At 42.3% G+C, this 49,225-nt stretch carries 47 protein-coding genes and 1 pseudogene (1 of these 48 only partly in view); 44 read left to right on the top strand and 4 right to left on the bottom strand.

What is annotated here, in order from left to right; translation table 11 throughout:
- Window positions 1-133: 133 nt before the first annotated feature.
- Window positions 134-1,351: a sporulation integral membrane protein YlbJ gene (ylbJ, locus tag ACIQYG_RS16350; RefSeq protein ID WP_402839745.1), complete on the bottom strand. Its 1,218-nt coding sequence runs from the start codon at window positions 1,349-1,351 to the stop codon at window positions 134-136.
- A gap of 305 nt (window positions 1,352-1,656) precedes the next feature.
- On the opposite strand from ylbJ, the gene ACIQYG_RS16345 reads away from it, so the two are divergent.
- Both ACIQYG_RS16345 and ACIQYG_RS16340 read left to right on the top strand, forming a co-directional pair.
- A complete protein-coding gene (locus tag ACIQYG_RS16345) occupies window positions 1,657-2,454 on the top strand; it encodes a patatin-like phospholipase family protein (RefSeq protein WP_137018809.1) in 798 nt (265 codons plus the stop codon).
- The gene (locus ACIQYG_RS16340; protein WP_402839741.1) at window positions 2,444-3,469 is read left to right on the top strand and encodes a SepM family pheromone-processing serine protease; all 1,026 of its coding nucleotides are present in this window, start codon (window positions 2,444-2,446) and stop codon (window positions 3,467-3,469) included. The genes ACIQYG_RS16345 and ACIQYG_RS16340 overlap by 11 nt, the downstream gene beginning before the upstream one ends.
- An 89-nt stretch (window positions 3,470-3,558) precedes the next feature.
- On the opposite strand, the gene ACIQYG_RS16335 is transcribed toward ACIQYG_RS16340, so the two are convergent.
- Window positions 3,559-4,764, bottom strand: coding sequence for a nucleotidyltransferase (locus ACIQYG_RS16335; RefSeq protein WP_402839739.1), 1,206 nt, complete (start codon window positions 4,762-4,764; stop codon window positions 3,559-3,561).
- A 220-nt stretch (window positions 4,765-4,984) separates the two neighbouring features.
- Here ACIQYG_RS16335 and ACIQYG_RS16330 point away from each other — a divergent pair, with 220 nt between their 5' ends.
- The 4 genes from ACIQYG_RS16330 to ACIQYG_RS16315 all read left to right on the top strand — a co-directional run bounded on the left by ACIQYG_RS16330 (window position 4,985) and on the right by ACIQYG_RS16315 (window position 7,358).
- The gene (locus ACIQYG_RS16330; protein WP_048684570.1) at window positions 4,985-5,506 is read left to right on the top strand and encodes a YceD family protein; all 522 of its coding nucleotides are present in this window, start codon (window positions 4,985-4,987) and stop codon (window positions 5,504-5,506) included.
- 65 nt (window positions 5,507-5,571) lie between these two features.
- Entirely contained in the window at window positions 5,572-5,745 is a 174-nt protein-coding gene (rpmF, locus tag ACIQYG_RS16325; RefSeq protein WP_034313929.1) for a 50S ribosomal protein L32, read from the top strand.
- Between the two features lie 148 nt (window positions 5,746-5,893).
- Window positions 5,894-6,658, top strand: coding sequence for an enoyl-CoA hydratase/isomerase family protein (locus ACIQYG_RS16320; RefSeq protein WP_402839735.1), 765 nt, complete (start codon window positions 5,894-5,896; stop codon window positions 6,656-6,658).
- Between the two features lie 79 nt (window positions 6,659-6,737).
- A complete protein-coding gene (locus ACIQYG_RS16315) occupies window positions 6,738-7,358 on the top strand; it encodes an RsfA family transcriptional regulator (protein ID WP_402839733.1) in 621 nt (206 codons plus the stop codon).
- Window positions 7,359-7,402: 44 nt separating this feature from the next.
- Here ACIQYG_RS16315 and ACIQYG_RS16310 read toward each other — a convergent pair whose 3' ends face one another.
- Window positions 7,403-7,891, bottom strand: a complete 489-nt coding sequence (locus tag ACIQYG_RS16310; RefSeq protein ID WP_402839730.1) for an N-acetyltransferase — start codon at window positions 7,889-7,891, stop codon at window positions 7,403-7,405.
- Between the two features lie 464 nt (window positions 7,892-8,355).
- Here ACIQYG_RS16310 and ACIQYG_RS16305 point away from each other — a divergent pair, with 464 nt between their 5' ends.
- The 19 genes from ACIQYG_RS16305 to ftsZ all read left to right on the top strand — a co-directional run bounded on the left by ACIQYG_RS16305 (window position 8,356) and on the right by ftsZ (window position 29,771).
- A complete protein-coding gene (locus ACIQYG_RS16305) occupies window positions 8,356-9,240 on the top strand; it encodes a 2-dehydropantoate 2-reductase (protein ID WP_402839727.1) in 885 nt (294 codons plus the stop codon).
- 4 nt (window positions 9,241-9,244) lie between these two features.
- Entirely contained in the window at window positions 9,245-9,637 is a 393-nt protein-coding gene (locus tag ACIQYG_RS16300) for a DUF3397 domain-containing protein (RefSeq protein WP_402839724.1), read from the top strand.
- A 109-nt stretch (window positions 9,638-9,746) separates the two neighbouring features.
- The gene (gene bshC / locus ACIQYG_RS16295) at window positions 9,747-11,375 is read left to right on the top strand and encodes a bacillithiol biosynthesis cysteine-adding enzyme BshC (RefSeq protein WP_402839722.1); all 1,629 of its coding nucleotides are present in this window, start codon (window positions 9,747-9,749) and stop codon (window positions 11,373-11,375) included.
- Window positions 11,376-11,718: 343 nt separating this feature from the next.
- Window positions 11,719-12,150, top strand: coding sequence for a division/cell wall cluster transcriptional repressor MraZ (gene mraZ, locus ACIQYG_RS16290; protein WP_034313914.1), 432 nt, complete (start codon window positions 11,719-11,721; stop codon window positions 12,148-12,150).
- A 52-nt stretch (window positions 12,151-12,202) separates the two neighbouring features.
- On the top strand, window positions 12,203-13,135 hold the full coding sequence (gene rsmH, locus ACIQYG_RS16285; RefSeq protein WP_034313911.1) for a 16S rRNA (cytosine(1402)-N(4))-methyltransferase RsmH: 933 nt from the start codon (window positions 12,203-12,205) through the stop codon (window positions 13,133-13,135).
- A 29-nt stretch (window positions 13,136-13,164) separates the two neighbouring features.
- Window positions 13,165-13,521, top strand: coding sequence for a cell division protein FtsL (gene ftsL / locus ACIQYG_RS16280; RefSeq protein WP_402839718.1), 357 nt, complete (start codon window positions 13,165-13,167; stop codon window positions 13,519-13,521).
- Window positions 13,522-13,523: 2 nt separating this feature from the next.
- Window positions 13,524-15,680 (top strand): penicillin-binding protein, encoded by a 2,157-nt coding sequence (locus tag ACIQYG_RS16275; protein WP_402839715.1) that lies wholly within the window; start codon window positions 13,524-13,526, stop codon window positions 15,678-15,680.
- A 112-nt stretch (window positions 15,681-15,792) separates the two neighbouring features.
- Entirely contained in the window at window positions 15,793-17,715 is a 1,923-nt protein-coding gene (locus tag ACIQYG_RS16270; protein WP_402839712.1) for a stage V sporulation protein D, read from the top strand.
- 158 nt (window positions 17,716-17,873) lie between these two features.
- The gene (locus ACIQYG_RS16265) at window positions 17,874-19,346 is read left to right on the top strand and encodes a UDP-N-acetylmuramoyl-L-alanyl-D-glutamate--2,6-diaminopimelate ligase (RefSeq protein ID WP_402839710.1); all 1,473 of its coding nucleotides are present in this window, start codon (window positions 17,874-17,876) and stop codon (window positions 19,344-19,346) included.
- 90 nt (window positions 19,347-19,436) lie between these two features.
- Window positions 19,437-20,414 carry a phospho-N-acetylmuramoyl-pentapeptide-transferase gene (mraY, locus tag ACIQYG_RS16260; protein WP_402839708.1) on the top strand — a complete coding sequence of 326 codons (978 nt, stop codon included), beginning with the start codon at window positions 19,437-19,439 and terminating at the stop codon, window positions 20,412-20,414.
- Window positions 20,415-21,767: a UDP-N-acetylmuramoyl-L-alanine--D-glutamate ligase gene (gene murD, locus ACIQYG_RS16255; RefSeq protein ID WP_402839706.1), complete on the top strand. Its 1,353-nt coding sequence runs from the start codon at window positions 20,415-20,417 to the stop codon at window positions 21,765-21,767.
- A 159-nt stretch (window positions 21,768-21,926) separates the two neighbouring features.
- A complete protein-coding gene (spoVE, locus tag ACIQYG_RS16250) occupies window positions 21,927-23,027 on the top strand; it encodes a stage V sporulation protein E (RefSeq protein ID WP_098371083.1) in 1,101 nt (366 codons plus the stop codon).
- Window positions 23,028-23,381: 354 nt separating this feature from the next.
- Window positions 23,382-24,290, top strand: a complete 909-nt coding sequence (murB, locus tag ACIQYG_RS16245) for a UDP-N-acetylmuramate dehydrogenase (protein ID WP_402839701.1) — start codon at window positions 23,382-23,384, stop codon at window positions 24,288-24,290.
- Window positions 24,291-24,420: 130 nt separating this feature from the next.
- The gene (locus tag ACIQYG_RS16240; protein WP_402839699.1) at window positions 24,421-25,203 is read left to right on the top strand and encodes a cell division protein FtsQ/DivIB; all 783 of its coding nucleotides are present in this window, start codon (window positions 24,421-24,423) and stop codon (window positions 25,201-25,203) included.
- Window positions 25,190-25,888 carry a DUF881 domain-containing protein gene (locus tag ACIQYG_RS16235; RefSeq protein ID WP_402839696.1) on the top strand — a complete coding sequence of 233 codons (699 nt, stop codon included), beginning with the start codon at window positions 25,190-25,192 and terminating at the stop codon, window positions 25,886-25,888. Before ACIQYG_RS16240 ends, ACIQYG_RS16235 begins: the two co-directional genes overlap by 14 nt.
- Window positions 25,889-25,930: 42 nt before the next feature.
- Window positions 25,931-26,641, top strand: coding sequence for a DUF881 domain-containing protein (locus tag ACIQYG_RS16230; RefSeq protein WP_402839693.1), 711 nt, complete (start codon window positions 25,931-25,933; stop codon window positions 26,639-26,641).
- Entirely contained in the window at window positions 26,641-27,006 is a 366-nt protein-coding gene (locus ACIQYG_RS16225; protein ID WP_063596311.1) for a small basic family protein, read from the top strand. The genes ACIQYG_RS16230 and ACIQYG_RS16225 overlap by 1 nt, the downstream gene beginning before the upstream one ends.
- 264 nt (window positions 27,007-27,270) lie before the next feature.
- On the top strand, window positions 27,271-28,569 hold the full coding sequence (ftsA, locus tag ACIQYG_RS16220; RefSeq protein WP_402839689.1) for a cell division protein FtsA: 1,299 nt from the start codon (window positions 27,271-27,273) through the stop codon (window positions 28,567-28,569).
- Between the two features lie 44 nt (window positions 28,570-28,613).
- Window positions 28,614-29,771: a cell division protein FtsZ gene (ftsZ, locus tag ACIQYG_RS16215; RefSeq protein WP_098371076.1), complete on the top strand. Its 1,158-nt coding sequence runs from the start codon at window positions 28,614-28,616 to the stop codon at window positions 29,769-29,771.
- A 162-nt stretch (window positions 29,772-29,933) separates the two neighbouring features.
- Here ftsZ and ACIQYG_RS16210 read toward each other — a convergent pair.
- A pseudogene (locus ACIQYG_RS16210) lies at window positions 29,934-30,670 on the bottom strand (RNA-guided endonuclease InsQ/TnpB family protein); the annotation flags it as partial.
- 370 nt (window positions 30,671-31,040) lie between these two features.
- On the opposite strand from ACIQYG_RS16210, the gene spoIIGA reads away from it, so the two are divergent.
- The 19 genes from spoIIGA to carB form a co-directional block, all read left to right on the top strand.
- On the top strand, window positions 31,041-31,967 hold the full coding sequence (gene spoIIGA / locus ACIQYG_RS16205) for a sigma-E processing peptidase SpoIIGA (RefSeq protein ID WP_402839686.1): 927 nt from the start codon (window positions 31,041-31,043) through the stop codon (window positions 31,965-31,967).
- Between the two features lie 58 nt (window positions 31,968-32,025).
- Window positions 32,026-32,745 (top strand): RNA polymerase sporulation sigma factor SigE, encoded by a 720-nt coding sequence (gene sigE, locus ACIQYG_RS16200; RefSeq protein ID WP_034313874.1) that lies wholly within the window; start codon window positions 32,026-32,028, stop codon window positions 32,743-32,745.
- A 150-nt stretch (window positions 32,746-32,895) separates the two neighbouring features.
- Window positions 32,896-33,675: an RNA polymerase sporulation sigma factor SigG gene (sigG, locus tag ACIQYG_RS16195; protein ID WP_034313871.1), complete on the top strand. Its 780-nt coding sequence runs from the start codon at window positions 32,896-32,898 to the stop codon at window positions 33,673-33,675.
- 228 nt (window positions 33,676-33,903) lie between these two features.
- A complete protein-coding gene (locus ACIQYG_RS16190) occupies window positions 33,904-34,173 on the top strand; it encodes a YlmC/YmxH family sporulation protein (RefSeq protein WP_034313870.1) in 270 nt (89 codons plus the stop codon).
- A gap of 55 nt (window positions 34,174-34,228) precedes the next feature.
- Window positions 34,229-35,056, top strand: coding sequence for a peptidoglycan editing factor PgeF (gene pgeF, locus ACIQYG_RS16185; protein ID WP_402839680.1), 828 nt, complete (start codon window positions 34,229-34,231; stop codon window positions 35,054-35,056).
- 2 nt (window positions 35,057-35,058) lie between these two features.
- Window positions 35,059-35,730, top strand: coding sequence for a YggS family pyridoxal phosphate-dependent enzyme (locus ACIQYG_RS16180; protein ID WP_402839673.1), 672 nt, complete (start codon window positions 35,059-35,061; stop codon window positions 35,728-35,730).
- Between the two features lie 21 nt (window positions 35,731-35,751).
- Window positions 35,752-36,216 (top strand): cell division protein SepF, encoded by a 465-nt coding sequence (locus ACIQYG_RS16175; protein WP_402839670.1) that lies wholly within the window; start codon window positions 35,752-35,754, stop codon window positions 36,214-36,216.
- Between the two features lie 6 nt (window positions 36,217-36,222).
- Entirely contained in the window at window positions 36,223-36,489 is a 267-nt protein-coding gene (locus ACIQYG_RS16170; RefSeq protein WP_053534342.1) for a YggT family protein, read from the top strand.
- A gap of 133 nt (window positions 36,490-36,622) precedes the next feature.
- Complete coding sequence (locus ACIQYG_RS16165; RefSeq protein WP_402839667.1) at window positions 36,623-37,396, top strand: YlmH family RNA-binding protein; 774 nt, start codon at window positions 36,623-36,625, stop codon at window positions 37,394-37,396.
- An 85-nt stretch (window positions 37,397-37,481) separates the two neighbouring features.
- On the top strand, window positions 37,482-37,997 hold the full coding sequence (locus ACIQYG_RS16160) for a DivIVA domain-containing protein (RefSeq protein WP_402839664.1): 516 nt from the start codon (window positions 37,482-37,484) through the stop codon (window positions 37,995-37,997).
- A gap of 397 nt (window positions 37,998-38,394) precedes the next feature.
- Window positions 38,395-41,163 carry an isoleucine--tRNA ligase gene (gene ileS, locus ACIQYG_RS16155; protein ID WP_402839771.1) on the top strand — a complete coding sequence of 923 codons (2,769 nt, stop codon included), beginning with the start codon at window positions 38,395-38,397 and terminating at the stop codon, window positions 41,161-41,163.
- Between the two features lie 198 nt (window positions 41,164-41,361).
- Window positions 41,362-41,832, top strand: coding sequence for a signal peptidase II (gene lspA / locus ACIQYG_RS16150; protein ID WP_034313851.1), 471 nt, complete (start codon window positions 41,362-41,364; stop codon window positions 41,830-41,832).
- Window positions 41,825-42,742, top strand: coding sequence for an RluA family pseudouridine synthase (locus ACIQYG_RS16145; RefSeq protein WP_402839660.1), 918 nt, complete (start codon window positions 41,825-41,827; stop codon window positions 42,740-42,742). Before lspA ends, ACIQYG_RS16145 begins: the two co-directional genes overlap by 8 nt.
- Window positions 42,743-42,937: 195 nt before the next feature.
- Window positions 42,938-43,480 (top strand): bifunctional pyr operon transcriptional regulator/uracil phosphoribosyltransferase PyrR, encoded by a 543-nt coding sequence (gene pyrR, locus ACIQYG_RS16140; protein ID WP_402839658.1) that lies wholly within the window; start codon window positions 42,938-42,940, stop codon window positions 43,478-43,480.
- A 176-nt stretch (window positions 43,481-43,656) separates the two neighbouring features.
- The gene (locus tag ACIQYG_RS16135; RefSeq protein WP_402839655.1) at window positions 43,657-44,946 is read left to right on the top strand and encodes a solute carrier family 23 protein; all 1,290 of its coding nucleotides are present in this window, start codon (window positions 43,657-43,659) and stop codon (window positions 44,944-44,946) included.
- A gap of 200 nt (window positions 44,947-45,146) precedes the next feature.
- A complete protein-coding gene (locus ACIQYG_RS16130; protein ID WP_402839651.1) occupies window positions 45,147-46,082 on the top strand; it encodes an aspartate carbamoyltransferase catalytic subunit in 936 nt (311 codons plus the stop codon).
- Window positions 46,045-47,331, top strand: a complete 1,287-nt coding sequence (locus ACIQYG_RS16125) for a dihydroorotase (protein ID WP_402839649.1) — start codon at window positions 46,045-46,047, stop codon at window positions 47,329-47,331. Before ACIQYG_RS16130 ends, ACIQYG_RS16125 begins: the two co-directional genes overlap by 38 nt.
- Complete coding sequence (locus tag ACIQYG_RS16120; protein WP_402839647.1) at window positions 47,328-48,434, top strand: carbamoyl phosphate synthase small subunit; 1,107 nt, start codon at window positions 47,328-47,330, stop codon at window positions 48,432-48,434. Before ACIQYG_RS16125 ends, ACIQYG_RS16120 begins: the two co-directional genes overlap by 4 nt.
- Window positions 48,413-49,225, top strand: the beginning of a protein-coding gene (gene carB, locus ACIQYG_RS16115) for a carbamoyl-phosphate synthase large subunit (protein WP_402839644.1). The gene runs 2,394 nt beyond the window's last position; the window shows 813 of its 3,207 coding nt (coding positions 1-813); its start codon is at window positions 48,413-48,415; its stop codon lies beyond the right edge, outside the window. The genes ACIQYG_RS16120 and carB overlap by 22 nt, the downstream gene beginning before the upstream one ends.

Below are 49,225 nucleotides of genomic sequence, written 5' to 3'. Positions count from 1 at the left end.
AGCGAGTGCCTGAAGTGGAAATCAACGTCAAAATTTGTGCAAGCCCAAAAAAACTGTAGACAAACTCGATTTTCATCGAGTTTGTCTACAGTCTGAAAAGAGCATTGCCAACGCGCAATGCTCTTTTTTCGGTTTACGAAAGGCTTTTGAATAGCCTTTTGGTAAATATGATGATGTATAGGATCAAAAACACAAGTGTTAAAATGGGGCCAATATCAAGCATGCTTTGATATAGGGAATTCGCGTGTTCATCTGATCCGCTGACTGGGAATGCGTTTATCGGGTTGCCGCTGTACATTGTGCCTTTATAGAATGGTTCCCAAAGCAGGACGGTAATAATGGATGCCAGAAGGCCATGTGCTATCCTAGCCAGAAAAAAGGGAGTGAAACGAATGTCCGTTGCGGCAATGATGCTGGCAACTTGCGCTTGAATGCTGAACCCGTTGAAAGCTAAGATGAAACTTGTCATCACAGTTTGCTGAAAGAGTGTCGCCTCTTCGACCGTGCTGGTTAATTTTGAACCTAGAGTCATTTCAAACATGCCTGATATGAAGGGGAGGCTTAAGGAATCGGGGAAATTAAAAATATGTAAAATTCCTCCGACCCCAGAAGCTAGCAATCCGGTAATGTTCATATGAAATAAAAGCTTGTTCACCACAGAAAAGAGAATGATGAACCCCCCGATCATCAATAGGGTTTGGATGGATGAGAGTACCGCATCTCCAAGTAAACTGCCAAATGGTCTTGTTTCTTTTATTCTGGTTCGATGCATTTGGCTAAAGGCTTGTCTTATGGAAGGGAGCTTGGTCAGTACTTTTGTATGGGATTTTTCTTCTTTCCAACGGTAAAAACGCATGATGATGCCTACACAAAAATTTCCTAGGTAATGGGAAAGCGCAAGGATGATCCCTAAATGAGGATTGTGGAAAAAACCAACGGCAACGGCTACGAACAGGAACAATGGATTGGATGAATTAGTAAAACAAACGAGTCTTTCAGCTTCAATGCGGGTCAATTGTTCTTCCTGACGAAGCCTTACAGTGAATTTCGCCCCGGCTGGAAATCCTGATGCAAGTCCCATTGCCCAAACGAAACCACCCACTCCTGGTACACGGAATAAGGGACGCATAAATGGTTCGAGCATGACACCAATGAACCTGACAACCCCAAAACTGATTAATAACTCCGAGAAAATCAAGAAAGGTAAAAGCGAAGGGAAAACAATTGTCCACCAAATATTCAGTCCGCTTTTGGAAGCTTCAAAGGATTCTTGGGGGAAGATGATCAAGCCAACTGCCATCATCGTGACGGAGGTAGCTAACAGTACTGTTTTAGATTTTGATTTTAGCAAAATTCAGCCTCCTCTTGAAGGTTACTAAATAAGGGCAGTTCGTTTCGTATATAATAAAATATGAACTTCTTTTTCTCGAAAAGTAAGCGCATGATGGAATAAGGATTGTACCGACATGTAAAGAAGATGTTCTGTACAATGGAATTTCAATGCAGCCCTTCACTTCATTGGCTACATGGTTTATATTTGCCATGCTTGTTTCACTGTCAATATAAATAATATGCTTCTATAAATCCGTTTAAGACCATAACTTTGAATGAGTGTTATTTCAATATTTTGAATTAGTTAAAGCGGGAGGGATATCTTTGTCGAAACCAAAGGTCGGGCTTGCACTTGGGTCAGGAGGAGCTAGGGGGTTTGCACATATTGGCGTGATAAAGGTATTGCAGCAAGAAGGCATTCCGATAGATATGATTGCTGGAAGCAGCATGGGAGCTATGGTTGCAGCCTTTTATGGAGCGGGGTCGGATATCGAGAGGCTCTATAAGTTGTCCCGTGCATTTAAGCGAAAGTATTATTTGGACTTCACCATTCCTAAGATGGGCTTCATTTCGGGTAAACGGACAAAGGATTTAATCAGGGTATTTACATATGGCAAGAAATTTGAAGAACTTGATATTCCTGTGGCGGTGGTCGCCACTGATATAAAAACGGGGGAAAAAGTCATTTTTCAGGAAGGCCCCATCGCACCGGCTGTAAGGGCAAGCATCTCCATTCCAGGCATTTTCATTCCCGAAAAAATCGGAAACAGACTGCTTGTTGATGGCGGTGTTGTTGACAGGGTTCCTGTTTCAGTCGTGAAGGATATGGGAGCAGACATCATTATTGGTGTGGATGTAGCCCACGTGAAACAGGATATGGAGATAAACTCCATTTATGACGTCATCATGCAAAGCCTCGATATCCTGCAAATGGAGCTGGTTAAAAGCAGGGAGTTTGCTTCAGACGTCATGATACGCCCCAGGGTTGAGAAATACAGCTCGAAATCATTTACAAACGTACAGGAAATAATTAGTATTGGAGAAGAAGCTGCAAGAGGTAAGATAGATCAAATTAAGCAGAGCATTGTTACTTGGAAGGAGTCCTTTGAAGATGAGCCGTAAAATGTATGTACGCACTTTCCTGGTAGTGGCTATACTTCTCATAGCATCAGCCCTTTATTCCCTACCTTTTTATGTATCAAAACCAGGAATGGCTAAAGAATTGGAGCCAATCATTGAGGTATCCGGAGGAGATGAAGCAAAAGGAAGCTTTATGTTAACCACTGTAAGGATGGGCCGGGCGAATATATATTCCTACATGCTGGCGAAGTGGAGCAAATATCAGGAGCTTTATCCGGAAACATCCATCCGAACCGAAGATGAAACAGATGAAGAATATAATATCAGGCAGCTCCACTTGATGGATGGCTCTAAAAATAATGCCATTAAGATCGCATATGAAAAAGCAGGGAAAGAAGTCGAATACGAGTACCTGGGTGTATATGTTTTGGACGTGCTAAAAGGAATGCCGGCAGCTAAAGAGCTGAAAGCGGGCGATCAAATCATTCAGGTTGATGATGTTAAATTCAAGTCCGCACAGGAATTCATGGACTATATTAACGGAAAGAAGGCCGGAGATGAAGTTAAAATAGTCTATAAGCGGGAAGAGACAGAGAAAACGGCCGTTCTTTCATTGCAGCCATTTAAAAATGACCCAAATAGGGTAGGAATCGGCATTTCGCTGGATGATAATCGAAAAGTGACCACTAAACCTGCGATTGCCATAGATTCAGAACAAATAGGCGGTCCTTCGGCTGGTTTAATGTTTTCATTGGAAATTTATAATCAATTAACCAAAGGTGATCTTACAAATGGATATGACATAGCGGGTACGGGAACGATGTCCGATGATGGGACAGTCGGTCCAATTGGCGGAATTCAACAGAAAATAGTTGCAGCCGATAAGTCTGGAGCCGAAATATTCTTTGCCCCGAATGAAAACGGAGCAGCAGGTTCGAATTATGAAGATGCACTCATTGCAGCAAAGGATATTGACACCGACATGAAGATCGTGCCGATTGACACCTTTGAAGATGCAATAACCTATTTAACGAAGCTAAATGGAAAAGAAAATTGAAAAAAAGCGCAGGCAGTTACCTACTGTTTGCGCTTTTTTTGATGATTAGTTTTTCTAAAGGATGAAACGGACCAATCTTGAACCACTCTTCATTTGAAAATGATGGGAGATTCATATTCCCGTTTCATCAATGCGGCTTGATACGGTTCGGACAAGCCCAGTGCATACACCTGTGCTGCTCTCAAGTCCGTATCGATGTCCTGCTTCCGATAGGACGAAAGTTTAGAGATGAGCGGGAGGGGCAAGCCTTTTTTTACAGAGCCAAGATATTCTTGTCCCCGGCCATTCATGCCGAGAAGTCTGATATAGGCTGGTTGGTCATTGTGAATCACCTGTTCCTTTAATGTATGGGTCAATATATGGACACACATCCGCTGTAGCCGTGTCCATGTATAGCGTTTTGTCTTAAGCGCTGCCATGAATCCAGTAAAGCTCGAAGATTGGTTGGCCATCTCCTTTATTCGGTGTTCTATGCCTTCCTCAATTTCGTATATTGCTGCCAATTCGGTTAAAGAGGAGGAAAGGATACGGTATTTCAACATGGACCAATACATTTCCCAGTCATGCAAGGCATGGTAGTGCATTAAATATTTTTCAAGACCACTCAACGTCGCTTGTGGAATATAGCTGGAAACAGAATTTAAATCCTGATGTTCATGGATGGCTTTACGTATCCCAGTTGCGCTGGCAATAGGGTCTTTGGACAACGTTGTTTCATGGTATCCGGCAGCGACCCTTTGAATCGTATAAGGGCGAATGGAGTAGCCGTTTGAAAGGGCAGCACTTACATATTCCTTTCCAAGGATATTATTCGGCTTCGTCAAATCCAATGCCGCATCATCATTGATGATCGAACGATAAGCCTGGGCAGCACTTGCCGGATAACTATTACCGGCATCCATGGCCGATTTAATTGCGGCATCGAATGCAGCGGAATTATCCGAAAGAATTCTGTGGGCGGTGATGAATGGTTCAATATTGCCATCCTCGCTTCCGAAGCAAAAGGAGTCACAGCCAAGGGATTCCAAAAGAGCGATAGATCCTTTTGCAAATATTTCCGCCTTCTGTGTCGCGAAAGCATAGGGCAGCTCAATGACAAGGTCTATGCCGCCATTCAAGGCCATTTCGGCACGTGTCCACTTGCTGACGATAGCGGGCTCGCCACGCTGTAAGAAGGGTCCGCTCATAACAGCGACAACAACATCTGCCCCTGTTTTTTCTCTACTTTCTCTCGCATGTAAAACATGTCCATTGTGAAAAGGGTTATATTCGACTACTAAACCGCAAGCTTTCATTCCTTCACCTCAGAGAAAAACTTTGTATTTTATCAACTTAGTGCTAAAATAGTATTTCAAGTAAAATTACTATAAGTAATCGTCTGGATTTTTTGTTTGAAAATGATTCATAAAACTTAGACAATCAGTTAGGATGACTACATTATAGTGTAAAGAAAAAATATTGACAAACTTATAATTGAAAGCTATAATTATTTTTGTTGCCTTGAGGTGATTTCATTTGAAATGGACGATTAGTCAACTTCAAAAAATTCGGGACAAAGATTTACGGTTTGATGAACTGGTGGATGTCTTGGACATTAGAGAAAGAGACCCGCAAATTCGCGATGTTTCTCCGATCAGAGTAGCAGGAAGAGCTGATATCAGCTCGACCGAGATTACTTTTCACTTGCATCTTTCAGGTGAATTAACATTACCTTGCTCCCGTACACTGGTAGACGTTAAATATCCGATTGATATTGATACAAAGGAAACCTTTCTTTTAAAGGCAGATGGCACAGATTTCTACGGAGATGATGTCACTGTTGTGGAAGGTGACGTTGTAGACCTAATACCGGTAATTAAAGAAAATTTATTGCTAGAAATTCCGATGCAGGTTTTTTGTGAGGATGTCGATTCGAATGAAGCTGCTCCTCAATCTGGGAAAGACTGGGCTGTTATTTCCGAAGAGGAAAATGAGCATAAGGTTGATCCGAGATTTGCAAAGCTTGCCGACTTTTTTGACAACAATAAAGAATCTTGATTGGAACGAAAAATCGTTAATCCGATTTTTCCAGCTTTTTTATATTTTTTAAGGAGGTGGGAATAATGGCTGTACCTTTTAGAAGAACGTCGAAAACTGTAAAAAGAAAACGTCGTACGCACTTCAAGCTTCAAGTACCTGGTATGGTAGAATGCCCGAGCTGTGGTGGAATGACTCTTTCACATCACGTTTGTAAAGAATGTGGAACATATAAAGGAAAAGAAGTTGTCGCAAAATAATTTCTTGACCTACTTGAGAGCTTAGCTTTCTTGATGCAACACGCTAATCAAAGCGCAGGGATTTTTCTCTGTGCTTTTTTTACAAATATATTTGGCAGAATATTTTGAATCATCCACATTTGCCAATGATTTTGGAGAAGGTGTTTACATGGATCAGGTGATTGAAGTTGAAAGGGATAAACGCGGTTTCGTGAAGCTCCTATTTAATAGACCGGAGAAAAGGAATGCCGTGAATTATCAGCTGATGGACGAACTTGAGTCGATATTGTCAGAAGCTGCATGCGATGATGAAGTTAAGTTGCTGGTCCTGACAGGGGCGGGCTCTGAGGCGTTCTGTTCAGGCGGGGATCTAAGGGAATTTCAGGATTTGCATACAGATGAAGAGGCCTTTGCTATGTTATCGAAAATGGGTGAAATTCTTTATAAACTAGCAGTTTTCCCAAAACCGACAATAGCGCTAATCAATGGAAGTGCTTTCGGAGGTGGATGCGAAATAGCGACAGCTTGTGATTTCAGATTAGCAAAGAGGGAAGCTAGGCTAGGGTTTGTGCAAGGTACTCTAGGGATAACGACAGGCTGGGGCGGAGCAACGCTTTTACTTGAAAAAATACCAGAGCAAAAAGCGCTAAAGCTATTATTGGATGCAAAAATACATAAAGCCGAGGAAGCGAAGGAACTTGGTTTCGTAGATGAGATAGTCGGAGAAGGTACCGATGGATGGGAATGGTTCGCGGAAGATTTTCTCCGCCATGAGACAGGGGTATTGATGGCCTATAAACGATTGCTGGTCCATAAATGGCAGGATGGCGGGCTTAAAGGAAGAATGGATGCGGAAATCCGGGAATGTTCCAAACTGTGGGCGAGTGATGAGCATCATGCTGCAGTCGAACGTTTTTTAAATAAGAAAAAATAATCATTACACGCTCTATATACCTTCTATCTTTCCTAGCATGTGCATATTATGAATTAAAACTTGCTAAGGAGGTAGAGAGATGACGATTGCGAGACAAGATGCATGGACTCATGATGAGGATCTGTTGTTGGCTGAAGTGGTATTAAGGCATATACGAGAAGGCAGTACACAATTAAAGGCGTTTGAAGAAGTGGGGAAACAGTTATCGAGGACATCTGCTGCTTGTGGGTTCCGTTGGAATTCATTTGTCAGGAAGCAATATAAATCAGGGATAGAGCTGGCGAAAAAACAAAGGAAAGAACAGGCAGTCAATAATCCTGAAGTGGAAAGGGATTCGGTTGCAGCGGTGGAAAATGTCATGATTGAAGAAAAAAAGCCCGAGCATGAAGATAAAGAATCTATTACCCTTCAGGAAGTTATATTATATTTAACCAAAATGGATGAATTCTTTCAGCTTGATAATAAGGAAAAGGAACGGATTTCTGAGCGGTCCCTATTTCTTGAACGGGAAAATGTCCGATTACTGGAAGAGAATGTCCTGCTTAAGGAAAACCTGAAAGCTGTTGAGGAAGATTATCGTGCGTTAATGCAGATTATGGAGCGTGCAAGAAAACTTAGTGTGCAAGAGGACGAAAAGGCGAATCCAAAGGTGAGTTTTCAAATGGATAAGAATGGTAATTTGGAAAGGGTCAATAAATAAAAAATGCGGGTGGGAAAATCCGCCCGCATTTTCTTGCTACTTCCTTATTCTTCTGTATCTATTTCTTTATTATCTTGTATGTCAAATGGGCTCCAAATCAGTGGGTTCTCTCCGAGGTCCCTGTCCAAATCATAGGAAACAGCAGAAAAACCCATCTTTTTCCAAAAGTCTTGTGAATGGACTCTTGGGTTGGTTTTGATAGGCATGTTCAGGCTTTTGGCGAATTCGACCAAAGCTCTTCCATAACCTTTTTTCTGATAGTTAGGCAGGACTTCAAGTTTCCAAAGAACAAGGAAATCCCTGGACTTGTCAAAATACCGGTCGAATTTAGCGCTTCTTTTATACAGGCTCATGCGGGCTACGAGTTTATCGCCATAAAAGATTCCGTAAAAAGGTGATTGGCTGTCATTTTCGATGATGTTACCCTCTAAATCATCTAGCATGGACAGTTCCTGTATCCCGTATTCTTTGAATTTTTTGAATTCCTCAAGCGTTTTAAAATTTACAAGTAATCGTTCAACCTTGTATTCCATAAAAAAGCTCCCCCTTAATTCTGATAAACCTCTTCCGATAGTACCCTTTGAAAGTCATCCCACTGATCTTTACATGTGGAATTCCAGCTCAGGTTAAATCTAGTATGACATCATCGACTTATCCTGGCTGACTAAATGCTTATAGCCTTTTATCCCCCGCCCTTTTCCCTTCAATTTCTCTTGGGTTGAGTTTGGAGTTATCTTTTATTCCTGTAAATTCTTCAAAATGGCTAAGCTTTTCGTATCTAATATACCATTAAATTAACACTTAAAGAAGAAAATAAATCTTCAATGGCGTATTAATGATTCTTTCCATTGGTATTTTATGATGAGACATCGTTAATGGCAATTCAATTTCATTCAATCAGATTGGCTGTGTTTTCCAACGATGGGAAAATTGGTGCAGGGTAAAAAAGATAATGTGATAAAATAGAAATATATTTCAAAAAGTAAGGAAGGGTATTATGAGAATTGGAATCATTGGCGGAGGGGCCATAGGGCTGCTGTTTGCGTCTCATTTAAGTGAAAAACATAATGTGACTCTATATACTCATACCTCGGAACAGGCGTCCATCATCCAACGTGATGGAATCCGCCTTATTGAGGATGGTGAAATCCGACTGCTGACAGGCATCATTTCTAAGGGGCTGGATGAAGGGATATCGGATGTGGATCTTCTTATAATGGCCGTCAAGCAATATCACCTTCCGCAAATACTGCCTAGGATCAAAGGCATTCAGGTTCCATTGCTATTCTTGCAGAATGGCTATGGGCATATTTCTTATTTAAAGCAGCTTCAATCCCCAACCATATATGTGGGGGTAGTGGAGCATGGAGCATTGAAGCATGACGGGAATACCGTGGAGCATACGGGGCTCGGCATTACAAAGGTTGCTTCCTATAAAGGGGAACTTGAGCAACTATCGTTAGTGAATGAAAGGATCGATCATTTTCCTTTTACGATGAGTGAAGATTTTCACTCGATGCTGATGGATAAACTGGTCGTCAATGCAGTGATAAATCCATTAACGGCGATACTTGATGTGGAAAATGGCGGTTTAATCACTAACTCTTTTTACTACCAATTATTTCAAGAACTTTTTGAAGAAATCTCCAGTATTTTGGAAATTCAAAATAAGGCTGAGTCATTTGAACATGTGAAATCCGTTTGTATGGCAACTGCGGAAAATCGATCGTCAATGCTAAAAGATTTAGAAAATGGCCGTAAAACGGAAATTGATGCTATTTTGGGTCATATCCTCTCGGAGGCAAAGAGTAAAGGGAAAAGTGGTTGCCTGACGTCTTCTCTATATAAGATGGTCAAAGGAAAAGAGTCTCAGGGGGGATGAGGATGTGCCGTACGTAGTTTCAAGCCTTGCCGCGATATTTATTACCTTGCCATTCGTAGGGTATATACTTTTTTTTATAGGGGCCAAACAATTCACTGGAAACCATCGGCGCTCCGTTCAATTTGCAATGGACATGAGTACGCTGCTGTTCGTATTATCCGTTCATTATTTGATCATTACGATTTGGGATATGCAAATTCTTTGGGTGATCATGCTCATCATGCTCATCAACGCATTCGTGGTGGTTCTTGTCCATTACAAGGTAAAAGAAGAAATCATTTTCCATAAGGTATTAAAGGGTTTTTGGAGAGTGAACTTCGCCTTCTTTTTTGTGGCTTATCTATTATTATTTTCAATTGGTATAATTACAAGTATTACGAAGGTATTGACTACATAACATAGAACATCGCATCAATTTTCTGCTGCTGGGCAACTTCTTTTGTTTTCTTAAACCGGAATGTTATACTCTAAAAAGAATTGTAGTTGCAGAGAAAGGGAGAACAGAAATGGAGATGAAAGATCTCGCGTTACCATCTTTAAACCGTTTTGCATCGGACTATTTACAAAACCGTCTCGAAACGGAGGATTATTTTCACTATGACTTGTCTAAGCCTGACATTTATCTCAATAGGCATAATGAATTGATGAACCGTTCTTTTTCACGTGATGAATTGTCGGATTACATACAACAATACATGTCTCGTCTTTCATTCAGTGAGGCAGTTAAGGGGAATATTGAAAGGTTGCGCAGGGATGATTCCGTGGTTGTGATCGGAGGACAGCAGGCTGGGTTATTATCAGGGCCGTTGTATACCATTCATAAAGTGATATCGATCATTAAACTTGCGGAAGAACAGGAAAAGAAACTGGGGCAGCCAGTCATTCCAGTTTTTTGGATAGCTGGGGAAGATCATGATTTGGCTGAAGTCAATCATGTTTATGTTATGAAAAACGGAAAACCAGATAAAAAAACCTATCCTTCCTACCAGCCATATAAAACAATGGTTTCTGATGTGGAGCTGGAAACGGAAAAGGCAGAGAAGTGGCTTGAGGAAATCATTGAAACATATGGAGAAACGGAATTTACGAACAAACTCCTGATTGATATGAAGGAAACCATTAGGAAATCGAATACCTTTGTCGATTTCTTCGCCGAGCTGATTCATGAATGGTTCAAAGAATATGGCCTTTTACTAGTCGATGCCGGAGATCCGGATTTAAGGCGAATTGAGAAGGCATACTTTGAATCGATGGTCAATGAAAGTGGACGGATTGCTGAAGTGGTCGAGGAACAGCAATCATTCATGCATGCGAAAGGGTATGCAAAAATGATTGAAATGGATAAACGGGCAGCTAACTTATTTTATTATGATCCAGAAAAAAAAGATCGATGTTTACTCGAACGTGTAGAAGGCGGTTTCAGCGGAAAAAACGGTGAGGTAACATTTACCGTGGAGGAACTCTTGCAGATAGCCAAAAATCATCCAGAACGATTAAGCAACAATGTCATTACACGCCCGCTTATGCAGGAAATGCTCTTCCCTGTATTGGCTTTCGTTTCTGGGCCAGGGGAAATAGCCTATTGGGCAGAATTAAAAAGGGTGTTTGAGTTGTTTTCCATGAAGATGCCGCCAATCATTCCTAGGTTAAACATCACGCTGGTGGAGCGGAGTATCCACAGCGACCTTGAAGAAATGGAACTCAGTTTGGAAACTGTTCTGACTGAAGGAACCGCTAATGCTGTGGAAAGTTACCTTGATTCCGTTAAAGATGAAACGATTGACACTCTGTTCGGGACGCTGAAATCACAGCTTGAAGAGAACCATGAAAAGCTATTTGTCCACGCTGTCTCTTTAGATAGAGGACTTGAGCCGATGTTGAATAAAAACATTGAATTCATTCAAAAGCAATTGAATTTCATATATGGCAAAATCGGTGACCGTACAAAGGAACGACATTCGGTCATATTGAAAAAATATGACCGGATAGCAAATTCACTGTACCCTCTCGAATCACCCCAGGAGAGGATTTGGAATGTGTTTTATTACTTGAATCAATACGGGCCGGAGTTCGTACGGGATATGATGAAACTGGACTATCGGTTCAATAATCAGCATAAATTGATTTTCATTTAGAAAAACCATTCGTTTTGGGGAAAAGTGGCGGACAAATCATTTTGAATACGGTTGCCGCAGACCAATCCTGATGAAGGGATTGAAAGGTGAAAAAAAGACAGGTGCTAAAGCCTGTCTTTTTTTCTGTTTCCTGGGCAATTGTCAGGTGGTGCTTCGACAGTAATAGTGGGACTGCGTCTTAGTCTGAGTGCATTCGAGGGAAATGCACGTTTCTTTGAATAATTTGGCTAAATAAACTTAAGAAGAAAAGAAGGTAATTTTTACTTGAAAGGAGAAAGTAAAAACAAGTGGAGAAAGGTGGGGGAATGTGGTACATTGAGATTAGAATGTGGGGGTAGTGGGTATGTTCATGGGAGAGTACCATCATAACATCGATATAAAGGGCCGTTTGATAGTCCCAGTGAAATTCAGGGAAAATCTTGGGGAGCAATTTGTCCTTACCCGCGGACTCGATCAGTGTTTATTTGGTTACCCTATGGAAGAGTGGAAGCTGCTAGAAGAAAAGCTGAAAGCCCTGCCTTTAACAAAAAAAGATGCCCGAGCCTTTACCCGTTTTTTCTTTTCTGCAGCTACAGAATGCGAAATTGATAAACAAGGGCGAATTAATATCCCCACGCCGCTTACTTCATATGGCCAATTGGAAAAAGAATGTGTAATTCTTGGTGTTACCAATCGCATTGAGATTTGGAGCAAATCCCTTTGGGAAAACTATTTTTCAGCTTCGGAGGATTCTTTCGCTGAGATAGCAGAAAATATGATTGGCTTTGATATTTAAGGCTGCCCTCAGAAATAGAGTCACTCAATAACCGATTGGAAGGATGTCTAGCATGTTTCAACATACAACAGTGTTATTAAAAGAGACGGTTGATGGATTAAACATCAAACCTGATGGAATTTATGTGGATTGTACTTTAGGAGGAGCCGGTCACAGCGAATACTTACTTTCACAGCTCTCTGACAAGGGAAGGCTTTATGCTTTTGATCAGGACGAAACGGCGATTCGGAATGCTAAGGAAAAATTGGAAAGCTATGGCGAACGTATTGTTCTTGTTCCTAATAATTTTAAATACTTAAAAGAAGAGCTGAATGCCCGGGGAATCGAGAAAGTGGATGGGATCCTTTATGATTTAGGTGTGTCATCCCCACAATTGGATACACCGGAGCGTGGTTTCAGCTATAACCATGATGCGCCTTTGGATATGAGGATGGACCAAAGTGCTGCCATTTCTGCCTATGATGTCGTGAACACTTGGTCATTCCATGATTTGCTGAGGATTTTCTTCCAATATGGAGAAGAAAAGTTTTCGAAACAAATTGCCAGGAAAATTGAAGCGGCACGTGAAATAAAACCGATTGAAACGACGTTCGAGCTTGTGGAATTAATCAAGGATGGGATACCGGCCCCGGCAAGGCGAAAAGGCGGACACCCTGCGAAACGAGTGTTCCAAGCAATAAGAATCGCTGTGAATGACGAACTTGGTGTCTTTGAAGATTCCTTGGAGCAAGCCATATCGCTTTTGGATAAAGAGGGAAGAATATCTGTCATTACATTCCATTCGCTTGAAGATAGAATATGTAAAACGGTATTTAAAAAGGCCAGTAGCATGCCGGATCTTCCGCCAGGACTTCCAGTTATCCCGGATGAATTCAAGCCAACTATGAAAATAATTACGAGAAAACCGATTTTACCTTCAGAAGAAGAATTGGAAGGGAATAATCGTTCCCGGTCGGCTAAGCTAAGAATCGCCGAAAAGCAATAATTACAAAAAAACAGTGAGGGGGAACATGAATGAGTTCCATAGCCAAAAAAGTGCAAGAACAGCAATATGAAGACCAACAGCAGCAACAGACACATCAAACAGTGGTCATCCGTAAAGCGAAGATATCCATTGGTGAAGTTTTCTTACTATGTGCCCTTGCTATCATGGTTACCTTTATGGGAGTGAAAATAGTCTCTAATCAAGCGGCCATCTATGAAACGAATAAAGAAATCCAACTAGTGGAAACTTCGATTGAAGAACAGGGTAAAGTGAATGATGATTTGAAAGTGCAGGTTGCTGAACTTAGTACATACGAAAGAATTTGGAAAAAAGCTGCAGCGCTAGGGTTCAAGCTAAATGAGAATAATGTGAAGGGTGTGCAGTGATAATGCAGAAACAAAAAAATATGAAGCATGGGGCAGCCGGATTATTCTTCTTATTCGGCCTGCTCTTTTTTGTGTTAGTCTGCCGCTTTTTGTATATTCAGGTGACAGGTACAGCAGGCGGGGAAGTATTGGCTTCGAAAATCGACAAGAAATATGAAAAAAAACAGGTCATAGAAGCAAAAAGGGGAAGCATACTCGATACAAAAGGTGAAGTCATTGCCGAGGATACTTCCTCCTATATCTTAAGGGCAGTACTTAGTGAAAAGGAGCCGGAGCATGTTAAGGATCCGGAGATGACCGCTAGTAAGCTTGCTAAATATATCGACATGGATGAACAGGACATCTATGAAAGACTTACGAAAAAAGGGGCATACCAGGTGGAATTTGGCAGCGCCGGCAAGGATTTGACTCAGGTCTTAAAGCAGAAAATAGAAAAATTGGAACTGCCGGGAATTACATTTGGAAGAACCAATAAACGTTTTTATCCTAACGGAATTTTCGCCTCCCATCTGATTGGCTATGTTGAAAAGGATGAAGAAACGGGAGAAATGGCTGGTAAGTTCGGCATCGAAAGGTACCTCAATAAAGAATTGCAGGAAACGGATGGGAAACTGACATATGACAGTGACTCATGGGGCTTCCTCTTACCGGATAAGAAGGAAAAGGTTGTTGCTCCTGATAATGGCAATGATGTCATGCTTACGATCGATAAGAAAATACAAACGTTCCTGGAAGACTCGATGAGCAAAGTGCAGGAAAAATACGATCCCGAACAAATCATAGCGATTGTCTCCAATCCCAAAACGGGGGAGATTGTGGCGATGGGGCAAAGGCCTACCTTCCATCCGACAACGAAAGTCGGGCTTACGGATACATGGCGTAACCTGGCTATTGAAGAAACCTTCGAACCGGGTTCAACCATGAAAACATTCACCCTTGCGGCGGCTGTTGAGGAAGGGGTCTTTAATCCGAATGAAAGCTTTGTGGCTGGAACCTACAAAGCCGGATCGGGGAAAATCGGAGATCATAGCGGAATCGAAAGAGGTAAGAGCATGACCTTTCTTGAAGGGGTTCAACGTTCCTCGAACGTCGCTTTTGCCACACTTGCAATGGATAAGATAGGAGCGGATACTTTCCGTGAGTATTTGACTAAGTTCGGATTTGATAAAAAAACGGGAATTGACCTGCCGAACGAGATAACCGGTAAAATTCAATACAAGTATAAGCTTGAAAAAGTTACTACTTCCTTTGGACAGGGTTCGACCGTTACACCGATTCAACAAATCCAAGCTGCATCCGCAATAGCCAATGATGGAAAAATGATGCGGCCGTACGTGATAAAAAGCATTTCCGATCAGGATACCGGAAAAATATTGAAAACGACTAAGCCGAAAGTGACAGGGCAACCGATTTCGACAGAAACTGCAAAACAAGTACGTGATTATTTGGAAACGGTAATTTCCGCGAAAAAAGGAACAGGGAAAAAATATGCCATTGATGGTTATGAAGTAGCAGGAAAAACCGGTACTGCACAAATTGCGGGTCCGACAGGTAGATATTTAGAAGGGAAAAATAACTATGTGTTCTCCTTTTTAGGAATGGCTCCAAAAGATGATCCGCAGTTGGTCATGTATGTGGCGGTCAAACAGCCAAAGTTAGGTGTATCTTATGTTGGGGCTGATCCATTGTCAGAGATATTTAATCCTGTCATGCAAAATAGCCTGCAATATCTAAACATAAAACCTTCCGAGGTTAAAAAACAAAAAGCAAATAAAATCGTGGACTATACGAATCAAACCGAGAGTTCAGCTGTCAAAGAACTGAAGGAACTTGGTTATGATGTAAGTACGATCGGAAGTGGGCGTAAAGTGCTCGATCAATCCCCGAAAGCGGGGAGTATACTTTTACAGGGTGAAAAGATAATCCTCAGGACGGAAGGTGAAATGGAAGTTCCTGACATGAAGGGATGGTCACTGCGCGATGTCATGAAATTGGCCAAGGTTGCAAAACTGGATCTGAAAACCAAAGGTACTGGATACGTAAGTAAACAGAGTCTTGAGGCCGGGAAAAAGGTTAATGAAGGAGAGACCTTCAATATTGAATTATCCCAGCCTGATGGGGCCGGTGAAGATATACCGACAAAAGAGAAAACAGAGTGAAGGTAAAGAGGGGATCCAAATGGATCCCCTCTTTATTTCTTTCAAAGTTTATAGTCTAGCATCGAGTAGACAAGCATATATTGAAGCATGTATGAAATGGAGGTGCCTGTTTTTGCGTGTTTCGAATGTTACTGTCCGAAAACGGCTGGCAATCGCATTGGCAATCGGTATCGTTGTTTTTTTTATCATTGATATCCGATTGGGAATTGTACAGTTTTATCTGGGGGATAAGTTGACGGGGCTGGCTAAAGATTCCTGGAGCAGGAATATTCCTTTTGAAGCCAAACGAGGAGAAATCCTGGATCGGAATGGTGTCGAGCTGGCAACGAATATATCCGCGCCAACAGTCTATGTCATCCCAAGACAGATTGAGAATCCTGGGGAGACGGCGGAGCAGCTTGCTTCAATATTGGATATGACAAAGGAAAAGGCTTATCAATGGTTAACGAAACAAGCGATGAGCGTCAGAATTCCGGAAGGCAGAAAGATATCTCATGAAAAGGCGAAGGAAATTAAAGCATTAGGGATAAAGGGCGTATATATCGCTGAAGATTCAAAGCGCCATTACCCATTTGGTGAATACCTTTCGCATGTTCTTGGCTTTACAGGATCTGACAATCAAGGGTTGATGGGCATTGAATTGTCTTATGATAAGGAACTAAGCGGGGAAAAGGGATTCGTTAAATTTTACTCGGATGCGAAGGGGAAAAGGCTCGAGAATATGGCCGATGACTATAAGCCCCCTGTTGATGGTGATAACTTGAAGTTGACCATTGATAGCAAAATCCAGACCATTGTGGAGAGGGAGCTTGATAATGCGGAGGCGACATATGATCCCGATGGGATAATTGCCATTGCAATGGACCCGAACACAGGGGAAATATTGGCAATGTCCAGCAGGCCAACCTTCGATCCGGCCAATTTTCAAAATGTACCCTCAGAAGTGTATAATCGTAATTTACCAGTTTGGAGTATATATGAACCAGGTTCTACTTTTAAGATCATCACGCTTGCTGCGGCGCTTGAAGAAGGGAAGGTCGACTTACAAAAGGAACATTTTTATGATTCCGGACATGTGGAAGTTTCAGGGTCTACGCTGCATTGCTGGAAAAGCGGAGGACATGGGGACCAAACTTTTCTTGAAGTAGTCGAGAACTCATGTAACCCTGGTTTTGTAGAATTAGGGAACCGGCTTGGTAAAGACAAGCTGTTTAAATATATAAATGATTTCGGTTTTGGGCAAAAGACGGGGATTGATTTATCCGGAGAAGGAAAAGGAATCATGTTCAACATGGATCGAGTGGGTCCGGTTGAGCAGGCAACGACTGCGTTTGGACAAGGTGTAGCCGTAACGCCCATTCAGCAGGTGACAGCGGTATCGGCGGCCGTGAATGGCGGGACTTTATATACACCTTATATCGCGAAGGAACTGGTGAATCCAAAAAATGGGGAAGTGCTGATGCGAAAGACCCCTCAGGCGAAGAAAAAGGTGATTTCAGAAGCAACCTCGAAGAAAGTCCGTGAAGCACTTGAATCCGTTGTCGCCCAAGGAAGCGGTAAAGGAGCATTCGTGGAGTCGTACCGCGTCGGCGGGAAAACGGGTACAGCCCAAAAAGCTGAAAATGGCAGATACCTTGAAAATAATTATATTCTTTCATTCATTGGTGTCGCTCCAGCGGATGATCCGCAAATCGTCGTTTATATAGCTGTGGATAATCCGAAAGGAACGGTACAATTCGGCGGGGTCGTTGCCGCACCGATCGTTGGGAATATCATGGAGGATTCACTTAGGGCCATGGGCGTCAAGCCAAGGAAAAACCAGATCGAGAAGGAAACGGTATGGACGGATCCCGTCATGGTCGAGGTACCCGACGTCGTGGGTCTCAGCAAAAAAGAGTTGCAAACCCAGCTCATCGACCTTAAGCTGGATATTGCCGGCAATGGGGATAAAGTCATAAATCAAGCCCCGGATCCAGGTGTTAAAGTAAAACAAGGCTCTACAATAAGAATTTATCTTGGCGAAAATACAGAATAAGTATAATATAATATATGAATAGTTAAAGCGGCTGAAGAATCATCAGCCGCTTTGTTTACGGAGTCGGGATAACCCCGTATAATTGAAATTGGTTTCTCGACAAGCCAAGGCTAATCACATATAATGAATCCTCAAATTAAGTTGAGAGGGATGGAAAAATGAAGCTTCACAAATTACTATCTTATTTAAACTCCTTATTTACGTATGAAGGAGAAAATCCTGAAATCACCTCCATTGAAAATGATAACCGTAAAGTCATAGACGGAAGTTTATTTGTTTGTATAAAAGGTTATACAGTCGATGGTCATGATTTTGCCCAACTTGCTGTAGAACATGGAGCTGCAGCAGTCATTGCCGAAAGGCCGCTTGACCTCGATGTTCCCGTGATCGTAGTCAGGGATTCGAGCAGGGCGATGGCAGTGCTTGCCGATGCATTTTATGGCCATCCGACTCAAAAGATGCGCTTGATCGGAATTACAGGAACGAATGGAAAGACGACGACCAGTCACTTATTGGAAAAGATTTTCGAGGATCGACATGAAAAAACAGGTTTGATTGGCACGATGTATACCAAAATTGCCGATACGGTATATGAAACCAAGAATACGACGCCAGATAGCGTTACACTGCAGAAGGCTTTTCATGAAATGGCAGAAGCATCCGTCACCACGGCCATTATGGAAGTTTCATCGCATGCACTTGAGCTTGGGCGCGTCCATGGCTGTGATTATGATATTGCCGTCTTTACGAATCTCACTCAGGATCATTTGGATTTTCATAAAACCATGGACAGATACAGGCAGGCAAAATCCTTATTTTTCTCACAGCTTGGCAATGCTTACATAGAAAATCGCCCTAAATATGCTGTGCTCAATGCCGATGATGAGGCAACAGCTGATTTCATTAAAGCGACTGCTGCTACAGTCGTTACATACGGCATAGACAATGATGCGGATATAAGGGCCAAGGATATAAAAATTGATGCAAATGGCACATCGTTCACCTTGACAGCAGGTAAAGAAGAGCGTTACATTCAGCTGAAGCTAATTGGTAAATTCAGTGTTTATAATGTACTCTCAGCCATCTCTGCTGCTTTGTGCGCCGGTAACGATCTGGATGGGACGATTAGATCCATCGAGGATATAAAAGGTGTTGCAGGCCGTTTTGAGCTCATTTCAGCGAATCAGGACTTCCCGGTCATTGTTGACTATGCCCATACTCCGGACAGTTTGGAAAATGTTCTAAAGACTGTTGGTGAGTTTGCTAGAAAGAAAATTTTCGTGATAGTGGGCTGCGGCGGGGACCGAGACAAGACAAAACGTCCAATCATGGCTCAAATTGCATGCAGTTTGGCTACTGACCCGATCTTCACCTCGGATAATCCGCGCAGTGAAGATGCTGCCCAGATCCTCCGGGATATGGAAGCTGGTGTAGCAGGCAAAGAATATACGGTTATTGAAGACCGCAGGCAGGCGATAGCTTACGCAGTTTCCAAGGCGGAAGAGGGCGACGTTATCTTAATAGCTGGAAAAGGTCATGAAACCTATCAATTGGTCGGTGATGAAGTGCTTCACTTCGATGATCGTGAAGAAGCGGAAAAGGCGATTCAAAGTCGTTTCGGTTCAGTTTGAACCAACGCTGAAATTGACCTGCAACAAATTAATAAAAGACATCAAGCAGAATTTTATATTTGAATTGTGTTAGGAATGAGGGAATAAGGAATGTTGGAACAAGTGATTTTTTATACGATTTTGGTGGCGTTTTTAATAACCGTTCTTCTTTCGCCGATTTTCATCCCGTTTTTAAGAAGATTGAAATTCGGGCAAAGTATTAGGGAAGAAGGCCCGCAATCGCATCTGAAGAAAACGGGAACACCCACCATGGGCGGTTTGGTCATATTATTATCTGTTACCATCGCTACACTAGTCATGACTTTGAAATTTTCGGCACCTTCAACCGAAACGTATTTATTATTATTCGTTACTTTAGGTTTTGGTTTATTAGGTTTCCTTGATGATTTCATCAAAGTGGTCATGAAACGTAACCTGGGACTGACTTCCAAGCAAAAACTGCTTGGACAAATTGTGATTTCGGTCATCTTTTACTTCGTCTTCAAGCAGACAGACCGTTTTAATCCTGAATTGACGATTCCAGGCACTGACTTTGCTTTTGATTTTGGCTGGTTTTATCTGTTTATCGTTATTTTCTGGCTGGTAGGTTTTTCGAATGCCGTCAATTTGACGGATGGGCTTGATGGACTTGTCTCAGGAACATCAGCCATTGCCTTTGGTGCTTTTGCCATTTTGGCCTGGAGTCAGTCACAATATGATGTCGCTATTTTTTCGGTGGCGGTTGTCGGTGCAGTACTCGGATTTTTGGTATTCAATGCACACCCGGCAAAGGTTTTCATGGGGGATACGGGTTCCTTGGCCCTTGGGGGAGCAATCGCAACCATCGCCTTGTTAACGAAGCTTGAAATCCTCCTGGTAATCATTGGCGGAGTCTTCGTCATTGAAACGCTCTCGGTCATCCTTCAGGTAGGATCTTTTAAAACGACTGGTAAACGTATTTTTAAAATGAGTCCGCTTCACCACCATTATGAGCTTTCCGGCTGGTCGGAATGGCGCGTCGTCGTCACTTTCTGGACAGTGGGGCTGCTGTGTGCGGTACTCGGAATCTATTTAGAGGTGTGGATATAATTGAAAGAGACTGCAAAGTATTCAGAGAAAAAGATATTAGTATTGGGTTTGGCAAAAAGCGGAGTGATGGCAGCTTCGCTTCTACATAAATTAGGTGCTTTCGTTACGGTTAATGACATGAAGCCATTATCGGAAAATCCTGAGGCTCAAGGACTTCTTGAACAGGGAATCAAAGTCATCTGCGGCAGTCATCCGATCGAGCTTCTGGATGAGGGTTTCGAACTGATCGTGAAAAACCCGGGAATCCCCTATCGGAACCCTATCGTAAAAGGGGCATTGGAAAAAGGGATTCCTGTTATCACGGAAGTTGAACTGGCCTATCAGATAAGTGAAGCACCTTTCATAGGAATCACTGGTACAAATGGGAAAACGACCACGACAACATTGATATACGAAATGTTGAAATCCGGTAAAAAATCCCCGTTGATTGCCGGTAATATCGGGACAGTGGCTTCTGGTGTTGCTGAAAATGCAAAACCAGATGACTCGATCGTCATTGAATTATCATCGTTTCAGTTAATGGGAATAGACGAATTTCGTCCTGAAATCTCAATCGTGACAAATTTGTATGATGCACATTTGGATTATCACAGTTCCAAACAGGAATATGTCGAAGCAAAAGCTGCCATTACGAAAAATCAAATAGCATCAGATTTCATGATTTATAATGCAGATCAAGATCTTGTTTTATCCATGGCGAATGAGACCAAGGCAGAACTTGTTCCTTTTTCAGCTGAAGTGAAACATGAGAATGGAGCCTATGTGGAAGATGGTGCCGCCTGTTTCCGTGGGGAAAAAATCATTGAAGTTTCAGAGATAGCACTTCCCGGGAAGCATAATTTGGAAAATGTGCTCGCAGCCATCTCAGCGGCCAAGCTGAAGGGTGTAGCTAATGAAGCCATTCAGACTGTACTGAAAACATTTTATGGTGTGGAGCACCGTCTGCAGTTCGTGGCAACGATCGATAACCGTAAATTTTATAATGATTCGAAAGCGACGAACATTCTTGCAGCATCCAAAGCATTAACATCCTTTACGGAACCTGTCATCTTATTGGCAGGCGGTTTGGATCGCGGAAATGAATTTGATGAGCTGAAACCGGCGATGAAAAATGTCAAAGCCGTGATAACTTTTGGTGAAACGGCGGGAAAAATTGAACGGGTAGCCAAAGAAATAGGAATAGCGAATATAAAACGTGTCGATAATGTAGAAAAGGCCGTGCCTGCTGCATTTGAATTATCAAATGAAGGCGACTGTATTCTCCTCTCCCCGGCTTGTGCAAGCTGGGACCAATATAAAACTTTTGAGCAAAGAGGAGACATGTTTATGGAGGCCGTGCATAAACTTAAGTAAGAGCTTTCGCAGAGAGAAGTGAACCTGCTTCTACGTTGACACCATGAAAAAAAGCGATAATGAGCCGTTATCGCTTTTTTTTTGACTAAAGTGCTGACAAGCAATCAGTACTGATGTATATATTCGCAGGCTCGAAAAACTTCCTAGAGGTGGATGTCCGTGCCATTAAAAAAATCGAATCCTGATCTCATTCTCATTATCGTCACCTTAAGTCTTTTGACTGTTGGATTAATCATGGTTTACAGCGCGAGTGCCATTTGGGCAACATATAAATTTGATGATTCGTTTTATTTTGCTAAAAGGCAGTTGCTGTTTGCCTGCGTCGGTGTCATAGCGATGTTTTTTATCATGAATGTGGATTACTGGACGTGGCGGACATGGGCCAAGATTCTTATCATCATTTGTTTCATTATGTTACTGGCTGTGCTTGTACCAGGTATAGGGATGGCGAGAAATGGTTCAAGGAGCTGGATTGGTGTAGGTGCTTTTTCGGTCCAACCCTCTGAGTTCATGAAGCTGGCGATGATCGCTTTTTTAGCTAAGTTTTTATCAGAACGGCAAAAGCTGATCACCTCCTTTAAAAAAGGGATGCTTCCATCCTTGGGTTTAGTGTTTTTGGCATTTGGATTGATCATGTTACAACCGGACCTTGGAACGGGAACGGTAATGGTTGGAACGTGCATTGTCATGATTTTTATTTCCGGGGCAAAAATCAGTCATTTTGTCGGCTTGGGACTAATTGGGGTAGCAGGTTTTATCGGTCTGATTTTGTCAGCGCCCTACCGGATAAAAAGGATCACGTCTTTTCTGGATCCTTGGGAAGACCCTTTGGGCAGTGGATTTCAAATGATTCAATCGTTTTATGCAATCGGGCCAGGAGGATTGTTCGGATTGGGACTCGGGCAAAGCCGCCAAAAGTTTTTCTATTTACCAGAACCGCAGACTGATTTCATTTTTGCCATACTTTCCGAGGAACTTGGCTTCATCGGGGGCTCTCTGGTCATTTTATTATTTGCGCTTATGCTTTGGCGGGGCATTCGGATCGCACTTGGTGCCCCTGATTTATATGGTAGCCTTGTAGCGGTGGGAATCATTGCAATGGTCGCCATTCAAGTGATGATCAATATTGGGGTGGTAACGGGTCTGATGCCAGTTACGGGTATCACCTTGCCCCTCTTAAGTTATGGCGGTTCATCGCTGACGCTCATGTTGATGGCGATTGGGGTGCTCCTGAATATTAGCCGATATTCAAGGTTCTGAAATAAGTAAAAAATGTGGTTTGGCAAAAGGGAAGCCCTGTTAAACGCAGGGCTTCCCTTTTTTACGTTGAAAACCCTTCCAGGAAAACGATTTTGGAGGGTGCCTTGCCGAAAATTAGAAATAAATGAAATGCCGCTTAAATATTACCATGTATGAATGTTGGGGAATCCACAATAAATATTGGCAATACGTCTTTGTTTAGACTATAGTATAAGAGGGTTAGGCCGTACTGGGGCTTGCTTCTGTTCATTTTTCTGCTAAAAAGGCGTTATTAATCTTGTAATATAAGTGACCTCATGGAAGAGGAAATGAAAATTATAACTTGGAATTTTTGGAACAACAAGGAGGTTTATCATGGATAATGTGATAAAGCAATTAACTGAAATGAAAATCGGCAAAGTTCTTGAACAGGAACCGCTTGCAAATCATACAACTATGAAAATTGGGGGGCCGGCTGATTTATTCATCGTGCCGTCATCCATTGAAAATATAGAAAAAGCGATGCAGGTCATCAAAGAAAATGGAATGCCGTGGAGGGTGATCGGCAGAGGCTCGAACCTACTGGTCAGTGATGGCGGAATTGAAGGTGCCGTGCTTAAATTGGGTAAAGGACTTGATCATCTCGAGATAAATGGGACGGAGATTAAAGCAGGAGCTGGGGTATCACTTGTCAGCCTATCCGTACAAATCAGTAAAAAAGGATATGCAGGATTGGAATTTGCCAGTGGGATTCCTGGTTCCGTCGGCGGGGCAGTCTATATGAACGCTGGTGCACACGGTTCCGATATGAGTGAAATTCTCAAGGAGGCACATGTTCTTTTTGAAGATGGAACTCTAGCTTGGCTATCGAAAGAAGAAATGGAGTTTTCTTATCGAACTTCTCTGCTTCAGAAGAAAAGACCTGGTATCGTACTGGAAGCAATTTTTCAATTGATAGAGGGTGATAAAACCGAAATCGTTGAAAGAATGCAAAATAACAAGAATTACCGTAAAGATACCCAGCCATACAATCTTCCATGTGCCGGGAGCATATTTAGGAATCCACTTCCACACCATGCCGGTAAATTGGTCGAGAATGCAGGCCTGAAGGGCCATTCTATTGGCGGCGCTCAGATTTCACCGATGCACGGGAACTTTATCGTTAACACAGGTAATGGAAGTGCAGCGGATGTTCAAGCCTTGATACAGCATGTGAAGGATACGGTATATGATAAATTTGAGATTGAAATGGAAACGGAAGTGGAAATTATAGGAAGAAAATAATGTAATACATTATATCCAAATATTGTGATATAATGTATTACCTTTAAAGTTTATTAATAACATAATATTGAGTTTGTCTTGATTTCACACTGTCAAGAACCATCCATTTTTTCAGGAAGAGGTGAAGGGGATGGAAAAGGGAAAAATCGTTTCCATTGAGGACCGCATCCCGAAATTAAAACAATTAAGAAAAAGCAAAGCAAACAGGCGACTTGTTCTTTTGCTGTCCCTTTTCTTCATTCTGGTTGCTTGTGTGCTATATTTCTTATCCCCGTTGAGCTATGTGAAATCCGTGCAGGTAGAGGGGAATCGTTATATTACTTCCAAACAGATCATTAAATTGAGTAAGGTGAAGAAGGATCGAAGCATTTGGAAGGTTGATACAGGGGCAGCGGCAGCCAATATCAAAAAAAATCAAGAAATAAAAAGCGTTAAGGTGACACCGGTATTTCCTAATTCCATTAAAATTACCGTTTCGGAACATAACAGGATGGCATATCTGTCCAATAATGGGAAGTTTGCACCCATTTTGGAAAACGGGTCCGTTTTAGAGGAGTTGGCAACAGGAGAAATTCCAGTATTTGCCCCTGTTTTAATTGGTTTCAAAGAGGGTAAAGCATTAAAGTTGCTTTTAGAAGAGCTGGACAAGCTTCCTGCCGAGATTCAGAATGCCATTTCGGAAATTCATTACGCTCCTACAAAAACCGATGACTATCACATCGTCATGTTCATGAACGATGGGTTTGAAGTAAGTGCGACAAGCCGGACTTTATACGAGAAAATGATTCACTATCCATCGATAGTCGGCCAGTTGGATCCAGATGTAAAGGGAGTCATCGATCTGGAAGTGGGTTCTTATTTTAAAGCATATGAAGACGCTGAACAAAAGGAAGGCACCAATGAGGAAAATTAATGGCAAACGGGTGGTTTTACCCCTGGTTTGTGTGGTTCTCGGATTCATGATTGCCTTCTCTTACAATCTGACCAAAGAAGGTGAAGGTGCAGGTGCAGGGAAGGACAAAGCCTGGGATCAGGAATATGAGCTCAGGCAGCAACTGATCGAACAAGAGAAGCAGAACCGGGAACTTCAGAAGGAACTCCTTAAGAAGCAAGAAAATGTATCCCAAATAGAAAAAGACCTAGCGCAGGAAAAGCAGCTTTTTTTCAATTTGTCAAAGGAAACGGAAAAGTACCGTATGTTTCTCGGAAAAGTGAAAGTGAAAGGCTCAGGCCTTCAGGTGACGCTTGAAGATGGTACAGATATGGATTCAGAAGCCAATGTTAATAATTACCTCGTCCATGAACAGCATGTCTTCAAGGTCGTCAATGAACTATACATATCAGGTGCAGAGGCTGTTGCGATTAACGGTCAAAGGTTAAATCATGATTCATATATAATCTGTAATGGGCCTGTGATTACAATCGATGGCCATCAGCATCCTGCTCCCTTCATCATATCTGCGATTGGGGACCCGGATGTCCTGGGTGCTTCACTGGATTTACCCGGTGGCATCAAGGAACAGCTAGTTAATGAGAATATTATCTTTACAGTGGAAAAGCAAAAGAATATCATTTTTGATCCAATTATTGGAGGGTGATCAGACCGCCGGATTCGATGAAAGATTGGTGAGAAACTGGAAATGAAAAAAAAGCTTTCTTTTAGTTTGGTTACGTTGATTGCTGGCTTCATGCTCGCTATTCAATTCAATTTGGTGAATCAGCCTGTCGTTTCCGATACAAGGGATATGTGGGAACTGAAAAATGATTTATTGAAAGAACAGCAGACCCAGGCGGAATTAATAGAGGGTATCAGTAAGCTTGAGGGAAAAATAGCATCCTATGAAACAAAGAAAAATGAGAGTAAAGAAGAAGTATTGCGTGACACCCTGACCGAATTAAAGACGGATGCAGGCTTGACCGAAATAAAAGGTAATGGGGTAATCGTATCTATACAGCCTATCAAAGCAGATATCCTTCTTGGTGAGAAGGCCGAGTATATTTCACCTGTATTGATCATTCGGCTCATTAATGAAATGTATAGGTATGGCGCTGACGAAATTTCCATTTCAGGACAAAGGTATATATCAACATCGGTTATTCGTGATATTAATGGGCAGCCGAAAATGGACGGATATCCTCTAGTTCATTACCCGGTCGAAATACAGGCAATAACCGTTAATCCAAAGAAACTGAAGCAGCGCATTGAAGGTTCCGAACTTATGGATGATTTCTTTATAGATAATTTTGAAGTGCAGATAAATGTGCCTTCACGCGAGTTGACATTGCCGGCTTACCAAAATGCTATTAATGTGGAACACATGGAACCCATTATGGATGGGGGGGAATCGTAATGTGGCTTTCAGTTTTTGGGCTGTTGATTGGAATCACCCTTGGTTTTTTGGTGGATTTTGATATTCCCCATGAATATTCAAATTATCTCTCCATTGCCGTGCTTGCTGCTTTTGATACCTTATTTGGGGGCATACGGGCTCATTTGCAAAATCTTTATGATGAAGTTGTATTTGTAACAGGATTCTTCTTTAATATTGTTTTAGCCGCAGGTTTGGCTTTTCTAGGTGTACATCTTGGTGTAGACTTATATTTAGCCGCAATCTTTGTGTTCGGTGTAAGGCTCTTTCAAAATATTGCCCTGATTAGAAGGATCCTGATTGAAAAATGGTCCATTTCCCGGAAAAAGCAGAAAAAAAATCTATAATTTTAAAGGGAATTAAGTTATAAATGACGAATAGTTTATGGCAGTATCTAGTTTATTAAGTAGGTCAGTTTCATTGAGAAGCGAACAATATGCACCATAAAGTGAGAAATCTACGAGTTTTGTTCGGGAAATACCAAATGAAACGCTTATCTATGAAATTCGCCAGTTGTTGTATTCAGTTCTGTTATTCTATAATGTATAAGTCTTCGATATAAAAATGTTATTCTACTAATACATGTATAAAACTGAAGGAGGTGCCATGGAATGAACAGCAATGAAATATACGTAAGTCTTGACATCGGTACATCCAGTGTAAAAGTTATCATTGGGGAAATGGTCAATGACACATTAAATATAATCGGCGTAGGAAATGTTAAATCAGAAGGGCTCAAAAAGGGTTCGATCGTCGGTATAGATGAAACCGTCCAATCCATTCAAAAGGCTATAGAGCAAGCAGAACGGATGATAGGGATGGAGATAAAAAAGGTAATCGTAGGCATAAGTGGAAATCATGTGACGCTTCAGCCGTGTCATGGGGTAGTAGCGGTATCCAGTGACAATAAAGAGATTACCGAGCATGACGTTTTCCGTGTCAGGGAAGCAGCGGAGTTAATAACGATACCTTCCGACAGGGAAATCATCGACGTGGTGCCGATTCACTACAAAGTTGATGAACTTGATGAAATCAGTGATCCAAGGGGCATGATAGGTGTCCGGTTGGAAATGAGAGGGATATTAATCACAGGTCTTCGGACAATTTTACATAATACGCTGCGCTGTGTGGAAAGGGCAGGATTGGAAATAACCGATATCGCCCTTCAGCCTTTAGCCGCAGGTTCCCTTGTTTTATCCAAGGATGAAAAAGAACTTGGTGTGGCACTTGTCGATATTGGCGGTGGTTCCACGACCCTGGCGATTTTCGAACAAGGCTATTTACAATATACGTCTGTGATACCTATAGGCGGGGAAACACTTACGAAGGACCTTTCCATCGTTCTAAGGACGACTATGGAAGAAGCTGAGAAAATAAAAGTAAAGCATGGACATGCCTTTTATGATGACGCGTCTGAAGATGAAGTATTCCAAATACCGATCATCGGCAGCGATCAGCAGCAGACCTGCAACCAGTTAATGCTTTCGGATATCATTGAAGCGCGGGTGACCGAAATATTCGAGTTGATTCAAGATGATTTGAAGAGACTTGGCTTCCAGGATATACCGGGTGGTTTCGTGTTGACCGGGGGCGTCGTCAAGATGCCGGGAGTCCTGGAGCTGGCTCAATATGTGTTCCAAAACCGAGTAAGGACAGCTGAACCCAATTACATTGGTGTTAGGGAACCCCAATACACTACGGCTGTTGGTTTGATTAAACACGCATGCAAGAAAGAGAGAATGAAAAAAAACACCGCTAATAAAACTCCTGTAGCAGCTGGACAAGCTCAAGAAGATAACGACCAGCGCAGCCAGAAGGTTTCTCAGAAAAACAAAGAGAACACGGCTAAAAAACAAGGTGAAAAAGGTGAATCTAAATTCAAAAAAATCCTGGGTTACTTTTTTGAATAACAATCATTAAGAATCGGGAATTTCGTCAAAATAGGAGGATTGTCATGTTGGAGTTTGATTCTAATCTAGAACAATTAGCAACGATAAAAGTAATAGGTGTTGGCGGCGGCGGAAACAATGCGGTAAACAGAATGATCGAGCATGGTGTACAGGGTGTTGAGTTTATTTCTGTCAATACTGACGCACAGGCTCTTAATCTATCAAAAGCAGAAATCAAAATGCAAATCGGTGGGAAGCTTACACGCGGTTTGGGTGCAGGTGCCAATCCAGAGGTAGGAAAAAAGGCTGCTGAAGAAAGCAAAGAGCAGATTGAAGAAGCGCTTAAAGGTGCCGATATGGTATTCGTAACGGCTGGAATGGGCGGAGGTACGGGAACGGGGGCTGCTCCTGTCATAGCGGGCATTGCTAAAGATTTAGGAGCCCTTACAGTGGGTGTAGTTACACGTCCATTTACTTTCGAAGGCCGAAAACGTGCAACACAGGCACAAGGCGGCATTTCATCCATGAAGGAATCGGTTGACACACTGATCGTCATTCCGAACGACCGCCTTCTTGAAATCGTCGATAAAAGCACGCCAATGCTTGAAGCATTCCGTGAAGCCGATAATGTACTTCGCCAAGGTGTACAAGGGATTTCAGATTTAATTGCTGTTCCAGGTCTTATTAACTTGGACTTTGCCGATGTGAAGACCATCATGTCCAACAAAGGTTCCGCTCTTATGGGAATCGGGATTTCCTCCGGGGAAAACCGTGCGGCGGAAGCGGCGAAAAAAGCCATTTCCAGTCCGTTGCTTGAAACATCAATTGATGGTGCCCAAGGCGTACTGATGAATATTACCGGTGGTACGAACCTAAGTCTTTTTGAAGTCCAGGAAGCGGCCGATATCGTGGCTACAGCATCCGATCAAGACGTCAACATGATTTTTGGTTCGGTTATCAATGAAAACCTTAAAGATGAAATCGTCGTTACGGTAATTGCTACAGGCTTTAACGAGGTTGAAGCTTCAATTCGGCCTACTGGACGTCCAACACTCGGACAGCAGCAGCAATCAAGACCTCAGACACAACAAACGCCACAGCCAAACGTGAAGCGTGAAGTGAAGAGGGAAGAAGTCAATGAACAGCCTGCACGTAATGCCAATCAAGGTGATGAGGCCCTGGATATTCCAACCTTCCTCCGTAACCGTAATAGACGCCGTTAATACCGACGTCATATGCCGTTCCCATTTGGGAACGGTTTTTTGTCGTTAATAAAATGCATTCCTTAAAAGCAATTGTGTCAAATGACCTCATAATAATGGGGAATTTCTGTAGGATCGCGACTTTCGTTTTTGTTTTTGATAGTTTTTGGCTTCAGCCAATGGTTTATTTTGATTCAAGGCTATTTCTTGCCGCCTTGAAAGAATTCGTTGTGCTTTGGCCAGTTTTTTTTCGACCGTCCGGAAGAATTTTGGGTTTTGATAAACCGTACCATCTGAAAGAATCGAAAAGTTCTTCAAACCAAGATCTACACCGCACGAACGATTCGTTTTAGGAAGTACTGGTACATTGGTTTCCGCTAAAACGGAAATGAAATATTTACCCGATGGGTTCCGCCTGATTTGTGGCATTGATGATTCGCCCTTCGACCTCGCGGCTTTTAGCAAAACGAACGAGGCCGAGTTTGGGCAATTTAATTTGGTTTCCAATCATTCCGATATTTCCATTCGTATGTTTAGCCGTGTAGGATTGGACCGGATTCTTTTTTCGATTTGAAACGTGGCGACTCGTTTTTTTATATCGACTATAGGAATCTGCTGAATTTTCCGCCGATTTCTGTAAGGCTATACTGTCTACTTCTTTCAGGATAGAATACTCTTTCTTTATAGCTGGAAGTTCTTTGATTGTTGTGTATTTATTCAGAAAAGAACCTTTCCATTCATTAGAGGGTAATTGGCCGTTTTGCTTCATTTCTTCACAGATATACCAGTAAGCATCTTTCTCATTTTGTTTGCCTAAATAGAAGTTATAGGACAGTACGAGAGCAGCCAAACGTTATATTGATAGGAATAAGTTGTTCCGTTGGATAGATTCGAAATTTATAAGCCTTGTTTACGACCATTGGTTTCACCCCCCCGTTATTATCAAACAAGGAACATATGTTTGTCAAAAAAAATACTTTGGCTTAGGCCAACTGCCATTCATCCCCCCTTACCGTTGGGCTCTAGCCCTATACACGCTTGAAGAGGGAGTCTTCTGGTGGGAAATGATTAATTATTAAACTTTTATAACATAAATCGACAGAAGTAAAAGGGAGCAGGATAGTCTCTAAGACAGTCTTGGAAATATCAATAGCTGTTTTTCTACAAAAAGGGTAAAAATGACTGAAAAACTCTTAAGTTTTCGGTACAAAAAGTGACACACTTTCTAAGGGCAGGTACGCTATACTTTTTGCTAGTGGAAGGTTAGTTCATATAAGGAGGGGAGGGTGTTTGACTTTATATTTAGATGTGATCTGGTTATTGAATTGGTTATTTGACTGCCTCCTTTTATATTGGACCGCAATCATTCTCAAACGAAGGGTAGCTCTTTGGCGGGTGTGCATCGGCGGACTGATTGGTTCCTTCATTATCGTATTGGCATTCACTCCTTTTTATGCAATTGCCGACCGGGTATACATGAAGATTTTAGTATCCATGGTCATGGTGCTGGCAACCTTTGGGTTCAATAGGTTAAAACTTTTCGTGAAATCGGTGGCCACTTTATATTTTGTGACATTTTTATCGGGAGGAATCCTTCTGGGACTTCACTACTTATTTGAATTCCAAATCGTGTCCAAGGACCCTGGTCAATATGCCGGTATCAATCGTTTTGGCGACCCTGTCAGCTGGATATTCGTAATGATCGGGTTCCCGCTCGCATGGCAATTTTCCAAGCGAACACTTGAAGGGATGGAAATGACCAAGCTTACACATGAACAAATGGTTTCGGTCTCGGTTAAAATTTCTGATTTTGAAGGAACGTTTCATGGACTGGTGGATAGCGGCAATCAACTATATGACCCGATTACACGTTCCCCAGTAATGATCATCTCTCTTTCAGGCGGGGAAACAGGAATTCCGAACGATATGCTGGAGCTCTTTAAAAACCCTGATAACCTGATTAGTCAGGAAGTGCAGCCCGAATATTCATGGACAGGAAGAATGCGTGTCATCCCTTATAAAGTCGTAGGGCATGAGCATCAGCTGTTAACCGCAATCAAACCGGATTATATTAAAATCGTTCAAGGAGAAAAAGAATTTCATGTCAAGCAGGGTCTCATTTCGTTTACCTTTCAACAACTCTCTCCCGATAATAGCTATCAATCTATCGTTCACCCGAAGATGTTAACCGGGATCCCGGTACAAACTGCCTCCTGAACCATCGATTCACTCTTAAATTTGACCCATAATCCGTTTATTAGAAGGGAGAATTATTTTGAAGAAATTCATTCTTCGGCTCACTTACTTTTGGTACAAACTATTGTTCAAGCTCGGATTGAAAACGGACGAAATATTTTATATAGGAGGGAGTGAGGCGCTGCCGCCACCCCTTTCAAAGGAAGAAGAGGCAATACTGATCAATAAATTACCAAATGGTGATGAAGCTGCACGCTCGATCTTGATTGAACGTAATTTAAGGCTGGTTGTTTATATTGCCAGGAAATTCGAAAATACTGGCATCAACATTGAAGATTTAATCAGCATAGGTACCATAGGTTTGATCAAAGCTGTGAATACATTCAATCCTGAGAAGAAAATAAAACTGGCTACATATGCATCGAGATGCATCGAGAATGAAATATTGATGTATTTACGTAGAAATAACAAAATCCGCTCTGAAGTTTCTTTTGATGAGCCTCTGAATATTGATTGGGATGGAAATGAACTTCTGTTATCGGATGTACTTGGTACGGATGATGACATTATCACGAAAGACCTTGAGGCAAACGTTGACCGTAAGCTCCTGACAAAAGCACTTACACAGTTATCAGAACGTGAAAAACAGATAATGGAACTCCGTTTTGGACTTGCAGGCGGGGAAGAAAAAACCCAAAAGGACGTTGCCGACATGCTGGGGATTTCCCAATCTTACATTTCGCGTTTAGAAAAAAGGATTATTAAGAGGCTTCGTAAAGAATTTAATAAAATGGTGTAAAAAAATAAAGTGCTTAAATGTCAATCAAATCAATACTTTGGTAGCTATATTGAAAAATAATCGGGATTTTCTGTTCTAGCCATGTGCATATTTTTTCCTCCCGCGGAAATACTGTTTTTTGTACAGCGCTCCTGTGAGGAGGGAATAATTTTGTCTCGTAATAAGGTTGAAATCTGCGGTGTGGATACATCAAAATTACCGGTTTTAAAGAATGAAGAAATGAGAAAACTCTTTAAAGAACTGCAAGATGGCGATATTTCAGCAAGAGAGAAACTGGTAAACGGGAATCTTCGACTCGTTCTAAGCGTCATTCAGCGCTTCAACAATCGGGGAGAGTATGTAGATGATCTATTTCAGGTAGGCTGTATAGGGTTGATGAAGTCAATAGATAACTTTGACCTAGGTCAAAATGTTAAGTTTTCAACGTATGCTGTACCGATGATTATTGGAGAAATCAGAAGATATCTTCGTGACAATAATCCGATTCGGGTATCCCGTTCTTTAAGAGACATCGCTTACAAAGCTTTGCAGGTAAAAGAAAAGCTCATAAGCCAGACCCTTCGTGAGCCGACAGCTGAAGAAATCGCCAAGGTGTTGGAAGTTCCTCATGAAGAAATTGTTTTTGCACTAGATGCTATACAAGATCCAGTTTCACTTTTTGAACCGATTTATAATGATGGCGGGGATCCGATTTATGTACTCGACCAACTGAGTGATGAAAAAAATAAAGATAGTACCTGGATTGATGAAATAGCTATAAATGAAGGCATGAGACGGTTGAATGACCGGGAAAAAATGATCCTTCGCAAACGGTTTTTCCAAGGGAAGACGCAAATGGAGGTAGCCGAGGAAATCGGCATTTCACAAGCACAGGTCTCCCGATTGGAAAAAGCGGCAATCAAGCAAATGAATAAAAATATCCAACAGTAGAAGCTGAGCAAGAGAAAAAGTTAGCTGAAGCGGGTAGGGCAAAAATGTCGGTACCCGCTTCACAGCTACTTATCCATTGCGGCTTTTTTATTTTGTTGAAAATCCCTTCCGGAAGGGATCGTGAATCGGGGACGTTTATTTATCGTAATCTTCATCCTTGAGCGCATCTTGTCATATACATAGGAATAGGACCTTCATCTATGATGAATTTTTGAGGAGCTGAGTGATGTGACCAGGATTTCCGAATTTCAAATTAAGGATATCGTCAATATAGCGGATGGTAAGAAATTGGGTAATATGTCAGACCTTGAAATAAATACGGCCACGGGGAAAATAGAGGCAATCGTCGTTTCAAATGGCACCAGATTAATGGGTTTTTTTGGGAGAGAGCAGGATATTGTGATTCCATGGCGCAAAATAAAAAAAATCGGTGCAGATGTCATACTTGTTGAACATCAGACGGTATTTCAAGGAGAACTGAAAGATGAACGTTTTTAAAGGTGCGTGGCGCAAATATATGATACACTAGACTAAAAATAAAGAGGTTTATAGCATGAAAGAGCCATTTGTTTTAATAAAAGACCAATATATGCTCATTGACAGCTGGAGACAAAAAAATCTCCAGCTCGTAGCGGGCTTCACCACAAAAAACGGGGGGGGCAGTACAGCTGATTTTCAAACATTGAATACCGGTTTTCATGTCGGGGATAAACTTGAAGATGTCCAGGGAAACCGCAGGATTATAGCCGATAGGCTGATGTATCCGCTTAATGAATGGATAGGTGCCGAGCAGACTCATGAAACGAATATCCATCAGGTTACCAGCCGCGATGGCGGGAGGGGCGCTACGGATTATGATTCAGCCTTTAAAGCGACTGATGGATTCTATACGAAGGACCAAAACGTTCTATTGACCCTTTGCTATGCAGACTGCGTGCCCTTATACTTTCTTGCTCCGGCACATGGAATGATTGGGGTTGCACATGCTGGCTGGAAGGGTACGGTTAATGGAATTGCACGAAAAATGGTTGAGGCATGGCTGAATGAGGGTATAAAAGCAAGTGAGATATTTGCTGTTATTGGACCGTCGATTTGTTCGAAATGCTATGTAGTTGATGATTATGTCATGGATTTAGTGCAGAATTTGCTGGTAGATATTGACGAAAAGCCCTATAATTTAATCAGTGAAGGACAATATCAGTTAGACCTTAAGCAACTTAATGCATTGATTCTTCAAAAATCAGGAATTCCAAATAGTCAGATCAACGTTACATCATACTGTACAAGCTGCGATCATGAATTGTTTTTTTCACATCGCCGTGATAATGGGAAGACAGGCAGATTGATGAGTTTTATCGGTTGGAAGGAGGATTTAGAGTAACAGTGAAAGTAGTGGACAATTTAAAAAACATCGAAGAAAAAATAAATATAGCATGTGAAAATAGTGGAAGGGACCGTGATGCGATTAAGTTGATCGCAGTGACGAAATATGTTTCGGTCGAGAGAGCGAATGAAGCATTGGAAGCGGGAATACTTGATTTGGGTGAAAACCGTGACGAAGGGCTTCTGGCTAAATATGAAGTGCTGAAGGACAAGCCAAACTGGCATTATATTGGTTCCATGCAAACACGTAAAGTCAAGAATGTCATCGATAAAATTTCATATATCCATTCATTGGATCGCATTTCTTTGGCAGAAGAAATTCAAAAACGCGCAAATGAGCCGATAAACTGTTTAGTGCAGGTGAATGTTTCAGGTGAGGAATCAAAACATGGTCTGAATCCTGAGGCGACAATTGATTTCATAAAAGGGTTATCTGATTTTGATAAGGTGAATGTCGCAGGATTGATGACGATGGCTCCATTGACCGATGATGAACAGATTTTGCGGGAATGTTTCCGGAAACTGAAAGGCATCCAGGTTGAAATACAAGATTTAGAGTTGAAGCATGCCCCCTGTACTGAATTGTCCATGGGTATGTCCAATGATTTCATGATTGCCATTGAGGAAGGCGCTACAATGATCAGGATTGGTACAGCACTTGTTGGCGAATAATTTTAAGGAGGTACGCTATAGATGTCGTTCGTATCAAAATTTAAATCTTATTTCGCGCTGGATGATGAGTACGAGTACAGGGATGAAGTGGTGGAAGAAGAGGAGGCTGAACCGAAAGTCGTGAAGTCAGCTAAACAGCAACAGTCCGCTTCTGCAGGGAATAATGCCAATCAGAATATCGTAAGTTTGCAAAGCGTACAGAAATCTTCTAAAGTAGTATTATTGGAGCCGCGTGCTTATGCAGAAGCCCAGGAGGTAGCTGACCATTTGAAAAACAGGCGCGCAGTAGTCGTGAACCTTCAACGAATCCAGCATGACCAAGGAAAGCGAATCATCGATTTTCTAAGTGGGACTGTTTATGCAATCAGCGGGGATATCCAAAAAATCGGAACAGATATATTCTTATGTACCCCGGACAACGTCGATGTTTCCGGTAATATTACCGGCTTCGCCGCCGAAGAGGAGTACGAAGAAGCGAGGTGGTAATGGTTAATGGGTTTAGTGCTTCAGGGTTTATATTATTTAATTGAAATTTATTCAATGGCATTAATCGTTTACATATTGATGTCATGGTTCCCCAATGCAAGGGAGACATCAATCGGTCAATTTTTGGAAAAAATTTGCGAACCGTATTTAGAACCGTTCAGAAAGTTCATTCCGCCGCTTGGCATGATTGACCTTTCACCTCTTGTGGCCTTGCTGGTTCTTAATTTTGCCAGCGGTTATGGAATCCATTACTTACAGACCTTAATAGGATGATCAGCAATTAACCTGACATGCATCTTACTACACAGCCGGAACATTTTCCGCTGTGTAGTTGCAACGCAGAATGAGTTTATCAATTCCTTATGATCGACCATTAATTTGATAACTAAGGAGCATTTATTCAATCATGAGTATTTATCAGCATTTCAGGCCGGAGGAAAAAGATTTTATTGACCAGGCTTTGAATTGGATTGATCAGGTTAAAAATTCCTACGCTCCGAAACTATCTGATTTTCTTGATCCGCGTCAGCAGGAAATCCTTACTTCCCTAATGGGGAATGATCCGGAAGCGAAACTGCAATTCAATGGCGGGAGCGATTTCGTAGAGCGAAAACGTGTGCTCATTTACCCTGATTATTACTCTCCTGAACCATCTGATTTCAATATCTCCTTATACGATATCTCCTATCCAAAAAAATTTGTAACGCTTGAACATAGGCAAATACTTGGAACCTTGATGTCACTAGGGGTAAAACGTGAAAAATTTGGTGATATAATAGTGACGGATGAGCATATTCAATTTATAGCTGCCGAAGAGATGGATTCATATCTCGTCGGGAATCTGGAGAAAATAGGTAATGCTTCCGTTTCCATCAAACGGCTTCCAATCGAGAATATCGTCCAAGTTAAGGAAAAATGGGAAGAGCAAGTAACCACCGTCAGTTCTCTTAGGCTTGACAGTGTGCTATCGGCCGTCCTGAATTTGTCCCGTCAAAAAACCCAGTCCTTGATAACGTCAGGAAAAGTAAAGGTGAATTTCAAGCAAACGGAAAGCGTCTCGGAAGAATGCCGTGAAGGTGACACACTTTCCATCCGAGGTTTTGGCAGATGTAAAATAGCTTCGATCGATGGGAAAACCAAGAAGGATAAGTGGAGAATCTCGTTAGGTAGACAAAAATAATTCAAGAAAAAGCAGGATTCATAAATTTATTGTCGAATATAGAGTTTTAACATACTAGAGTAGAAACCGTTCTGGAGGTGCCGTAATGCCCTTAACCCCGATAGATATACATAACAAGGAATTTAGCAAAGTATTTCGAGGGTATGATGAAGATGAAGTAAATGAATTTCTCGACCAGGTCATTAAGGATTATGAACTGATTTTGAGGGAGAAGAAGGAACTGGAAGATAAACTGAACGAGACTTTTGATCGTTTGGGACATTTTACGACAATTGAGGGTACACTTAACAAGTCGATTATTGTCGCTCAAGAAGCAGCCGAAGAATTAAGGCGCAATGCCCAAAAAGAAGCGAAACTGATCATAAAGGAAGCAGAGAAAAATGCTGACCGGATTGTAAATGAGTCACTTGTGAAAGCAAGGAAAATAGCGATGGATATCGAAGATTTGAAAAAACAATCCAAAGTATTCCGGACACGTTTCAAAATGCTTGTCGGTGCACAGTTGGATTTGCTGGACAATGACGATTGGGATCATCTTCTGGATTATGAAGTGGATGCGACTGAAATAGAATTAAATGAGAGAGTGGAAGAGGAAATTTAAACGATTCCTTGACTTTGAACACTTTTTTCGCATATAATTTTTTAACAACAATACTATTCATTATGAAATTAGACGATGACAGGGAAAGTAAATTCTTCACACACTTATTTTTAGCGAACCGGGGATGGTGAAAGCCCGGAATAAGCGAAGATATTGAAGATCACCCTTGAGTTCTGAGTTGAACCTGCTCTTGCAGTAAGTAAACGAAGCGTTTCATTCACGTTACGAATGCTCGAGAGGTTGGATTCACTTCGTGAATCTTTCTAGCCAGGGTGGTACCGCGGGAAGCAAAGCTTTCTCGTCCCTTTTTTAGGGATGGGAGGGCTTTTTATTTTGGCCGGATATCAAGTCATCGGTTCGAATGAATTTTTTTAAAAGACGGATGGAGGATTTTATGATGGAATACAAAGATACCTTATTGATGCCTAAAACTGAATTTCCAATGCGGGGGAATTTGCCGAAACGTGAACCGGAAATCCAAGAAAAATGGAAAGAAATGAACATCTATAAAAAAGTGCAAGAACAAACTGAAGGGCGTCCTTTATTCATTTTGCATGATGGACCTCCATATGCCAACGGCGATATCCACATGGGCCATGCAATGAATAAGGTTTTAAAGGATTTCATTGTCCGATTTAAATCGATGAGCGGTTTTCAAGCACCGTATGTACCTGGCTGGGATACACATGGGCTTCCAATCGAAACGGCATTGACGAAAAAAGGCGTGAAACGGAAAGAAATGAGCGTTGCCGAATTCAGAAAGCTTTGTGAAGAGTATGCTTATGGTCAGATTGACAATCAACGTGAGCAGTTTAAGAGAATAGGGGTCCGTGGTGATTGGGAAAATCCTTATATCACATTGAAGCCTGAATATGAAGCACAGCAAATCAAGGTATTCGGTGAAATGGCGAAAAAAGGCTACATTTATAAAGGGAAAAAACCTGTTTACTGGTCCCCATCAAGTGAATCAGCGCTAGCCGAAGCTGAAATTGAATATCAAGACAAACGCTCTGCGTCGATCTATGTTGCTTTTGAAGTCACGGATGGCAAAGGTGTAATCGATGAAGGTGTCAAAATCATCATCTGGACGACAACTCCATGGACGATTCCAGCTAATCTTGGTATCTCATTGCATCCGCAATTAAATTATGTAGTGGTGGCTGTCGAAAATGAAAAATTCTTACTTGCTGAGGCACTGCTTGAATCGGTTACGGAAACATTAGGCTGGGAGAACCCGTCTATCCAAAAAACGGTAAAAGGGAGCGAGCTGGACCGTGCTGTTGCCAAACATCCTCTTTATGACCGCGAATCTTTAGTGATGTTAGGTGAGCACGTAACGACTGAAGCTGGAACGGGTTGTGTTCATACTGCACCTGGCCATGGTGAAGATGACTTTATCGTTGGGCAAAAATATGGCTTGGACGTACTTTGTCCTGTAGATGAAAAAGGGGTCATGACGGAAGAAGCAGGGGAATTTGCCGGATTATTTTATGATCAAGCGAATAAACCGATTACCGAAAAATTAACTGAAGCAGGCGCGTTATTGAACTTGACGTTCATCACGCACTCATACCCACATGACTGGCGGACGAAGAAGCCAACGATCTTCCGTGCAACAGCACAATGGTTCGCGTCGATCAAGGACTTCCGCAATGAACTTCTGGAAGCGATTGAAGAAACGAAATGGGTACCGGCTTGGGGCGAAACGCGCCTATTCAATATGGTCCGTGACCGTGGGGATTGGTGTATATCCCGCCAACGCGCTTGGGGCGTGCCAATTCCAGTGTTTTATGCAGAAAATGGCGAGCCGATCATTACGGATGAAACCATCGACCATATTTCAAACCTATTCCGCGAACAGGGTTCAAACATCTGGTTTGAGCGTGAAGCGAAAGATCTTCTGCCTGAAGGCTATACACATGAAGGCAGCCCGAATGGTATCTTCACGAAAGAAACGGATATCATGGACGTATGGTTCGATTCCGGATCTTCTCATCAAGCGGTACTTGAAGAAAGAGACGACTTGCAACGCCCTGCTGACCTTTATTTAGAAGGGTCCGATCAATATCGCGGCTGGTTTAACTCATCACTTTCAACAAGCGTTGCGGTTACAGGCAAAGCACCATATAAAGGTGTACTTAGCCACGGGTTCGCATTGGATGGCGAAGGCCGTAAAATGAGTAAGTCGATTGGGAACGTTGTACTGCCATCCAAGGTCATGAACCAACTTGGTGCAGATATCTTACGCCTTTGGGTAGCTTCGGTGGATTACCAATCGGATGTCAGGGTTTCCGATCCTATTTTAAAACAAGTTTCGGAAGTTTACCGTAAAATCCGTAATACATTCCGCTTCCTGTTAGGGAACTTGGATGGATTCAATCCAAAAACCGATAAAGTGGCAGTTCAAGAATTGCCTGAAGTCGATCGATACATGCTGGTTAAATTAAATAAACTGATCAAACAATCGAAGCTAAGTTATGAAAATTATGAGTTTGCTACTATTTATAATATGGTCAATAATTTCTGTACACAGGATTTAAGTTCGTTCTACCTTGATTATGCAAAAGACATTCTTTATTGTGAAGCACCAAATGGTAAAGAGCGTTTGGCCATTCAAACGGTCCTTTACGAATCATTGGTCAGCTTAACCAAATTGGTGTCACCGATCCTCTCTCATACAGCTGATGAAGTATGGGCGTTCATTCCGGGTGTAACGGAAGAAAGTGTACAGTTGACATTGATGCCTGAAGAGATTTCCATAGATGATGCTGAGGTCATTGAGTCAAAATGGACGGCGTTCATGGATGTCCGTGATAATGTTCTGAAAGCATTAGAAGAAGCCCGTAACCAGAAGGTCATCGGAAAGTCACTAAACGCTAAAGTGATGGTATATGTTAATGAAGAAACGAAGAATCTGCTTGATGGCATCAAGGAAAGCTTTGAACAGCTATTCATCGTATCCGAATTCGAAATCGCTGGCGATGTGGCAAGTGCCCCGGCAGAAGCGGTTAAACTTGAGGATATAGCGATCCTTGTTACAAAAGCAGAAGGTGAAACGTGTGAACGTTGCTGGAATGTTTCGAAGGAAGTAGGCCAAGTGGAAGATCATCCAACACTTTGCCCACGTTGTGCTACAGTCGTGAAAGAGCATTACGTGAATCAATAATTCCTGCAAAAAAGCCGGTCCCTATATGAAGGGCCGGCTTTTTTGTGGTAATGAAAACTAAAACCCCAAACGGGAATTTTGCCTTTATCCAATCTTCCCGATATTCTTCAGGTACAGTTCTGTTTTTCGGATTAGTCATTATTTCTAGTTTATGCTACAATTCAAAAGTGAAGATTTGATTAGTTTGGGGGAAAAAATGTGTTTTATTATTTGATTGCCCTTTTGGTCATAGCTCTCGATCAGCTGACAAAATGGATGATTGTGAAAAAAATGGAGTACGGAGAAAGCATTGAAATTATTGAAAACCTTCTATATATCACCTCGCATCGTAATCGTGGGGCAGCATGGGGAATTCTACAAGGTCAAATGTGGTTTTTCTACATCATCACCATCGCTGTCATTATTGGACTTGTCTATTATATTCAGAAAATGGCGAAGGAAAGCATTTTGCTTGGAGTTGCACTTGGTCTCATGCTAGGCGGTGCGATTGGTAATTTCATCGATCGTGTTGCTCGTCAGGAAGTAGTGGATTTCGTTCATACCTATATTTTCAGCTACAGTTTCCCTGTATTCAATGTTGCTGATGCCGCGCTTTCAATTGGTGTCGGACTGCTCGTGATTCATATGTTTTTAGAAGAAAAAAACGCTAAGGAGAAAGATAATGGATAAAAGGTTATACAGCATCGATGAAACACTAAAAGGAGTTAGGATTGATAAGGCCCTTTCCACTTTGAATGAGGAATGGTCTCGCACTCAGGTCCAGCAATGGATCAAGGATGATCATGTTTTGGTAAATGGCGCGGTTATTAAGACGAATTATAAAGCTGTTCCTGGCGATACAATCGAAGTGACGATTCCAGACCTTGAGGAATTGGATGCGGTAGCAGAGGAAATGGATTTGGATATCTATTATGAAGATGCAGATGTACTCGTGGTTAATAAACCGAGCGGTATGGTCGTCCATCCGGCACCGGGACATGTATCTGGCACGCTTGTAAATGGATTGATGGCTCACTGCAAGGATCTTTCTGGAATCAACGGTGTCATGCGTCCTGGAATCGTCCATCGGATCGACAAAGATACATCAGGTCTATTGATGGTTGCCAAAAATGATATGGCACATGAGAAACTGGTACAGCAGCTCGTTGACAAAACGGTTACACGTAAGTATCAAGCTGTAGTTCATGGTGTGATCCCTCATGATTTCGGAACGATCGATGCACCGATCGGCCGCGATAAAAAAGATCGCCAAAGCATGACTGTCACAGATTCGAATGCCAAAAATGCTGTCACGCATTTCCGTGTCATCGAACGCTTCAAAGATTTCACTTTGGTGGAATGCCAGCTTGAAACAGGAAGGACACATCAAATCCGTGTTCACATGAAATACATTGGCTTCCCACTGGCGGGTGATCCGAAATATGGTCCGAAAAAGACCCTGAAATTAGATGGACAAGCGTTACACGCCGGTCTTTTAGGTTTCATTCATCCACGTACAAATGAGTATATGGAATTCGAAGCTCCGATTCCGGAAGAGTTTGAGAATTTAATTAATCAATTACGTAGAAGTAAGGATTGACAAATTCATTTTTCTGATATATCATAATAACAACTTAATAAGAACCTTTAACACAGTTCAGAGAGACTGAGAAGGAAACGGATACGCAAAGTGGGATATTTATGCCCATTGCGATAAAATCCTCATGCCTTCTTGGCATGAGGATTTTTTGTTGAAATTGACTTATCAGAAAAAAGAATCGGGGTGGCCGACGTGTTGAATGAGAAAGCCATAGTACTTGATGAGCAGGCCATTAGAAGAGCCTTGACGAGAATTGCCCATGAAATTATTGAGAAAAATAAGGGGATTGAGGATTGCGTCTTAATCGGGATACGTACACGCGGGATTTTCCTCGCTGACAGACTTGCAAAGCGCATCAATCAAATAGAAGGCAAGGAAATAGAACTGGGTGAACTGGATATTACACTTTATCGCGATGACCTTTCGAAAAAGACCAATGATGGGGAACCCATCGTAAAAGGCTCAGATATTCCGGTCAATATCACTGACAAGAAAGTGATTTTAGTGGATGATGTTCTTTTCACAGGCAGAACCGTTAGAGCGGCAATGGATGCTCTGGTGGATTTGGGAAGACCTTCGCAGATCCAGCTCGCCGTATTAGTGGATAGGGGACACAGGGAATTGCCGATTCGCGCGGATTTCGTCGGCAAAAACGTTCCGACTTCCCAATCTGAAAAAATTACAGTTACTTTAACAGAAGTGGATGAAGTAGATCAAGTTACTATATTAGAAAACTAAACACCATGAAAATTTCATATTACCCTTTTAAAGACAGTCCAGAGAGGCTGGCAAAGGGGAGTCAATCGGGAGAGCTGTGCCTATGTATAGGCATTTACCTTCTGAGAAACCCTCTTTGTATAATGCAAAGAGGGTTTTTACAGTTTTGATGGAATTTTCATGAGGGGGATACGAAAATGGAAGAAATGAAAAGGGACATCGTACTGGATGTCGAGGACGTGCCAAAGGCTGGCCAGTGGATTACGTTAAGCATCCAGCATTTGTTCGCAATGTTCGGTGCAACGGTGCTGGTGCCATTTCTGGTAGGATTAAGCCCGGCGGTAGCACTGGTTTCAAGCGGGTTGGGCACACTTTCATACTTATTGATAACGAAAGGTCAGATACCAGCTTATCTCGGTTCATCTTTCGCCTTCATTACACCAATCATCGCGGCTAAGGCTTTGGGAGGTCCGGAAGCGGCCATGATCGGCTGTTTTGCGGCAGGGTTCATATATGGGATTGTAGCTTTGATCATCCAAAAAGTCGGATTGCGATGGTTAATGAATATACTTCCTCCGGTTGTGGTGGGTCCGGTGATTATCGTAATCGGATTAAGCCTTGCCGGAACGGCAGTGGACATGGCAATGTATGATCCACAAGATAAATACAGCGTCACATATATAGTTATAGCGCTGATCACATTAGCGGTAACCATCATCTGCAACGTGTTCTTCAAGGGATTCATTAACTTGATCCCCATTTTAATGGGAATCATAGTGGGCTACGGCTGTTCGGCTGTTGCAGGAATAATAGATTATGAACCGATCAAGGCAGCAAAATGGTGGGAAATGCCTGAATTCATGTTTCCGTATGTAACCTATACACCGTCCTTCTCATGGGAAGTCATTGCCATCATGGTACCGGTTGCCATCGTAACTTTATCAGAACATATCGGACACCAGATGGTACTGAGCAAAGTGGTAGGCAGGAACTTTTTGGAAAAACCAGGTTTGCATCGCTCAATTTTAGGAGATGGCGCAGGAATCATGATTGGTTCCTTCATCGGTGGGCCGCCGCTGACATCATATGGTGAAAATATTGGGGTCCTGACAATGACTAAGGCGTACAGTGTGTATATCATCGGAGGGGCAGCATTGACTGCAATCATCTTTGGCTTTAACGGTAAGATTTCAGCTGTCATCAGCTCGATACCTACAGCTGTGATGGGCGGCATTTCCATCTTGCTCTTCGGTATCATCGCTTCAAGTGGATTGAGGATGCTGATTGATAATAAGGTCGACTTTGACAAGAAAAGAAACCTGATGATAGCTTCAGTCATCTTGGTGTTAGGAATCGGAGGAGCGTTCGTACAACTATCGGAAACGGTATCGCTTTCCGGAATGGCACTTTCAGCCATCGTCGGAATCCTTCTTAACTTGATTCTTCCGGACCGGGAAAAAATATCCGGAGATATATTTGGAAAGTAAGATATTGCATCAAAATAATAGATCACCTTTTAAAAGAAGTCCAGAGAGGCTTAAAAGGGTGTTGCTGTAAAGATGAATGAGAAAACGGGATAAAGTGTTAACCATTCCGTGCCCTCCCAATCTTTATGACCTACACCCTGTCCTTATTGGCGGGGTGTTTTTTTATGCCCTGCATCACAAATGTGAAAGGAGCAGGATCGATGAAAAAATTATTGACCATGAATGAATTGACATTAAGTGAAATTGAAAGGATTTTACATGAGGCAGAGTGTTTCGCCAACGGAACTAGCTGGATTCCAAAGCAGTTGACCACCGTTGCCAATCTCTTCTTTGAACCAAGCACACGTACAAAATCAAGCTTTGAAATGGCTGAAAGAAAATTGGGACTTGAGGTCATTCCTTTTGATGCGGGTACATCATCCGTATTAAAAGGCGAAACCTTATATGACACCGTTAAAACGTTAGAAGCAATAGGTGTAAATGCATTGATCATCCGTCATGAACAGGATAATTATTTTGACGAATTGAATGGGAAAATCGGGATTCCAATAATCAATGCAGGGGATGGCTGCGGAAATCACCCAACCCAATCATTACTGGACTTATTGACGATAAAACAAGAGTTTAAAAGTTTCAAAGGTCTGAAGATTGCCATAATCGGTGATGTGAGGCATAGTCGGGTTGCGAAATCGAATGCAGAAGCATTAACCCGTTTAGGAGCGAATGTCGTATTTTCGGGTCCGCCTGAATGGTTTGACAGAACAAACAGTTTAGGAAGGTATGAAGACATCGACCATGCGGTAGCTACTTCGGATGTGGTCATGCTGCTCAGAATACAGCATGAAAGGCATATTGAAAAATACGATCAGGCAAATGGAGATTATCTGGAAAGTTTCGGCCTGACCAAACAACGTGAAAAAAACATGAAACCGGATGCGATCATCATGCATCCTGCACCAATAAACCGCGGTGTTGAAATAGACAGTGATTTAGTCGAATGCAGCCGCTCAAGAATTTTTAAACAAATGGAAAATGGCGTGTTCATTAGAATGGCCGTATTAAAAAATGTGCTTGAACAATCCGAAGGGGGAAACATCCATGAAAACAGTAATCAAAAATGGAGTATTGCTAGATAATCAAAACTCATTCATAAAAGCGGACATTGAAATGGAAGGCAAGGTCATCACAAAAATCGGCGAGAACTTGGCAACGGAAAATTGTAAAGTAGTTGACGCTGAAGGGTTGCTTATTACACCAGGACTTGTTGACCTGCATGTCCATTTACGCGAACCGGGCGGTGAACATAAAGAAACAATCGCAAGCGGAACGCTTGCAGCGGCAAGAGGCGGTTTCACAACGGTAGCGGCTATGCCTAATACAAGGCCAGTTCCCGATACAGTGGAAAACCTTGAAGCGCTAAACAGGAAAATTGAAGAAACGGCTCATGTCAGGGTGCTCCCATATGCATCCATCACGATTAGGGAAGCAGGCAAGGAGCTGACCGACTTTTCTTCATTAAAACAAACGGGTGCTTTCGCCTTTACGGACGATGGTGTGGGGATTCAAGAAGCAGGGATGATGCTGGAAGCGATGAAACGGGCAGCCGCTCAAGATATGGCCATAGTTGCTCATTGTGAAGACAATAGCTTAATCAATAAAGGCTCCGTCCATGAAGGAAGATTCTCGAAAGAACAGGGAATCAATGGAATTCCGTCCGTATGTGAAGCTGTACATATTGCCCGGGATATCCTCCTTGCTGAAGCGGCGGATTGCCATTATCACGTTTGCCACATTTCCACGAAGGAATCGGTAAGGACGGTAAGGGATGCCAAACGCGCCGGTATCCGCGTCACAGCCGAAGTTACACCGCACCACTTATTATTGTGTGAAGATGATATACCGGGACTTGATACGAATTATAAAATGAACCCGCCATTAAGGGGCCGTGAAGATCGGGATGCATTGATAGAAGGACTGCTTGACGGAACCATCGATTTTATAGCAACAGACCATGCCCCGCATGCGGCTGAGGAAAAAGCGCAGGGAATGCAGCTGGCTCCTTTCGGAATCGTAGGGTTGGAAACGGCCTTCCCGCTACTTTACACCGAATTGGTTAAAACGGGCGTCATTACTTTAAAGCAATTGATCGATTTCATGACAATCAAACCATCTGAAAGTTTCTCCCTTCCTTATGGAGAGTTAAAAGAAGGTGCTGCTGCGGATATCGTGCTCATCGATTTGGAAACGGAAAAAGAAATTAATGCTGAAGAGTTTGCTTCAAAAGGTAAAAATACACCTTTTAATGAAAAGAAATGTTATGGCTGGCCAGTCATGACGATTGCGGAAGGAAAAATAGCTTGGGAAAAAGGACGTGTTCAAGGATGAAAAGACAGCTAATTTTAGAAGACGGGACAGTATTCCATGGGGAAGCATTCGGTGGGGACGTAGAAAAAATCGGTGAGGTCGTTTTTAACACAGGGATGACGGGATACCAGGAGATTCTATCCGATCCATCGTATTGCGGTCAAATCGTTACACTTACGTACCCATTAATCGGGAACTACGGAATAAACCGTGATGACTTCGAATCCATCAATCCAGCGATAGCAGGATTCGTCGTTAAGGAAACGGCAGAACTTCCTTCCAACTGGCGAAACCAATTATCGCTTGATGAATATCTGAAAATGAAGAACATACCTGGAATAAGCGGAATCGATACGAGAAAGCTGACAAGAATCATCAGGAAATCAGGTGCACTTAAAGGGGCGCTCTGCAATATCAACAAAGATGCAAATGAAGTGGTTTCCCAGTTGAAAGCAACGGTGATACCTTCTAATCAAGTGAAACAGGTTTCAACAAAAGCACCTTATTCCAGTCCGGGCAGAGGCCCGCGGGTAGTCCTTGTAGACTATGGCATGAAGCATGGGATTTTACGTGAGTTGACGAAGCGCGGCTGTGATGTCGTGGTTGTGCCTTATAACGTCACGGCCGAAGAAGTGATGCAATATCATCCGGATGGCGTGATGCTTTCAAACGGTCCTGGAGATCCGAAAAGTGTTCATGAGACGCTTGAAATGATCCGTTCAATCCAAACGCAAGTGCCATTATTCGGAATCTGTTTAGGACATCAATTATTCGCACTTGCAAACGGGGCGGATACGGCAAAATTGAAATTCGGCCATCGAGGTTCGAATCATCCGGTTAGGGACCTTCGTACCGGAAAGGTATCCATCACATCTCAAAATCATGGATATACAGTTGAAGAGCTTTCCATAGAAAGTACAGATCTTATTGTGACGCATACAGCATTGAATGACGATACGATTGAAGGTCTGCGCCATAAAAAGTATCCAGCGTTCACCGTACAATATCACCCGGAAGCATCACCAGGTCCAGAAGATGCCAACTACTTATTCAATGAATTCTTACAAATGATTGAAGCTGCAACCAACAAGGGGGAAAAAACATGCCAAAACGCACTGATATAAAAAGCATCCTAGTAATCGGTTCCGGTCCGATCGTCATCGGACAGGCCGCCGAGTTCGATTATGCAGGAACCCAAGCGTGTATAGCCTTAAAAGAAGAAGGCTATCGAGTGATCCTGATTAACTCTAATCCTGCGACAATCATGACAGACACTGAAATGGCTGACGCGGTTTATATCGAACCGATCACATTGGAATTTGTCAGCAAAATCATTCGTAAAGAGCGCCCGGATGCACTGTTACCTACCTTGGGCGGACAGACTGGCTTAAACATGGCCGTTGAGCTTGCCGAATCAGGAATCCTGGAAGAATGCAACGTCCAGATTCTTGGGACAAAACTATCGGCAATCCAACAAGCGGAAGACCGTGACCTTTTCCGTACGCTAATGAACGATCTTGGGGAACCGGTGCCTGACAGCGACATTATTCATAACTTGGAAGAGGCTTATACATTCGTTGAACGAGTCGGCTATCCGGTCATTGTTCGTCCTGCCTTCACGCTTGGCGGAACAGGCGGTGGGATTTGCGATAACGAAGAGCAGCTGATCGAGATTGTTGAGGGTGGCCTGAAAAGCAGCCCGGTTCACCAATGTCTGCTTGAGAAAAGCATTGCCGGTTTCAAAGAAGTGGAATATGAAGTGATGCGTGATTCCAATGATAATGCAATAGTCGTTTGTAATATGGAAAACTTCGATCCTGTCGGTGTCCATACAGGCGATTCAATAGTTGCCGCACCAAGCCAAACATTAAGTGACAGAGAGTACCAAATGCTTCGTAATACGTCTCTGAAGATT

It is taken from the genome of Peribacillus sp. NPDC096622, from assembly GCF_044762665.1.
Classification (GTDB): Bacteria; Bacillota; Bacilli; order Bacillales; family DSM-1321; genus Peribacillus; species Peribacillus frigoritolerans_B.
The sequence above is the reverse complement of the archived record's forward strand: the minus strand, read 5'-3'. Positions and strand labels throughout refer to the sequence as shown.

What these genes read in the sequence shown, in the direction of transcription:
- ACIQYG_RS16340 (WP_402839741.1), top strand. Translation starts at nt 2,444, where the DNA reads ATGAGCCGTAAAATGTATGTACGCACTTTCCTGGTAGTGGCTATACTT.
- ACIQYG_RS16335 (WP_402839739.1), bottom strand. Translation starts at nt 4,764, where the DNA reads ATGAAAGCTTGCGGTTTAGTAGTCGAATATAACCCTTTTCACAATGGA.
- rpmF (WP_034313929.1), top strand. Translation starts at nt 5,572, where the DNA reads ATGGCTGTACCTTTTAGAAGAACGTCGAAAACTGTAAAAAGAAAACGT.
- ACIQYG_RS16320 (WP_402839735.1), top strand. Translation starts at nt 5,894, where the DNA reads ATGGATCAGGTGATTGAAGTTGAAAGGGATAAACGCGGTTTCGTGAAG.
- ACIQYG_RS16315 (WP_402839733.1), top strand. Translation starts at nt 6,738, where the DNA reads ATGACGATTGCGAGACAAGATGCATGGACTCATGATGAGGATCTGTTG.
- ACIQYG_RS16310 (WP_402839730.1), bottom strand. Translation starts at nt 7,891, where the DNA reads ATGGAATACAAGGTTGAACGATTACTTGTAAATTTTAAAACGCTTGAG.
- ACIQYG_RS16305 (WP_402839727.1), top strand. Translation starts at nt 8,356, where the DNA reads ATGAGAATTGGAATCATTGGCGGAGGGGCCATAGGGCTGCTGTTTGCG.
- bshC (WP_402839722.1), top strand. Translation starts at nt 9,747, where the DNA reads ATGGAGATGAAAGATCTCGCGTTACCATCTTTAAACCGTTTTGCATCG.
- mraZ (WP_034313914.1), top strand. Translation starts at nt 11,719, where the DNA reads ATGTTCATGGGAGAGTACCATCATAACATCGATATAAAGGGCCGTTTG.
- rsmH (WP_034313911.1), top strand. Translation starts at nt 12,203, where the DNA reads ATGTTTCAACATACAACAGTGTTATTAAAAGAGACGGTTGATGGATTA.
- ftsL (WP_402839718.1), top strand. Translation starts at nt 13,165, where the DNA reads ATGAGTTCCATAGCCAAAAAAGTGCAAGAACAGCAATATGAAGACCAA.
- ACIQYG_RS16275 (WP_402839715.1), top strand. Translation starts at nt 13,524, where the DNA reads ATGCAGAAACAAAAAAATATGAAGCATGGGGCAGCCGGATTATTCTTC.
- ACIQYG_RS16265 (WP_402839710.1), top strand. Translation starts at nt 17,874, where the DNA reads ATGAAGCTTCACAAATTACTATCTTATTTAAACTCCTTATTTACGTAT.
- mraY (WP_402839708.1), top strand. Translation starts at nt 19,437, where the DNA reads ATGTTGGAACAAGTGATTTTTTATACGATTTTGGTGGCGTTTTTAATA.
- murB (WP_402839701.1), top strand. Translation starts at nt 23,382, where the DNA reads ATGGATAATGTGATAAAGCAATTAACTGAAATGAAAATCGGCAAAGTT.
- ACIQYG_RS16240 (WP_402839699.1), top strand. Translation starts at nt 24,421, where the DNA reads ATGGAAAAGGGAAAAATCGTTTCCATTGAGGACCGCATCCCGAAATTA.
- ACIQYG_RS16235 (WP_402839696.1), top strand. Translation starts at nt 25,190, where the DNA reads ATGAGGAAAATTAATGGCAAACGGGTGGTTTTACCCCTGGTTTGTGTG.
- ACIQYG_RS16230 (WP_402839693.1), top strand. Translation starts at nt 25,931, where the DNA reads ATGAAAAAAAAGCTTTCTTTTAGTTTGGTTACGTTGATTGCTGGCTTC.
- ACIQYG_RS16225 (WP_063596311.1), top strand. Translation starts at nt 26,641, where the DNA reads ATGTGGCTTTCAGTTTTTGGGCTGTTGATTGGAATCACCCTTGGTTTT.
- ftsA (WP_402839689.1), top strand. Translation starts at nt 27,271, where the DNA reads ATGAACAGCAATGAAATATACGTAAGTCTTGACATCGGTACATCCAGT.
- ftsZ (WP_098371076.1), top strand. Translation starts at nt 28,614, where the DNA reads ATGTTGGAGTTTGATTCTAATCTAGAACAATTAGCAACGATAAAAGTA.
- pgeF (WP_402839680.1), top strand. Translation starts at nt 34,229, where the DNA reads ATGAAAGAGCCATTTGTTTTAATAAAAGACCAATATATGCTCATTGAC.
- ACIQYG_RS16175 (WP_402839670.1), top strand. Translation starts at nt 35,752, where the DNA reads ATGTCGTTCGTATCAAAATTTAAATCTTATTTCGCGCTGGATGATGAG.
- ACIQYG_RS16170 (WP_053534342.1), top strand. Translation starts at nt 36,223, where the DNA reads ATGGGTTTAGTGCTTCAGGGTTTATATTATTTAATTGAAATTTATTCA.
- ACIQYG_RS16165 (WP_402839667.1), top strand. Translation starts at nt 36,623, where the DNA reads ATGAGTATTTATCAGCATTTCAGGCCGGAGGAAAAAGATTTTATTGAC.
- ACIQYG_RS16160 (WP_402839664.1), top strand. Translation starts at nt 37,482, where the DNA reads ATGCCCTTAACCCCGATAGATATACATAACAAGGAATTTAGCAAAGTA.
- ileS (WP_402839771.1), top strand. Translation starts at nt 38,395, where the DNA reads ATGGAATACAAAGATACCTTATTGATGCCTAAAACTGAATTTCCAATG.
- ACIQYG_RS16145 (WP_402839660.1), top strand. Translation starts at nt 41,825, where the DNA reads ATGGATAAAAGGTTATACAGCATCGATGAAACACTAAAAGGAGTTAGG.
- ACIQYG_RS16135 (WP_402839655.1), top strand. Translation starts at nt 43,657, where the DNA reads ATGGAAGAAATGAAAAGGGACATCGTACTGGATGTCGAGGACGTGCCA.
- ACIQYG_RS16130 (WP_402839651.1), top strand. Translation starts at nt 45,147, where the DNA reads ATGAAAAAATTATTGACCATGAATGAATTGACATTAAGTGAAATTGAA.
- ACIQYG_RS16125 (WP_402839649.1), top strand. Translation starts at nt 46,045, where the DNA reads ATGAAAACAGTAATCAAAAATGGAGTATTGCTAGATAATCAAAACTCA.
- ACIQYG_RS16120 (WP_402839647.1), top strand. Translation starts at nt 47,328, where the DNA reads ATGAAAAGACAGCTAATTTTAGAAGACGGGACAGTATTCCATGGGGAA.